Genomic DNA, 57671 nt, shown 5'->3' with positions numbered 1-57671 from the left:
GCTTCTGCGCGCGCGGCCCGGGACATTTCTTCGCGCTTGCCCGGGTCGGACAGTACGCTGGCCAGGGCGTTGGCCCACTCGTCGTCGCTGGCGTCGGCGTCGACGAGGAGCCCGGTTTTTCCGTCGTCGATGACGAAGGGGATGCCGCCCGCGTTCGATCCGACCACCGGGACACCGGATGCGAATGACTCCAGTGCAACCAGCCCCAAGGTTTCCGTGAGCGAGGGGAACGCGAAGACGTCCGCGGCCGCGAACGCTTCAGCCAGCGGTTCGCCCGTCATGTACCCGGTGAAATGCGTGTATGCGGGGTCGAATTCCTGCCGCATCTTTTCGTACTGGGGGCCTTCGCCCACAAACGCCAGTCGCGCGCCGGGGAGGCGTTCGCGCAGTTTCGGCATGATCGTTTTCAGCCGGGCGATATTCTTTTCGGCGCTAATCCGACCCACGAAAAGAACTAGGGGCGCTTCGGGGTGGCCGTCGCTAAGCATGTGCCTCATTGCCGCCGTGCGCTTGCTGGGGTGATAGCCACGCGTATCGACGGCCTTCGGCCACAACTCAACATTTTTAAAACCGTATTCCGCCGCCGTGTCCATCATCGGCCCGGAGGTGACCAGGTTCATCTCCGCGAGGTTGTGGAGGCCGCGGATCAGGGCGATCGACGGGCGGCGCACGAAACCAATGCCAAGGTCAACAACGTAACTGGGCACGTCAGTGTGGAACGACGCGATCAGCGGGATCCCGTGGCGGCGCGTAAGCAGCGCGCCGTACCCCGCGTACCAGACAGGGTTGACCGCGTGCACGATGTCTGGCTGGAACTCTTTGAGTCGGCGCGAGACGCTCGGCATCGGCACGCCGACTTTGATCTCCGGGTAGATTTTGTACAGCGGAATCGAGGGCACGGTCTCCACGGGGAAGCCCGCGAACTCCTTTGGCGCGGCCGAATCCGTGGCAAAGATCTGCACATCGTGGCCGAGCTCCGCGAGCTGCTCGACCGTGCGGGTCACGCGGGTGACCACGCCGTCGATCTTCGGCAGGAAGATCTCGGTGAAAAGGGAAATGCGCATGGCGCTTTTGCTTTCGTGTTCCTTCATCGGGAGCGTTAGCGCTCCGATGAAGGAACACCCTCGGCCTGGTTCTTCGTCCACAGACTGCGTGCCGGGATCTTGGAACGGTCGAAGCGGTCGGCGTATTTCTTGGCCACGTCCTCGACCTCGACCAGCAGGCCTTCCTCGAGTTTCGTGGGCTTAAGGCCGAGGTCTAAGAACGTGTCGTTGGACACGATCAGCTCATTTTCTGCTGCCTCATTGCGCGGGTTGGGGACGTAGGCGACCTCCGCGCCAGAGATTTTCGCGATCAACTCGGCCAGGTCACGCACCCGGTGGGTTTCCGTCATCTGGTTGAAAATCTTCACGCGGTCGCCCTTCGCCGGCGGGTTCTCCACGGCGAGCTGGATACACGTAGCCATGTCGCGGATGTGGATGAACGCGCGGGTCTGTTCACCGGTGCCGTGGACGGTCATTGGGTAGCCCACGGCCGCCTGCATGAGGAAGCGGTTGAGAACCGTGCCATAGTCACCGTCGTAATCGAAGCGGTTGATTAGCCGCTCATCGCGTTCCGTCTGCGGGGTGTGGGTGCCCCAGATGATGCCCTGGTGGAGATCCGTGATGCGCAGCCCATCGTTCTTCGCGTAGTAAGCGAACATGTTCTGGTCCAGCACCTTGGTCATGTGGTAGACCGACCCAGGGTTGGTGGGGTACAGGATTTGCTGGTCAACCAGCTCCTCACCAGTATCAACCTTGATGTCTAGGTAGCCCTCCGGGATCGCCATGCCCGCCGTGCCGTAGCCGTACACGCCCATCGTTCCCAGGTGCACAACGTGGATATCCAGCCCGGACCCCACGATGGCCACGAGCAAGTTGTGGGTGGCATTAACGTTGTTATCCACGGTGTAGCGCTTCGTGCGTGGGTTCTTCATCGAATACGGCGCCGCGCGTTGTTCCGCGAAGTGGATAACGGTGTCTGGCCGCTCTTCCTCTAAGAACGCCTTCAGGCCTTCATAGTCCTGCGCCACGTCCAGGTTTACAAACCCCAGCTCGCGTCCGGAGACTTCCTTCCACGCCGCAATGCGATCGTCGATACTTGCGATGGGCGTAAGCGACTGCGCACCCAGCTCCTCATCGATGCGGCGGCGCGACAGATTGTCCACGATGGTCACATCGTGCCCAGCATCAGACAGGTGCAGTGAGGCGGGCCACCCGCAGAATCCGTCTCCACCCAAAACCGCAATCTTCACGCGCGCAGTCCTTTCATTCACGTTTTGCAAGTCAGCCTTTGCGCGGCTTGTACGCACTTCCCCTCGACCGTACCGGGCGAAACAATGACCATGGCCGAAAATTGGGTTAATTCATGGTTACGTGTTTTGTTAGGTGCGCGAGATTTGTATCAAACTTTTGATAGCAAACATAAAACCGCAGGTCATGGCGATGGGTGTTTTTCATGCTTCATCAACAAGTCAAAATTTCGCGAACCGCCCGCACTTTGGAATGTATTTTGGGCAAAAAGGAAACCGCCAAATCCGGAAACCACCCAAGAAAACGATGAGTAGGAGGCGACCAGCGTGACTGAAGAGCTGCTGTCCACAGTGGAGGGACGTGCCGGGGTGATTACGCTTAACCGGCCGAAGGCGCTGAACGCGCTTACCCAGGGGATGATCGATGAAATGACCCGCGTGCTTGGCGCGTGGGCGGAGGATGACAGCGTGGAGCTGGTGATCCTTCGCGGCGCGGGGGAGCGCGGGCTGTGCGCGGGCGGCGATATTGCGTACCTGTACAACGACGTGGGGGACGGGCGCAATGCGGCGCGGTTCTGGAAGGCGGAGTATGAGCTCAACTCGCTGATCAAGCACTACCCAAAGCCGTACGTGGCCATCATGAACGGGATCGTGCTTGGCGGCGGCATTGGTGTTTCGGCCCATGGTTCGCACCGCATCGTGACTGATGATTCGCGCATTGGTATGCCGGAGGTCAGCATTGGGTACTCCCCAGACGTGGGTGGCTCCTACTTGTTGGCGCACGCGCCGGACAATTTAGGTAAACACTTGGGCTTTACGGGCCTGCACGTTGGTGCAGCTGAGGCGCTTGAAGCAGGCTTGGCGGATACCTATGTTCCCGCGGACGCGCTCGAGGGCCTCGTGGCGGAGCTCGCGCAAACGGGCGACGTGTCGCTGATCGACAAGGCTGCGGTGACGCCACAGGGAGGCTTCGGTGACGCGCGGGCAGAGATGGTTGAGGTCTACAGTTTAGACACCGCCGAGGAGGTTCTCGCGGCGCTCGAAGAATTGCAGGCCACGCACGGGGAGGACCATTGGTCGAAGGCGCCGCTGAAAGCCATGAAGCGTAACTCGCCGCTGGGCATCAAAGTGACGGAGCACACGCTGAAGCGCGCGGCGGACATGACCTTGGAAGAGGCACTGACGCAAGAGTTCTGGATGAGCATGAACATGCAGGCTCACCCAGAGTTCAAGGAAGGCATCCGCGCCCAGATCATCGATAAAGACCGTAATCCGAAGTGGACGTACGGCTCACTCGAGGAGGTCCCCGCCGACGTGGTCAGTGGGATTCTCACCCCGCTTGACGACGGTCGGTTTGAACCACCCGCCTTCACCCCTCAAGCCGACACCTAAGTCCGAAAAACCATAGTTATGCAGCAGAAAGGTGAGTCCATGCAGGGAAAAGTAGACGGTGCAGTTAACAGTGCAAATAAGGGCGCAGCTGATGTTGTCATCGTCGGTGCCGCGCGCACACCGTTTGGGAAATTGCTGGGCGGGCTTACTCCCTTTACGGGGCCGCAGCTCGGCGGATTGGCTATTGAGGCCGCGCTTGCCCAAGGCGGGATACACGGCGATGAGGTCGATGCTGTGATTCTTGGTGAGGTCCTCCAAGCCGGAGTGGGGCAGAATCCCGCCAAGCAGGCAGCCATCGCTGGTGGCGTGCGGCGAACAGCGCACACCTCCACCGTGAACAAAGTTTGCCTATCCGGGATGGAAGCCGTGATTAACGCGGCCCGCATCATCCGTTGCGGCGAGGCAGACGTAGTGGTTGCTGGTGGCATGGAATCCATGTCGAATGCGCCGCACCTGCTTCACGTGCGCAAAGGGATCAAGTATGGCTCTTCAGAGATGCTTGACCACATGGCGTACGACGGATTGACGGACGCTGAACTGGGCAATTCCATGGGCGCCTTGGCGGAAGACTTCGCGCGCGAGGCCTACCCCGCATCCCGCGAGGACGAAGACCGCTGCGCGGCATTGAGCCACCAGCGCGCCCACGAGGCTGCGGCCAACGGAACGTTCGCCGCTGAAATCACGCCGGTCACGGTAGTGACCCGTAAGGGCGACACTGTGGTTGACACTGACGAGGGCGTGCGCGGCGACGTCACCCCGGAAAGTCTTGGGAAACTACGCCCAGCGTTTGAAAAAGACGGCACCATCACCGCTGGCAATTCTTCGCCGCTTACCGACGGTGCGGCGGCGGTTGTCCTCACCACACGTGAAAACGCTGAGGCGAAAGGCTGGAAAGTTCTAGCGACGCTGCGCTCACCCGGGCAAATCGCTGGGGACGATTCGTCGTTGCAGATCAAACCGGCACTAGCACTGCGCCAGGCCCTCGACCGGGAGGGCTGGACCGTCGACCAACTCGATCACATTGAGATCAATGAAGCGTTTGCAGCCGTCATCGTGGCCTCCGCCAAAGAACTCGGGGTGGAACAAGACAGCATCAACCCACACGGCGGCGCAATCGCAATGGGGCACCCCATTGGTGCTTCAGGTGCACGCCTCATCGTCCATGCCGCGCACCAGATCGCAGCAGGCAACGCCTCTCGCGCCGGGCTGGCGCTATGCGGTGGCGGCGGCCAGGGCGAAGCACTGCTGCTTGAGGCCTAAAAAGACCACACAAAAGAACCGAACGAAATTCCGGAGAAGGAAAACGAAAGGACAACACTCATGACGGAGTACAACAACATCCTCACGGAAACCCGCGATCGCGTGGGCATCATTACGCTGAACCGCCCGAAGGCGCTGAACGCGCTGAACAATGACACGATGCGTGAAGTCACGGCCTCAGTGAAGGAATTCGATGAGGACTCCGGCATCGGCACAATCGTCATTACTGGCGAAGGCCGCGCGTTTGCCGCGGGCGCGGACATTAAAGAAATGGCCTCGAAGTCAGCGACGGAAATGTACACCCTCGATTGGTTCGCAGGATGGGAGGCGCTGACCGCAGCGCGCACGCCGATTATCGCGGCGGTAAACGGTTACGCTCTGGGCGGCGGCTGCGAGCTCGCGATGATGTGCGATATCATCGTTGCCTCTGACAAAGCAAAGTTCGGCCAGCCCGAGGTGAACCTGGGTGTCACGCCGGGCATGGGTGGATCGCAGCGCCTCACCCGGGCTATCGGCAAGGCCAAGGCCATGGAAATGTGCCTTACCGGCCGCCAAATGGATGCCGAGGAAGCGGAGCGCAGCGGCCTCGTCGCCCGCGTTGTCCCAGGGGATTCCCTCATGGATGAGGTCCTGGAAATGGCCACGACCATCGCGTCGAAGTCCTTCCTGGCCACCTCACTAATCAAGGAACAAATCAACGCGGTGGATGAGATGAGCTTGTCCCAGGGCCTTCTGTTTGAGCGCCGCACCTTCCACGCCTTGTTCTCCTCCAATGATCAGAAAGAGGGCATGGAAGCGTTCGTCGAAAAGCGTGAAGCAAAATTCACGCATTCCTAATAACTGACCAGACATCGTCTTTTTAAACTCCAGAAGGAACGCCGACCATGCCACCCATTCTTCCCACTGATTCACCCCTCGGCGCACACTTAGAGGGAATTCCGGTCCCCCACGCGGATATCCTGCTTGTCGCGGACATGCTTTGCGACGATGAGAGGGCGAAGCTGCAGGAAATCCACGAGTTTCTTCAGACCGAAATTCGCCCAGTGGTCGGTGAGTACTGGGACCGTGAGGAATTCCCCTTCGATCTGTTGCCGCTGCTGGCCGAGCACGGGCTCGGGGAAATCGAGCTGTCCGATACCTCGCGCCTGTTTCGTGGTCTTGTGTACGCGGAAGTCACGCGAGCAGACGTGTCGTTCTCGACGCTCGTTGGCATTCACAATGAGCTTGTCATTGGCGTCATCAATGGGATGGGCTCGGACGCCCAACGCGAGAAGTGGCTGCCGGGGCTGCGCAGGTTTGAAAAGGTGGGGTGCTTCGCGCTCACCGAACCTGATCATGGATCCGATGTTGCGGGTGGGTTGGCCACGTCGGCGCAGCGCACCGACGACGGGTGGGTGATCAACGGTAAGAAGCGGTGGATCGGTGGCGGTACGTTTGCTGATTTCACAATCGTGTTCGCCCGAGACACCGAAGACCACACGGTGAAAGCGTTCCTGGTTGAAAACGACCGTGAGGGCGTGCGCACGTCGAAGATCAGCGGCAAGCTGGCGCTGCGCATCATGCAAAACGCGGACATGACCTTTGACAATGTGGAGATCCCCGCAGAAAACATCATTGAGGGTGTGAAATCCTTTGCGGATCTGAACACCTACCTCTGCACATCCCGTGCGTGGGTGGCATGGCAGGGCGCGGGCTTGCAGCTAGGGATCTTTGATAAGGCTCGCGAATACGCGTTGAAGCGCGAACAATTCGGCCGACCCTTGGCTAAGTTCCAGCTGGTGCAGGAATCGCTCGCCCGGATTCTAGGAAACGCATCGGCATCCCTGGGCATGATGGCTCACATTGCGCAGCTGCAGGAACGTGGTCTGTTGGATATGCCGAAGGCGGCGATGGCCAAAGCGACGACCACCCGCCTGGCGCGTGAGTCCGCTGCGGTTGGCCGTGCGCTCGCGGGCGGAAACGGCATTCTCACCGAATACGATTTGTCTAAGATGATGGCGGACGCGGAAGCGCTGTACACCTACGAGGGAACCTACGACATCAACTCACTCATCGTGGGTCGCGCTGTGACTGGGCACTCCGCTTTCGTTTAATTTTGCGCGTATCCGTCCCCGCGATCCTCGATTTACCGACGATCGGAAGGCTCGATTTCTCCTAAATCATCCGCGACGTTGAGCAACGCTAAGCCATTGAAGTAGCGCACCCGAAAACTGCTTTTGGGAAAGAAAATCTCTGTATGATTTTTGGCTATGACATCTACTGGCATATCTACTGGCACAGCATCTAGGAAATCATCCGAACCGATCATCATTGTTGGTAGCGGCCTAGCCGGACTCGTGGCGGGGCACGAGGCCGTAAAAGCGGGCCGTAACGTTATCTTCGTCGATCAGGAAAGCCGCAACAACCTGGGTGGACAGGCTTTCTGGTCGCTTGGTGGATTGTTCATGGTGGGAACCCCGGAGCAGAAGCTCATGGGTGCGAGCGACAACGAAGAGCTGGCGTGGGCGGACTGGGAAAACTCCGCTGACTACGACCCGGAAGAAGTAGGCAAGCACGACTACTGGCCGCGCAAGTGGGGCCGTGAGTACGTGCGCTTTGCGGCCAACGAAATGCGGGAGTATCTGCGCGAGTTGGGTCTGCGCAGCGTTCCCACCGTCGGGTGGGCTGAGCGTGGCTCCGGTGACGCATCCGGTCACGGCAACACCGTCCCGCGTTTCCACCTCACCTGGGGCACCGGCCCGGAGGTCGTTCGCGTGTTCCGCGAGCCGATCGAACGCGCCGAAAAAGCTGGGAAGGTGGATTTCAAGTTCCGCCACCGCGTGGACGACATCATCGTCGAAGATGGCCGCGCCGTAGGCGTGACCGGAATGGTGCTCGCCGAGGATCCGTCGCCACGCGGTGTTGCCTCCAACAACGATGAGGTAGAGCCGTTTGAGGTTCGCGGTGCCGCTGTTGTCATCGCGACCGGCGGTATTGGCGGCAACCTGGATAAAGTCCGTGAGATGTGGCCCTCGGATCGCTGGGGCGAATGCCCGGATGACTTGGTAACCGGTGTGCCGGAACACGTCGACGGCCGCGGGATCCAGATCGCCGCCAACGCTGGCGCGAACCTGGTCAACACCGACCGCATGTGGCACTACCCAGAAGGCATGATCAACTGGGATCCCATTTGGCCAGGCCACGGCATCCGCATCATCCCCGGCCCGAGTTCCATGTGGCTGGACGCCACCGGTAAGCGCCTGCCCACGAACCTCTTCCCGGGTTCGGACAACATCGCGGCCCTCGCCCACATCGGCCGCACCGGCCACGGATACTCCTGGTTCATCCTTAACCAGCACATTGCAGACAAGGAATTCATTTTCTCCGGTTCGGAGCAGAACCCAGACCTGACGGACAAGTCCCTGAAGAAGCTCGCCGGCAAGGTCGGTCCGGGCACGCACCCAGCAATCAAGGCGTTCATGGACAACGGCGTGGACTGGATCGTTGCGGACACCCTCGACGAGCTCATTGCCGGCATGAATGAGAAAGGCGACATCCCGGTCGACGGGGACCTGGTTCGCAAGCAGCTCATTGAGCGCGATGCACAGTTGACCAATGATTTCTCCAAGGACGCTCAGATCAACTACATCCGCATGGCCCGAAATTTCTTGGGCGACAAGATCGTGCGTTGCGCTGCGCCGCACCGTCTGCTGGATGAGAAGAAGGGGCCGCTGATTGCGGTCAAGCTGCACGTTCTTACACGTAAGACCCTCGGTGGCATTGAGACCGACCTGGCGGGTCGCGCCCTGCATTCCGATGGTTCGGTTTTCCCTGGCCTTTACGCCTGCGGTGAAGTCTCTGGCTTCGGCGGTGGCGGCATGCACGGCAAGAACGCCCTTGAAGGCACGTTCCTTGGCGGGTGCATTCACTCCGGCAAGCGCGTGGGCGAGCACGTCGCCACAGAGTAATCTCTGCTCGACGTGCTTTAACCGGCGGGCCGGGCGTAGTCTTGTCGCATGGCAACGCGCTCATCTTCACAGTTGGTCTTTGCTAGTGTCGTCGCGTGCTTGATCACCGCGGGGTGGTCCGCAAACCACTTCGCGTCGGTGCTCGTTGTGCTCCGTGAGAGCCAAGGCTTATCGACGCTGCTGGTCAATGCAGCCTACGGCATTTACGCAATAGGGCTTTTCCCATGCCTTATCGCCGGCGGGTTGATCGCTGATCGATTTGGTTCCCGCCCGGTGGTGCTCGTCGGCTCTGCGATTGCGGCGCTGGGGAACCTTGCCTTGATGATCTGGAGCAGCCCCGGCGTGTTGCTTACCGCCCGCTTCGTGATCGGCCTTGGCGTGGGGCTCGTGGTGAGCGCCGGCACCGCTTGGGCTGGTCGGTTGCGCGGCACGCACGGCACGACGGCGGCTGGCATCTTCTTAACGTCGGGGTTCATGTTGGGCCCTGTCGCTTCCGGCATTCTCGCTTTCGTGCTTAACGACGCCCAATCGCTGGTCGTCCCGTACATCGTGTCCATCGTGTTGTCCGTTGCCGCCATTGCGTTCTCCTTGGTTGTTGGGGACGCCACCCAGCACACGGTCACGTTTAGGGAGATAACTAGTTCGGACACAACGAGCATCGATGGGGAAGAAGCAGCAGCGGAAGCCCTCGGTGGTACACCGGACAAGCAGGCAGAACCTGCACCGATTGAGCGCTCCTCCGTCAAGGCCCTTGCAACGTCCGTGCCGGTTGCCATGTGGGTCTTTGCCTCGATGACCAGCGCCATCATTGTCCTGGCGGGTCGCGTCGGCCAGCACTTTGAATCCAGCGCCTTCATGCCCGGTGTGGGTGCGTTCATGGCTTTCGGCTCGGGCTTAATCATCCAAGCCCTCGGCCGCAAATTCGAGTGGGGTCCCCGCTCCGGTGTGATCGGGGCCCTGTGCTCCGTTGTCGGTATGACCCTCGTGGCCCTTGGCGGCGCTTTACCGCCGGTGTGGCTATTCCCGATCGCTGCGGTATTCCTTGGGCTGGCCTACGGCCTGTGCCTCCGCGATGGCCTCATGGACGTGGATACCTTCACACCGCCGCACAAGCGCGGCGGCGTTATCGGCATCTACTACGTGGCCACCTACATCGGCTTCGGCTACCCGCCGCTTATCGAATGGCTCGACCAGTACGTCGGCCCAAGCCTGCCTTTCTGGGTGCTTGCGGCCTTGGCGTTGACCTCCGCCATCATCCGCACCACGCAAATCCGCAGCGGCTACCTCAACCGTAAGTAGGCCCCCACCCGTTAACTTGCCCCCTTAACCCATCGAAACCCCGACCGGCGCCCCCTCCCCACGAGCGAAGTTGGCCCTGAGCGGATTTTTTGGCCGTTTTCGGGCGGTTTTTCGGCTTCCCGGCCAACTTTCCTTCCCGGCCAACTTTCCTTCCCGGCCAATTTCGCTCGCGGCCAACTTTGCGGCTCCCTCCCCACGAGCGAAGTTGGCCCTGAGCGGATTTTTTGGCCGTTTTCGGGCGGTTTTTCGGCTTCCCGGCCAACTTTCCTTCCCGGCCAACTTTGCGGGTGGTCGGGACCGGGGGTCGGCGTTGCGGCGGCTCGAGTGCGGATTGGCGTTGCGGCGGCTGGAGAGCAAGGTGGTGCGGGGGACGGGTTTCGGGCCCTCGTCTATTCGATGACGAGTGCAAGGTGAAGCGTCGTTAGTTCATGCTCACCGGGGCCGGGTGGTAAAGACCGCAACTCTTCAGCGGTGGCGGCCGTGACCGGGATGATCCATCCATGTCGGGGATCCACAACGGGTGCCGCTGACTTCTTGGACGGAGCGAAGATAACGGGACGGGCGTCTCCGCTGGTCAAGCGTAGTGGGTGATGTACAGCACGGATGAGCTCAAGCGCGTCCGGTGTCGTTGTCACAATGACCAAGACTTCCTCAGTCTCCGGGCTCAAGTGTGCGGTGTGGACGGAAAGAGCGTCTACCTCAACGCTGTGGACGTCCCGTTTGGGCAGCTCCGCTGGTTTTTCTTCGGGTGAGCGGCGTTGGCCTGTGAAAAAATCGAAAAGACCCATGCGTTCAAATTAGTGCTTTTGAACCGGCGTTACTACGCCTGTGGCGGCTGTTGGCCGTACCCGCCCTGTTGGTAAGGGGCTTGCTGGTAGGGATTCTGCAGGTTCTGGTCTTGCGGGCAGGGTGCCTGCGGGTTTGAGCCCTGCTGGTAGGGATTCTGCGGATTCTGGCCTTGCGGGTAGGGTGCCTGCGGGTACTGCCCGTTCGGGGCAGGAGGGTAGGCACCCGGTGCGTAGTAACCCTGCTGGTAGGGCGGATGCTGGGGTGCCCATTTTTCTGGGTGCTTTCTGCCCCAGAAAATCCAGATGGCACCCGCGATCCCGGATGTGAACCAGATCAAAATGATCCACAGCATTTTTGAGTTCGAGTCCATGTTGGATTTCGTGGCTACGTCGATCATTCCCCAGATCAAAAACACAAAGCTCGCGATGAGCAACACCATGACCAGGATGAAGAAACTGAAGCCCAATCCGAGGAATGCGGCATCGGAATCACTCAGGGCCATGATCTGGTTAGAGGCCAGGATCTGGGTGGAGGCAGGCAGTGCATTGATCATGGTTGTCGCCTTATCCTTTCGCAAAAAGTTTGAGGGATCGGGGGAATCTGGCTAAGGGGTTCCTAGAATGAAATTCTGGATTGGAGCTGGTGGACGGAATCTAGATTGGGGGCTCGGGATGTCTGAACGTTCTAGACTGAGTTGGTTCCCATCGTAAAAGAAAGTGTCCTTTAAGGTTGTCCCTATGGCTGATCACGTGGAGCGGGAGGATGAAGAACTCCAAAGGGTCTCTCATGCAGCAGCAATGGTGCAGCCGTACGGCCCCGGTGAGATCGGGGTAGCAACGCCGAAGGACATCGGCGGTAATCCGTTTGAGCGCTCGAACCGCGTTAGCTGGAACGGGTGGAAGCTCGTGATCGCGCGCACGATTGCGGATTTCGGGCCAACGGCGATCACGGACCGTGGTGCAACACTGACGTATTTCACCTTCACGGCTTTCGCCCCGGTGCTGCTGGCGTTCTACTCGTTGGTCACGTTGCTTCTTCCGCGCGATAGCGCGCGGGTCCAGGTCAGCGTCCTCGATGCCATTGCCCGGTGGGTCCCGGAACCGCTCCAAGACCAGGCGTTCAGTCTGTTCATGACTGTTGCTGGTACACCGTCACAGTCGACGATTGCCCTGATCATTTCCATTGCTATTTCATTGTGGTCGGCGTCTGCGTACGTCCGCAGTTTCGCGCGCAGTGCGAATGCGATTTATGGGCGAATGGAGGGCCGTGGCCTCGTACGCACGTGGCTCACCATGTGGGGAATCACCCTCCTCATGGTGGTCGGCGGGGTGGTGATCTTAGCGTCGGCAGTGCTGCGTGAAAACGTCATTGAGATGGTGCTGCGGCCCGTCGCTAAGCCTCTGAATCTCGAAGACCTTCTGGAATATCTCACCAACGCGTTCCTTCCGGTGTGGGAGTGGGTTCGTTTCCCCGTCGGCGCGATAGCCGTGGTGTCGTTGGTGTCGTGCCTGTACTACTTCGCGCCCAATGTGCGCCCGGGACGTTACCGGGTGCTTACCATCGGTGCTGCTTTCGCGCTCGTCGTGATCATCGCGATGTGGTGGATTTTCGGTTTCTACATTTCCACTTTCGGCATTCGCAGTGCGTATGGTGCCTTTGGTACGTTCCTCGCTGTTGTGGTTGTCCTGTGGGTGATGAACATCGTGTTGCTTCTGGGGGTCAAGATCGATGCGGAAATTCTCCGCGTCAAAGAGCTCCAGCTTGGGTACCCATCGCGTGAAATGATTCAGGCTGAACCCAAAGCACACGATGCAGTGTTGTTCCAGCGTAAGGTGCGCCGCTACATCTATAAGCTGACGGATCGCGTGGTTTCGGGTGAGAAAACGTCGGGGGAACCTATAGACTCGTCGGCATGATTGATGCGACTAACACCGCGCTCATCTTGGAAGGTGGCGGGACCCGCAACGCGTACACGGCGCCTGCGCTCATGAAGCTTGTCGACGAAGGCGTGAAGTTCGGCTGGGTCGGCGGGGTCTCCGCCGGCGCGGTTCACGCTGCTAACTTCGTCGCTGGTGACACGCAGCGCATTGAAGAAAATTTCACGACTTTCATGGGGCACCCGAAGATCGGTGGGCTGCGCTCGCTCGCGTTTGGGTCTGGTTTGCTTAACGCGGAGTTCCTGTTTGAGCAGTCCGGAGATGTGTTGCCGTTTGACTGGGAAGCGTTTGAATCCAACCCGGTACCTGTTCACATCGAAGCGGTGGATGCGAACACGGGCGAGACCCGCGTGTTCACCCGCGAGCACCTGACGTCTGAAGCAGAAGTTCGTTCCATCCTGCGTGCCTCATCAACGATTCCGATGATCATGCCGATGAAGTACATCGACGGCAATCCGTATGTCGACGGTGCGTTGGGTGATTCAGGTGGCATCGTGTTGAAGGCTGCGCAGGAAGCGGGCTTTGACAAGTTCCTCATCTTGGCCACCCGTCCGCGCGATTACGTACGTGAGCCGGTGAACCGCCCCGCCATGATCCGGCGCATGTTCCCCAAGTACCCCGGCGTTGCACAGCGTCAGATTGATCGCCCGGAGTTGTACAACTCGGTCAAGGCGGAGATCTTCGACTTGGAAGAACAGGGTAAGGCCTACACTTTCTGGCCAGAGAAGATGACCGTGGAGTCCACGGAACTCAAGGTTGCCAAGCTGCAGCGGTGCTTCAACGAAGGCAAGGACCAACTGGAACGCGAGTGGGAGGATATCCGCGCGTTCCTCGAAGGTTGAGAGCATAGTTTGGTGGATTGAAACCGGAAGCGTTGATCACCGCCTAAAGTAGAAGAATGATCGACGCGACCGACACAGCCCTAGTGATTGAGGGCGGGGGGATGCGCAATTCCTACACCGCCCCGGCCATCGTCCGTTTCATCATGGAGGACGTGAAGTTTGGTTGGGTAGGGGGCGTTTCAGCGGGGTCGGCGCACGCGGTGAACTACGCATCGCATGATCCGTGGCGGGCGCGTGAAGCGTTCACGGATTTTGTGACTCACCGCAACTTCGGTGGTTTTTCCTCCCTCGCCCGCGGCAAGGGATATTTCAACGCGGAGTTCATTTATGAGGGCTCCGCGGACGATATGCCTTTTGATTGGGAGACGTTTGCATCGAGCGATATCGATGTCCATATCGAAGCCCTGCGCGCGGACACCGGGCACACCGCAAAATTCGGGCGGGAGGATTTCACTGAGCCCGCGCGGTTGATGAAGATGGTTCGGGCCTCATCGACCTTGCCTAAGGTCATGCCGCTCGCATACATCGACGATGTGCCGTACGTGGACGGTGCGTTGGGTGATTCCGGTGGGCTGGTGATTGAGGCCGCGGAGAAAGCTGGCTACGAAAAATTCATGGTTCTGGCCACGAAGGACCGCAGCTACGTTCGGCCGGAGGTCACGAGGCCGATTGCTACGCGGCGCCTGTTTCAGAAGCACCCCGCGATCGCAGAGGCATTGATTGCGCGTCCGAAGATTTACAACGACGCGAAGCAACGCATCCTTGATCTGGAGAAGCAGGGCAAGGCGATGGTGCTGTTCCCAGATGCGATGAGCGTCGATGCGGCGGAACGCAACTTGAATAAGCTGCGTGCCAACTACCTTGCCGGTGAGGATCAGATCCGCGAAGAGTGGCCCAGCTGGGTCGAGTTTTTGTCCCGTTGATGTCGGTTTAGTCGGCGATCAACGGTTCGATGGTGAGCTCGGGGTGCTCTTTTTCCACGAAGGCGAGCTTCCACTTGTCGCCGAAGAGCGCGATGAGTTCACCGTCAGTACGGGTGAAAATTTCCACTCCGCGCTGGCGGCCCAGTTCTGGTGCGGATTCGGCGTCGGTGCGCCGCGCAACGGAATAGGGGATGGGTTCGGTGACGGTTTCGACGTTGTACTCGATCTCCATGCGGGCTTGCATGACTTCGAACTGCATGGGCCCCACGGCAGCCATGACGGGGGCCGCGTCGCCGCGGAGATCGTTGCGGAGAATCTGCACGACTCCTTCGGCATCGAGTTGCTCGAGGGCCTTGCGGAATTGCTTGTACTTGCCCAGTGATTTCGCCCGCAGCGTGCGGAAGTGCTCGGGAGCGAACTGCGGCATTGGAGGAAATTGGACCTTTTTACCCGCGTAGATGGTGTCGCCGGGGGCGAGGGCGCCGGCGTTGACCAGGCCGATGATGTCGCCGGGGAAGGCGGTTTCAACGGTGTCGCGGGAACGGCCGAAGACAGTGAGCGCATACTTCGTGGAGAAGCTGCGGCCTGACTGGGCGTGGGTGACTTGCATGCCTCGGTCGAACTCGCCGGAAATCACGCGCATGAAGGCCAAAGTATCGCGGTGGTTTTTGTCCATGCCCGCTTGAACTTTGAAGACCACGCCGGAGAAGTCATCGTCAAGAGCCCTATGCTTATCGACGGCCTGGCCGCCACCACTCGACGCCGCAGCGATCGCTGCCGGGTCAGAAGAGCGGCTTTCCGGGGCGGGCGCGATGGCGCACAAGGTGTCCAAGATCTGGTGAACACCGAAGTTGAGCATTGCGGAGGCGAAGATTAGAGGCGACGTCACGCACTGCTCGAAGAGTTCCTGGTTGTGCGTCGCGCCGTCGGCAGCAAGAAGCTCTGCTTCCTCGACCGCGGTCTCCCACGCGTCGTCTTCGCGCTCGCGCGCTTCAGACGGGGAAAAATGTTCTTCCGGGGCAATGGTGGAGCCACCCGCGGTGCGGATGAAGTGAATGTACTGGTCAATCTCGCCGTCATCGTTGACATGGGCGAGCCCGCGGAAGTCACCCGCTTCGCCAACGGGCCAATACAGCGGGGTGGGCTGGAGGTCGATCTCGGTCACGATCTCGTCGACAAGCTCGAGCGGCTCGCGGCCCACGCGGTCCCACTTATTGATTACGGTGACAATAGGCAGTCCGCGTGCCTTGCACACGCGGAAGAGTTTGAGGGTTTGGGGCTCGAGGCCCTTCGCGGCGTCGATCAGCATGACCGCGGCATCGACGGCGGAGAGCACGCGGTACGTGTCCTCGGAGAAGTCCGCGTGGCCAGGCGTGTCCACAAGGTTGATCACGTATGGCTCCGTTTGTCCTCTTTGCCGGGCTTCGTCCGGCAAATATTCAAATTGGAGCGCCGAGGACGCGATCGAGATACCGCGGTCTTTTTCCATCTCCATCCAGTCGGACACCGTGTCTTTGCGGTTGCCCTTGCCGTGGACGGCACCGGCCTCAGAGATCGCGTGCGCGTGCAGCGCCAACGCTTCCGTCAACGTCGACTTACCGGCGTCGGGGTGGGCGATGACAGCGAACGTGCGACGCCGGGCGGCTTGCGCGAGGGTGGAGGTAGCGGTGCTCATAGTGTTTACCAAGGCTAGTCGCTGCACCGGGCAGGTAAACAATTGCGCGTAGGCTGGGCTGGCATGACACTTATTGATCCACGCACGAAGTACCCAAAAGAATTCCCCAAGGAAGGCCGGCAGAACAACCCCGGCCTGGACACGCAGATGCGTAGTGAACCAGACATTGGGCTGGATTCCTATGTAGGGTCTGGCAAGCTCGAAGGCCGCAAGGCGTTGATCACCGGTGGGGACTCGGGCATCGGCGCGGCCACCGCGGTGGCGTACGCCCGTGAAGGCGCAGATGTCGCGATTGCGTATCTGCCCGAGGAACAAGAGGACGCGGACCGCATCATCGCTGCCATCGAGGAGGCGGGACGCAAGGCAGTCGCGATTCCGGGCGATCTGCGGGAGCTTGACACATGCTTATCGGGCTCTTCGTGTTTTAGAGTGCGTTGATCTTGGGTTGGAGGCCTCCGGAGTGGATTAGGCACCGCAAGATGTAGTGGTTGATGTTGCGGAATCCGAGGGCGATGCCGCGGAGGTGCTCGAGGCGGCCGTTGATGGCTTCGACCGGGCCGTTGGAGGCGCCGATGTCGAAGAACGCGAGGATGTCGGCGCGGCGTTTGTGCAGGGTACGACCGAGTTGGGCGAGTTCATCAAGCCCGGCTTGTCGTAGCCCGCGCAGCCGGTTGATCAACCGGCGCATCTTCGTTTTCGCGCGGGTCTTGTTCGGGTCTTCGTAGCAGTCGATGATCTCCTGGTACACCAGCCACGTTTCTTGCAGCACGGCGTAGTCGTCGTCGTAGTTGAACAACACATCCAGGCGGTGCTGCTGCTCACCGGTTAAAAAATCGATGCGGGTGAGCATGGTGCGGCGGTTTTTATATAACGGGTCGTTGGTTCTGCCGCGCCTGCCGTAGGTTTCACGCTGCAGCCGCTGCCGACACGCGGTGACTTTGTCGCCGGCAAGACGCACCACGTGAAACGGGTCCATCACCCGCCTGGCCTGAGGCAGGGCTTCATCGGCTGCGGTGGCGTAACCCTGAAACCCGTCCATGGTGATCACCTCCACCTGGTCGCGGAAGATTTTCGGACGTTGGTTGATCCAGCGGGTGAGCACTTCGGCGCTTCTGCCCGGGATGACATCAAGCAACCTGGCCGGTTGGCCGGTGTGCTGGTAAGTCATGTCCACGATCACGGTGACGAACCCGCCGCCGGCAGCCTTGCGGTTGTGGGCCCACTTGTGCTCGTCAACCCCGATGACGCGCACCCCGGCCAAGTGGTCGGGGTCGGCGACGAGGGCTCTGGCCATGGACAATGCGAGATCGCATGTCAGCTGCCAGCTAATCCCGAGTGCTTTGGCGGTGGCGGCAACGCTCATCCGGTCGATCGCTAAGCGCTGCAGGATCCAGCGCACCACCCGGTGGGTGACCTTCGAGCGGTCATCAGCGCAGGAAAGCGAAGCCCGGAAAATCTGCTGGGCGCAGGAATCGTTGCTGCATAGATACCGCGGCACCCGCACCCGCAGCCGGGTGGGAAACCCGACCACCGGCAGATCCACCAGTTGCCGGTAGGTGTGATCGCGCAACAAGCCCGGTTGCTGACACGACGGGCAGGCATTGATCGGGTCGAGCGTTTCACAGTCGATAACGGTGCACTCGTCGTTGTGCGCGGCATTGGTGATCGCCAACCCAAGCTCCGCGGTGCGGCAAATGGTGTCGGCGACGATGTTGGAACTAGGCTGCATACCAGGGTCCTTGTTGGGTTGTGGATTGGCTTGAACACCTAAATCCTTAACCCAGCAAGGACCCCCACATCTTGTGCAACACCCCAGCACCCCAAGAAACGACCAACGCACTCCCAATCACGAAGAGCCGCTTATCGACGGTCGAAAGAGCGGTCGCTGAGCTCGGCGGCCTGGACATTTTGGTGAACAACGCCTCGCGCCAGGTGTGCAACGACGGTCTTCTTGATCTCTCCGACGAGGACTTCGACTCCACGATGAAGTCCAACATCTACGCCTCCTTCCGCGTGACCAAGGCGGCTGTACCGCACATGCCGCCGGGGTCCTCGATCATCTTCAGCTCATCGATCCAGGCCTACGACCCGTCCGAGCCGCTGCTTGACTACGCGATCACCAAGGCGGCGATGAACAACTTCGCCAAAGGGCTCAATGGCGAGTTGCTGAGCTCGCGCGGGATCCGCGTAAACGCTGTGGCGCCGGGGCCGATCTGGACCGTCATTCAGCCCGCCGAAGGGCAACCGCAAGAGAAGGTGGATGTCTTCGGTCAAGACTCGGAGATGGGCAGGCCCGGCCAGCCAGCTGAACTCGCTGGTGCTTACGTGTTCCTTGCCTCGGAGGACGCGTCGTATGTTTCCGGCGAAACTCTCGCCGTGACCGGCGGACGTATCACGCCGTAATAGCCAGCGTGAAGCAGAAGAACCGGTTATTGTTCCAACCGTGAATATCTTTCGTCGTGCGGCCGCCGTGCTGGCCTGCCTCGCCATAGTTGTTGCTTCTCCCCATGGCTCGGTTGCATCTGCTGGTGGCCCACCCATTGGCACGTCTGCCGCCGCGCCGGAGGGCACCCGTTACATGCACCGTGACCTCAGCTCCACCGACGCGGTGCCGTGGGCGGGGCCTAATGCCGCTGGCCGCGTGGCGTCCTCCATTCCGGGCGGAACGTGCTCCACAGTGTTCCAGGCTTCAGACGGCATGGTGCTGGGCCTGTGCACGCGCTACGTGGGCACGAATCAAGGACCTAACGGGAGCTTCGGCCTGAACCTGGTGGTTCCTTCGGTCATGCTGTTTGACCCGAAAACCGCGCAGCCGCTGGCCACGCTTGAACTGAAGAAGACTTCGCTGTTAGGTGGCGTCTACGGTTTCATGGATGAGCACGATCGCGTAGTAATGCCGGAAGGCCGCGACATAGTCCACATCGGGCACAGGTTTGATGGAAAACGCTGGGTTTTGAGCGTCGATAAGCGCACTGCTCTGAATCTGCCAGCTGGAACGAGCCTGGGAGGCTTGAGCCCCGACGGGCAGGGGCGTACGTGGTTTGTCACGCAGGATTCGCAGGTGGGGCTTGTCGACGGCCGGAAGGTGATTAAGCAGCCGCTCGCTGGTGTTCCGGGACGCGAACACATTGCCAACGGGCTCACTGGTCGCCCGCACGGTGTGAGCGTGCTGACCACGCACGCGCTGTACGAAGTTGTGTACCGCGGTGGGAAAATTGTCGTTGAGTGGCGCAAACCCTATGACCGTGGGTCCGGCCGCAAGCCTGGGCAGTTGTCGTGGGGCTCAGGCACGACGCCGACGTTCTTCGGGCCGAACTCTAAGTGGGTCGCCATCGTGGACAACGCAGACAACTCACCGAACCTTATGGTGATGGATGCGAAGACAGGTAAAGATGTCTGCCGCATGCCGGCTTTTGAGCGCGTTGGCAAGGGCACCGAAAACTCACTTCTTGCCCACGGAAACACCCTGTGGATCCCATCAACGTACGGGTTCAGCTACCCGCCATTCGCCGTTGATGGGCCGCAGAAACCGATGTTTGCGCAGTTTAACGGTGGTCTCTCCAAGGTTGATGTTGTTGAGCGCGGCGGTTCGGTGTCGTGCGAGCGACGCTGGGAAAACCACACGCGGATTGAAACCCTGCCGACCCTAACCCTGAAAGACCGCCGCATCTGGGCTCTGAGCACCAGGCCAGGAAGCCTGTCCGTTGACCTGATTGGGGTCGACGCGGACTCTGGTAGGGAAGTCGCCCGTCGGCCACTAGGAACCTTGCCTTTTGACAGGCCGATGCAGCTCACCGGAATGATCACCCCTGACGGTGCGTACTGGCAGGGAACATTGAGCCGCATGATCAAGTTGAAGTAAACATGGGAAACATGAAAATTGGCGTAATCTTGGGTTCGATCCGCGAAAGCCGCAGCGGCGGCGCCGTGGTGGAGTGGGTCATGAACACCATTGCCGCTGCTGGTCTCAGTGACGAAGAATGTGAGTTCGTGCAGCTGGACCTGCGCGACTACAACCTTCCCATGGATACCGCGGCGAAACCCCCGATGGCCGCGAACCGTGAGTACGACAACCCGGACGTAACGCGTTGGTCGAAGGCCGTCGATGCCTGTGATGGGTTCATCTTTGTCACCCCGGAATACAACCATTCCGTCCCCGCGGTGTTCAAGAACGCCTTTGACACGCTTGGTCCGGAGTGGTCCGGCAAGCCTGTGGGCTTCGTTGGCTATGGCTCCGTCGGTGCTGTACGCGCGATTGAGCACTGGCGCCAGATCATCAGCAACTTCCAGATGCCCAACGTGCGCAACCAAGTCGGATTTGTTCTCGCCATGGAATTCCGCGACGGCGGCTTCCAGCCGATGCCCATGCGCGAAGGCGAACTGAAAACGATGGTGGGCGACCTTAAAGAACTGGTGGTGGCGGCCGCCGCCGCCGACGGCGCCGCGCACGCTGCTTCCGCGGCGGAGTAATCCTCTTCTAGCGGGCGTGGATGTCGTTTTGAGCTCTAGTCAGGCCCGCGGCTGGGTTAGCTTCTGACGTGATGAGCTCGACGGTATCTGCTGCGGAGCTGACCTGCCCGTCGAGTGCGGGCCCGGCTTCGTCCTCACTGAACGTGCCAAGCACCCAGTCGATGATCGGGGTGCCCTTGGGTGGACGGCCGATAGCAATTTTGATGCGTACGTAATCACGGGTGCCCAGGTGCTGCGTGATGGATTTCAGTCCGTTGTGTCCGTTTTCGTTTCCGCCCAGTTTGCAGCGGATTTTATACGGAGCTAGATCCAGTTCGTCGTGAAGCGCGATGATGCGCTCCGGGGTGATCCCAAGCTCGCGGGCGAGTGGTCCGACGGCCTCGCCAGATTCGTTCATGTATGTCGTCGAGCGCACGTACGCCACGTTGTCCTTGACCGCGACCTGAGCTTTGTGCCCCGGGACAGCGCCGAGCGTCAGCGAGTGGCGCTCAAGGAGCTCATCAATGGCGAGGTAACCGATGTTGTGCCGGGTCGCCTCATACTTTGCCCCGGGATTACCCAGACCAATGACCAGCCACTCGACGCCGGAGAGGTCACGCGGTTGAGCTTTCTGGTTCGGTGTTGCTGCGGATCGGACGGAAGAGTCCTCGGACTCGGGCCGGGCGAAGAGAGCGCGAAGACGGTCAAACACGGATGCAAACATGGACGCAGACACGGGAGATAGTGTAGGCCCCGCGGAAGAACAGGGGAGTGTTACCCCAGCACCTCAACGTTAAGAACTGCACCATCGGCTCCAACAGAACCTGGCGGTGGTGCACCCGGGCTGCTACCGAGGTAGAACTGCATGCTGTTGAACGTAATCCGGACGCGTTTACCGATGTAGGGACGCATGCGCTCCGACTGTTCCCGGAACGCATCGCTCTCGGAGTTGACAGAGAGTAGCAAGTACTGGACGTCGACGTCGCCTTCCGAGTATGCCTTGTAGGCGTGGATCCGAGTAGGTGCGTCGAGCTGCAACGTGGTGTAGGTGAAGCCGGATTGTTCCGATGATTCGACGTACTCCGCCATTGCAGGGTTGTCTCCGTCCGGGAATTCCCTCAAGAGCATTTCGCGCACGTACCCTTCGTACTGGACCTCCACGACTTCAGGCTTCGTTGTGGTTGTGGTGGGTTCAGAAGGTTCCTTCGATCCGTAATCTTCTGCGCCGATTTTGTTGATTTCCGAGGCTGCCGAAGCGTCTAATTCCGAAAGCCGCGATTGAAACGAAGCACTGATTTCAGCTTCGGTGGGCTGGTGACCACTGGTACACGATGCGAGCAGGAGCGCGCCGCACAGCGCGACGCCGACCGAGGACACGCAGATCGCTTTCCGGTGAGAGAGCAGCATGTGTTTAATGTACAAGGCGTTTAGCTCAGCGCGGCGAGGAGTTCGTCGGCGGCGTCAGCAAGCACGATCGGGAGCTCGGTGAACTCAGTCTTGCTGAACGGTTTGAGCACAAAATCCGCCGGTGCCTGGCGGCCTGGCGGGCGGCCGATGCCGATGGCGAGGCGGTTGTAGTCGGGAGTACCTAGTGATTTGGTTACAGACTTCAGCCCGTTGTGGCCGTGGTCGCCGCCGCCGAGACGCAACCGAATAGCGCCGAAGTCAAGGTCAAGCTCGTCGTAGGCAATGAAAATGTCGCTTGGTTTCACCCCGTAATAGGTAGCCAGAGCTTTCACCGGACCGCCGGAGACGTTCATGAATCCGCGGGTACGCGCCAGGATCGTGCGGCGTGATGAAAGCCTGCCCGGGGCAAGTTCGGCGACCTCAGTATTGGTCTTTTTGTGCACGCTGACTTGCGCAGGCATGGGGGTAACGCGCTCACAGAGCTCGTCGATAAGCATGGCTCCCGCGTTGTGGCGCGTTTGCGCGTAAATCGTGCCGGGATTGGAAAGACCCACGATCAGGACCGGGGAATCAGAGCTAGCCACGTTCACCCATCCTAGAGACAAAAAGACACGGCTGGAAGATCCTAGGGGATAGGTCTCCAGCCGTGTCGTGGAATCCGGCCGTGAATTAGCGCGGATTACCGCTGATTAGAGCGGGGTGGCGCGGATTACTCCTCGCCGCCCTCGGAATCGCCTTCGCCCTCAGCAGGCTCCTCGTCGGACTCGGCGCCAGCCTCTGCGCCGCCCTCCTCGGCAGCCTCAGCAGCAGCCTCGAGCTCCTCATCAACCTGCTCGAAGGTGATGTTGACAACCAGGGTCTCCGCGTCGGTGGTGAGCGTTGCGCCCTCCGGCAGGGTGACGTCTGCGGCGGTGATCTGGTCGCCGATCTCCTTGCCCTCGACGGAAACGACGATCTCTTCCGGAATGTGCAGGGCCTCGACCTCGATCTCGATGACGTCTGCTTCCTGCAGAACCACAGCGTCGGCTGCTGCCTCGCCCTCGATCGTGACCGGGACCTCCACGACGACCTTCTCGCCGCGCTTGATGCCCAGCAGGTCGATGTGGTCGATGTTCAGGGTGAGCACGTTCTGGTCGATGACCTTGACCATTGCCAGGTGCTGCTCGCCGTCGATGTCCAGCTCCAGAACCGCGTTGACACCGTCGTGGCGCACCAGAGCGGTGATCTCCAAGCGGTCAACGTCGAAGTGGATGTTGTCCTCACCAGCGGAGTAGAGAACGCCGGGGACGCGGCCGTCGCGACGCAGGCGGCGGGAAGCGCCCTTGCCAAACTCCTCGCGTAGGTTGGCCTTGATAACTGGGGTCTGTGCCATGTTGAATCTCCTGTGGATCTAGGTGTTGTAGCCGGCCACAGGAAAGCAAAAACCTGCGACCATTCGATTGATTGCTCGTCGAGTGATCGCAGGCAATGAGCGTTGTAAAGTGTGCGCTCAGAAAAGTCTGTGATTGTATCGCGTCGATAACGGCAGGATTGCTCCCGCCCTCGCCGAGACGAGAGCAGATATTAGCAGGTCGCGGGCTGCCACACAAAGTGGCCGCTGCGCTGCGCCTGTTCGTTGTCGTGGCCAAGCGGGATGCCCTTGCGCTCGCGGATGACGAGCGACGCGATCAGTCCGATCACCGAGGCCGTCACCAGGTATGCCGTGATGCCCCACGTGGAACCTGTGGTTGCGAAGATCCAAGAGGCGATGAACGGCGCGAACGCCCCACCGAAAATCGACCCGATGGCGTAGGTGATGGAGGTACCGGCCCCGCGGACAGACGCCGGGAAGAACTCGGCGTACAGCGTGGAGATCTGCCCGTAGGTGAATCCGAGCGCGAGTGCCAGGAAGATCAACCCAGCGTAGACGCCGCCCAATGTTGCTTTGTTGACCAGCGGGAACAGGGCGAACGCGGCAGCGCCCTGGATGATGAAGCCAACGACCAACGTGTTTTTCCGGCCAAGTTTGTCGGACGCCCAGCCAGTTAAGAACGTCGACACCATCCATACGGCGCCGGCGATCGTGACCGCGGTGAGGATCGGCCCGCGTTCCATGCCCAGGCCGTCTTCAGAGGTTGTGTAGTTCTGGATGTACCCGCCGGTGGTCATGTAGCCGAGCGCGTTATTCGCGGCGAAAAGCGCCGCACACACGATAACTACAGGCGTGAATTCTTTGAACAGTGTGCCAACGGGGTTGGTCGCTTGCGCTTGTTTCAACTCTGCCATCTCTTCAAAGACGGGTGATTCTTCCACGCCGTGGCGGATCCAGATACCCAACCCCAGCAGCACGAGGGAGAACAGGAACGGGATGCGCCAACCCCATTCCACGAAGGCGTCGCCGGGCGCAATGTAGCTCATGAGCGCCATCGCGCCGGAGGACAGTAGCAAACCAGCAGGTGCGCCAACTTGCGGTCCTGCTCCAAAGAGCCCACGCTTATCGACGGGCGCGTGCTCGACCGTCAGCAGCACCGCCGAGCCCCACTCGCCACCGGCCGAAATGCCCTGCACGACGCGCAGCAGGACCAGGATGATCGGGGCGGCAATGCCGATCGTGGCATACGTGGGCAAAAGCCCCATCAGAGTTGTCGCTGAACCCATGGCTATGAGCGTGATCATCAGAACTTTACGGCGCCCGATCCGGTCAGCGAAGTGGCCGGCTAGAAATGCGCCGAACGGACGGAAGAAAAACGGCAAACCAACCGTGAGGAAGGCGACCAGTGTTGCAGCCGATGGCCCGAGCGGGCCAAACATTTCCTTCTTAAACACCAGACCAGCAGTGGCGGCGTAAAGGAAGAAGTCGTACCACTCGATGGCGGTACCCACTGTTGTGGCGGCGACAACTCGGCGTCGTTCTGTGGGGGTCACTTTGTAGACGGTCATGTGGCTCCTTTGGAATCAGCAAGAATTCGGCCGTCGATAAGCAAGCGTGCGCTTCTTGGTGCGCGTGTTGCGCTTTGTAGATATTAAGACATCGCGGCACCCGTGTGTTTCGTTTCGCTACATCGGGCGCAAAAAGCCGAAGACCCGCCGCCGCAGGGTCTATCGACATCCCGCGGCGACGGGTTAAAACGGTGGGCCTATAAACCCCCACTCGTGATGGCTGTCATATAGGAACCCCCGTGATGGCTGGCCTATAGACCCCCACTCGTGATGGTGGGATTCCCCACCATCACGCCTGGCCCTCGAACAGCGTGGTCACGGAGCCGTTTTCGAAGATCTCGTTGATGGTTCGGGCCAGCAGTGGGGCGATGGACAACACGGTGAGGTTGTTCCAGCCCTCGGTGTTCTGCGGCAGGGTGTCGGTGGTGATGATTTCCTCGGCGCCGCATTCGTTGAGGCGCTCCCGTGCTGGGTCGGAGAACACGCCGTGGGTGCAGGCGATGACCACGGATTTCGCGCCCGCGTCCTTGAGAACGCCGACGGCGCCGGCGATCGTGCCGCCGGTGTCGATCATGTCGTCCATGAGGACGCAGTCCTTGCCATCAACGTCACCGACCACGCGGTTGGAGACGACCTTGTTGGCGGCATCCACGTCGCGGGTCTTGTGGACGAACGCCATCGGTGCGTCGCCAAGCGCGTTGGCCCATTTCTCTGCGGTCTTGACGCGGCCGGCGTCAGGGGAGACCACCACCAGGTTGTCCAGCGAGTACTTGGATTTGATGTAGTCCACCAGGATCGGCTGGGCGTGCATGTGGTCCACCGGGCCATCGAAGAAGCCCTGGATTTGGTCGGTGTGCAGGTCCACGGACACGATGCGGTCAGCGCCGGCGGTGGTGAGCAGGTCCGCGACCAGACGTGCGGAGATCGGCTCGCGGCCGCGGTGCTTCTTGTCTTGGCGCGCGTAGGGGTAGAACGGCAGGATCGCGGTGATGCGCTTTGCGGATCCACGCTTAAGCGCGTCGATCATGATGAGTTGTTCCATCAGCCACTGGTTCAGCGGCGCGGAGTGGCCTTGCATCACAAAGCAATCGGCACCACGGACGGATTCTTCGAAGCGGATGAAGATTTCGCCGTTGGCGAAGTCCCGGGCGGTCGTCGGCACGAGCTCGATGCCAAGTTCTTTCGCCACTGCCTCTGCCAACTCGGGGTGGGCTCGGCCTGAGAAGACTTTGAGGTCCTTGTGGCTTTCGGTTTTGTACCCAGTCATCGTTTATGCCTCTTCCTTTGTGCTCTGTGTGTCTGTGCTCTGTGGGTCAGTGTCGGTTGCGTCCACTACGCGCGCCCGTGCTGCGGCTTCCGCGGCTGGGGTTCCCGGCCGAGCGTCTTCAACCCAGCCTTCGATGTTGCGCTGCCGACCCTCACGAATCGCCAGTGCACCAGCGGGAACATCTTCCGTGACTACTGTACCCGCCCCGGTATAGGCTCCATCGCCGATTGTCACGGGAGCGACGAACATCGTGTCGGATCCCAAACGGCAGTAGTCGCCCACCGTGGTGTGGTGCTTGTTCACACCGTCGTAGTTCACAAAGACGCTGGATGCGCCGATGTTAGATTCCACGCCCACGGTGGCATCGCCGATGTAGGTAAGGTGCGGCACCTTGGATCCTTCACCGATCTGCGCGTTCTTCGCTTCCACGAAGCCTCCAAGTTTGCCGCGCGCGCCCAGGGTGGTTCCCGGGCGGATGTAGGTGAACGGTCCTACGGTCGCGTCCGCGCCGATCACGCCCAGCTCGCCCTGGGTCCGCACGACCGACGCGCCCGCGCCGACTTCCATATCAGTCAGTGTGGTATCAGGCCCGATCACGGCGCCGTCACCGATCGTGGTGGAGCCCCACAGCTGCGTGTTGGGGTGGATCACCACGTCGGCGCCGATTTCTACGTGGACTCCAATGAACGTCGTGTCCGGGTCGATCACGGTCGCGCCACCGCGCATCGCCTTCTCGACGATCCTTCGGTTCAGCTCCTTGCCCGCCGCGGCGAGCTGCACTCGGTCATTGACCCCGGCCAACTCGCGGGCGTCCGGTGCCACAAACGCATCGACCTTCTTACCGTCTTCACGTGCGATCGCAAGAACGTCGGTGATGTAGAGCTCACCCTGCGCGTTGTTGGTGTCCAGCCTGCTCAATGCGTCGCGAAGCGTGTCGGCGTCGAAGGCGAACACACCGGAATTGACCTCCGTGACGGTACGCTGCGCGTCATCGGCGTCTTTTTCCTCAACGATCTGCTGTACCGCGCCGCTGTCGGAACGGATGATGCGCCCGTACCCGGTTGGGTTATTCAGCTTCAACGACAGAACAGTCACAGCAGCTTGGGCCGACTCGTGCGATTCCACCAGCGATTCAATAGTTTCCGCCCGCAGCAAAGGAACGTCCGCGTTGGTCACCACAACCGTGCCATGGAACGAACTAATCGCGCGCATGCCAGCGTCAACGGCGTCGCCCGTCCCGCGCTGCTGTTCTTGGACAGCCTGCACGATGTCGCGTCCTAGCTCGCTAGCCACTGCGTCAACGGCGGGTCCCACCTGGTCACGCTGGTGGCCCACCACAGCGACCACGTGCTGCGGCGAGATGCCCGCTGCTGCGTGTAGGGAGTGTGACAGCATGCTGCGGCCCCCGATTTCGTGCAGCGTCTTCTGCCGTGCGGATTTCATGCGGGTTCCGGCGCCCGCGGCCAACACGACCACGGCGCGTTCAAACTGTTGCGGCACTCGTTTCGTCTCCTTCAACTCGCGTTTACTCCACCAGCTTAACCGTTAGATTTCCTGCGCCGAGACATCTTTCAACCGCGATGCCCCCACAACGCCGAACAATCCCAGTACCGCCAGGAAAATCAGAGCCGCTTGCGTGCCCAGCGCCGCCATCGCCGACGACATCGCACCGACGACAAGCAACACGATGCCCATCACCGTGTTTGATGCGCCCGTAATCAGTGTCCGGCGGTCCCCATCCGCCATATCCACCAAGTATGTCTTCCGCGCCACTCGTACCGTCGTGTGCGCGAGGTTGACCACGAAGAAGCCCAGCGGCATGATCCAGACGTTCACGGACGAGGGCAGGTACGACGCGCTGGCCACCAACGCGAAGATCACAACGGAGGCAACGCCCGCCGCCCATGCCATCGTGCTTTCCGACGATCGGTCAGAGAACCACCCCGACACCCTTCCGCCGATGAGCGCCGCACCGCCGGAGGCCACCACGAAGCCACCCAAGCCCGCTAGGTTCGCGCCCTTGTCGTGGGCGAGCATGACGATGAACGGCGTCGATAACGCCGTGACCAGCATGAGCGAGCGCACCAGCAGGAATTTCTGCAGCTGCCGATCACCTTTGACCAGCTCCCACATGTTGCCCCAGCCGTGGTGCGTCGCGTCATCATCGACGTCGTCGGGCACCGGTTCGTCGATACGCGCGAAGACAAAGCTCGCGAGAACCCACGTCGCCGCGCCGAGCGACAGCAGCGCGATGATCTGCCAGTTGGGCAGCTCGTCGCGCGCGAAGAACAACACCAGACCCACGACGAGAGTGAACGCACCGCCCAGCGCCGTCGCGCGGCCCGTGATCATGCCGCGGTGGCCCTTCTCAACCGTGCGGCCTTGAACGTCTTTGCCCGCGATCGAGCAAATCGCGCGGAACGTCGCCAAACACGCCATGAGCACAAGTACCACCAGGCCCAGCGCCGGGCCCGTGAGGAACCCCGCCGCCACCGCGATACCAGCCGCCGACGCCGCCTGGCCGTACGAGCCGATCAGCCACACCTTCTTGCGCGAGCGTTTCGACGTCACCCATGGCCCCAGCGCGAACTGCGGCAGCATCGACCCGGATTCACGGATGGGCACCAGCAGCGACGTCATCCACGCGGGCACTCCCGTCGACTGGAACAGCCACGTCAGCACGGTCTTCGGCGCCACGATCTGGTCGCCGATGTTTTGCAGGCCGTTCGACCAGATGAAGCGTCTCGCGTTGCGCTGCTCCGTGCCGTTAACCTGCGAAATTTCTGGGGCCATGAACGACTATATAAGCGCAGCTCACGGCGATTATCTAGCAAGCATTGGCTTACCTTTGTTACTCCGCTGCGGGGCCCGAAAGCGCGATCCCGTTCTAGAAGTTGCCGATTTCGTCGGGCCTGCACAAAGTTAGGTGCGACAAGAACTCTTCTGGTGCGCCTTGGGCGGTCAATGCATCACCGTCGTAGCACGGACCCATCATTCCCATTTTGGTAGTTCCAGCAGGTTCAACTTCGAGCCATTGCCCGCCTTCAAAATGGAGAACCTTCGTCCAGTCAGAACTTTCCCGGCCGGGGTTGGCCCACTGTCCATCACACGGGGGGTTGGGTCCAACCGGCTGCCCATTGAAGAACTCGGAGAACGCTTCTGGTTCGCAGCTTCCGACAGGTGGAGTCGGTTCGGCTTCTTCACTTTCCGGTTCTTCACGTGCAGAAGGCTGCGACGAAGTCGTACTTGAAGAATTTGCCGTAGGTCGTTCTGTGGTTTTGGTTGGAGGTTCGCTCTTCCCGGGTTCTTTTTCGCCGTCGTGTTCATCCCATGGAGTTTGGCGAAGCGTGATTTTGCCACGGAAGCCCTCGGAACCTCGAGGCGCTTCAACTTTGAACTTGCCCTCGATAATGTTGTCCTCGTTGTCGCTAATCTCGTCGCCAGGGGTGAAGGTCCATTTGGCGCCGTTGGTGCCGTCGCCGGTGATGATGTTTTCGCGGTATTCGTAGCCTTTGACCCAGAGAAGTTCGGAGTGGCGGTTGAGGGTGGGGGAGGTCAGTGTTGCGCGGCGGCCGTCGCCGAAGAAGCGGATGATGACGCGGACGTTGTTGCTATCGGTGTCGGCATCGGCATCTGCGATTAGTTCTGGGGAATCCACGTCGCCGACGTAGCGGGTGTCGCTGAATAGGACAGGCTCCTGGAGGATGTCGCCTTTGCCCCATAAAGTTCCTTTGCCTAGGAACAGAACGGCAAGGGATGTAAGTACGAGCGCTAACACGAGGAAGAGCACGATGATCGCGGTGCGGCGCTTCCTTTTCTCTTCTGGGGCTTGTTCAGCCGGTGCTTGCCCGGGGATTGGATAGCCAGGCCCCGGGTTCCATTGGTTCTGGTTGTATGGAGTACTCATCTTTTAGTAGTTTGCCATTTCTTGTTAGTAGTCGTCGCCGTTGGTTACATGTATCTGCCTGTTCCCAGGGTTTGTCCTTTTTCGTTGGGGATGGTCCAAACGTAGCCCGTTTGGACGCCTTAACTCGTGGCATTGGAGAAAAATTCTGACAAGTCCTGAATTTGTTGACACGTTTTTGAAGGGTCTGCACCAAAACCCCAGGTCGTGTTCTGAGCACGGACCACGAGTGTCAGCAATTTCAGGGTGCCTAGGGATGCGTAGTTGGGGTTGGGGTGCTGATGCGGTATGATCAGACCGTCTTTCCCCATGGTGTAATTGGCAACACTACGGTTTTTGGTACCGTCATTCTAGGTTCGAGTCCTGGTGGGGAAGCTTTCTATTTATAATGTCTCTCTTATAAGTTTGGAACGGCTAAGGTGGGACTTATGGTTCGTCGACGCATGACCGGGGAACAGCGCCGGGATCAACTCATGAAGGTGGGACGCTCAGCGTTTGCAGAACGTGGGTTTGAGGGGATTTCCGTGGAAGAAATCGGCACGCGCGCTGGTGTGTCGAAGCCGGTGATCTATGAGCACTTCGGGGGCAAGGAAGGGTTGTACCGCGCCGTCGCGGATCAAGAGATCGCAACGTTGGTGGAGATCATTTCCCAGTCAATCCAGGAAGGTGGCTGGCGGGAGCGCGTTTACCACGCCGTTGTGGCGTTGCTGACGTACGCGGAGCAGAACACTGACGGGTTCATTATTTTGGCGCGCGGCCAGGCTTACGACGACGGGGCGGGGAGCAAAGAGGTGTACACCTCCCTGATGCACCAGGTCACAGATCGAGTTACGCATTTGTTAGTAGAAGCGTTCCCGCAGCAAGGCATTGATGCGAAGCTTGCGCCGCTCTACGCCCAGGGCGTGGTGGGCACGTTCGCGAGCGTGTCGATTTGGTGGCTCAACGATAAGAGTTTGACGCGCAACCAGGTGGCGGCGCACCTCTACAACTTGGTGTGGAACGGTCTGGGCCACATGAGTGATATGCCCGCGTTGCCGGAGGAGGAAGAGGATGCTGGGGGTAAAGACCCAGCCCCCGGTTTTGACGGCGATGATGATGCCTACTTTGAGCTGTCCAGTGTTGATGATGTGTACGAAGCTGGGGACGGGGAGTAGAAAGTAACAGGTGACTTCCCCCATGCTTTCCGGCGTGCTTGAGCGCGCCATCAGTGACACGAAACTCACCGGCCTGCTCACGCGGGTGGGGGAGCCCACGCTTCACATCACGGGCATTGACCAGGTGCGGCCGTGGGCCGCGGCAACGTTGTCTACCGCGGCACCGGTCTTAGTCGTCACCGCCACGGGGCATGAGGCCGAGGACATGGCGGCGGAGGTCGCGGCAATGATCGGGCAGACGCGCGTCGGTTTGTTCCCGGCGTTGGAGACCCTGCCGCATGAGAGGCTCTCGCCAGCCCCTGACGTGGTGGGTGTGCGCAACAAGGTGCTCGTGGATCTGCCGCAGCTCGCGGTGGTGGTCGCGTCCGCGCGCGCGGTGTGCCAGCCATTTTTGCCGCCGCGGTCACCGATCGTCGTTACGCGCGATGAAGAGCGCGATTTCTCGGCGCTGACGGAGGAACTGTCCCACTACGCCTACAGCCACGTTGATATGGTCGCGGCGCGCGGGCAGTTTGCTACGCGCGGCGGCTTGATCGACGTTTTTCCCACCACCGCGGAGCACCCGGTTCGCATTGAATTTTGGGGCGATGAGGTCACGGATATTCGCCCGTTCGCCGTCGCGGATCAGCGTGCCTTCGATGAAGATGCCAACGAATATCAGTCGGTGGAGATCCACCCAGCGAGGCAATTGCTTATCGACGATGCCATTTCAGCGCACGCCGATGAACTATCCCGGGCATACCCAGGAAACCGGACGTTGGTGGAGATGCTCAGCCGGATTGCCACGGGCACCCATGCGGACGGGATGGAAGCGCTGGCCCCGGCGCTTGTATCTGGGCGTGATGATCAGGCATACGCAGTGTTGCCGGACCTCATGCCGGCGGGGTCGGTGGTGTTAGTGACCAACCCGGAAAAAGTCCGTACGCGCATCGCGGATTTGCAAGCTACAGACCAGGAGTTCTTGGAGGCCGGGTGGGAAGCTGCCGCCATGGGCGCGGAAGGCCCGGTCGCCGTGGAAGGGTTGGACGTCTCTGCAAGCTCGTTTCGTTCCTTTGAATCCCTGGAGGTCTCCACGACCGAGGCTGGGTCATCGTGGTGGACCTTTGCCCCACCCGGCATGTTCGTGGCCTCTGATGAAGAAACGTTGCCGCTCGATTATGAGCCCGGGCCAGCGCCAAAGGGCGATCCGAACCTCATTGAGTCCCTGTATGGCCAGCTGAAACTGCACATCTCCGGTGGCGGCACCGCTGCGTTCATCGCCCCAGCTCGGGGCACGATTGACCGAACCGCTGAGCGTTTACGTGAAAACGGGGTCTCTGCGCACATTGCTTCTGCGGGTGAAACTCCCGTGGACGGCGCGGTCACTTTGTACCAGGCCGTGTCCCACGCCGGGTTGTCATTCCCGGGACCGGGGCTCGTCGTCGTTACTGAAACCGATGTCACCGGCAACAGGGTGGGGGACATCGCCGGCGGGAAGCGTCGACACGCAAAGCGCCGCAACCGCGTGGACCCGCTGGCCCTGAAGCCCGGCGACTACGTTGTGCATGACACCCACGGCATCGGGCGCTTTGTCAAAATGGCGGAACGCACCGTGGCAATGGGCGGGGAGAAATCGCGCAAAGAATTCATCGTGCTGGAATACCAGCCGTCGAAACGCGGTGGCGCGAACGATACCTTGTGGGTGCCAATGGAATCCCTGGACCTGTTGAGTAAATACTCCGGGGGCGAGCAGCCGTCGCTAAGCAAAATGGGCGGCAGCGACTGGAAGGCGACCAAGCGTAAGGCGCGCGCCGCCGTGCGTGAGATCGCCGGCGAGCTCGTGCAGCTCTACGCCAAGCGACAAGCCGCACCGGGCCACGCGTTTGCCGCGGATTCCCCCTGGCAAATGGAGATGGAAGATAACTTCCCGTTTACGGAAACCGAGGATCAGCTCGCAGCGATCGACGCGGTGAAGACGGACATGGAAAAACCTGTGCCGATGGACCGCGTCATCGTTGGTGACGTGGGCTTTGGCAAAACTGAAGTTGCCGTGCGTGCGGCGTTCAAGGCCGTCCAAGACGGCAAACAGGTCGCCGTGCTCGTGCCCACGACGCTTCTGTGCCAGCAGCACTTCGCTACCTTCACCCAGCGCATGGACGGTTTCGGCGTGGAGATCCGCGAGCTTTCGCGCTTCACGACGGCAAAAGAAGCCAAAGAGATCGTCAAGGGGCTTTCCGACGGCTCCGTGGACATCGTGATCGGCACCCACCGCCTCCTTCAGACTGGCGTGGCGTGGAAGAACCTGGGCCTCATTGTTGTTGATGAGGAGCAGCGCTTCGGCGTGGAACACAAAGAGCACATCAAGGCGCTGAAGGCCCACGTGGACGTGCTCACGATGACCGCGACGCCGATCCCGCGAACCCTGGAAATGAGCCTCACCGGCATTCGTGAGATGACCTCGATCCTCACCCCGCCGGAGGACCGCCACCCGGTTCTGACGTACGTGGGCCCGCAGGAAGACAAGCAAATTGCCGCCGCGATTCGCCGCGAGCTGCTCCGCGACGGCCAGGTGTTCTACATCCACAACAAGGTCGCCGACATTGAAAAAACCGCCCGCCACCTACGTGACCTCGTTCCGGAGGCGCGCATTGTGGTGGCCCACGGGCAAATGAGTGAGCAGGTGCTGGAAACCACCGTCCAAGGTTTCTGGAACCGTGAGTTCGATGTTTTGGTGTGTACCACGATCGTGGAAACAGGCCTGGACATTGCCAACGCCAACACGCTGATCGTGGAGAATGCTCAAAACATGGGTCTATCCCAGCTTCACCAGCTGCGCGGCCGCGTGGGCCGCTCGCGTGAGCGCGGTTACGCCTACTTCCTGTACCCGAAAGACATCACGCTCACCGAAACTTCGTACGACCGGCTGGCCACCATCGCGCAGAACAATGAGCTGGGTGCCGGCATGGCCGTGGCGCAGAAGGACCTAGAAATGCGGGGTGCCGGCAACGTGTTAGGCGCGGAACAATCCGGTCACATCGCCGGTGTGGGCTTTGACCTGTACATGCGCCTAGTCGGGGAGGCCGTGGACACATACAAGGCGCTTAGCAGCGGTGAGGTGATCGATGCCACCGATCAGGGCCCGAAGGAAATCCGCATTGATGTCCCCGTCGATGCCCACATTCCGGAGACGTACATCAACTCTGAGCGCCTCCGTTTGGAGACCTACCGCAAGCTCGCCGCCGCGAAGAACGATGACGAGCTAGCCAAGGTTGTTGAGGAAATGACCGACCGCTACGGCCCCATGCCGGAGGAAGTCCAGCGTCTCCTCCACGTGGCCAAGGTCCGCCACGCTGCGAAACTGGCGAAAGTCTCCGACATTACTGTCCAAGGCACCCGACTGCGCTTCCACCCCGTGGACCTGCCCGATTCCAAGCAGGTGCGCCTCAAACGCCTCTACCCGTCTGCGACCTACCGCGCTACTGCCCAAGCCATCACCGTGCCCATTCCCAAGGAGGGCCAAGGCGCGGGCAAGCCTTCGCTTCGCGACGAAGCTTTGCTGGATTGGATCAGCCAATTCCTGGCCGCCATGTTCGATCTCGCCCCGGTTGAATGACGTACCAATGACCGCAACATGAACTCAGGTTGAACGTTATCTGTAATAGTTCTTTAGGCCTCCCAACCTTATTCTTAGCCGTTTACTATCTACCTTGACCCTCCCTGGGGCGCCTCTGTGTGCGTTCTTCGGGAGACGACACGGTTCAACGTAGATGGAGATAATCCCACATGTTTAATAACTCGAAGCGCTTCACCGTCGCGGGCGCTACAGCCCTGGCCCTCGGTGCGTACGCAGTCGCCGTCCCGGTTGCCAACGCCGAAGACCTGACCAACCTCAAGCAGGAGCTGGCTTGTAACCTGCAGCTGAAGAACCCTGGCGGAATTCCTCTGGGTTTGGCCTCGTCGGTCGAAGGCGTGTACAACTCTGCCAACCCGACGTACTCGAACTTCACCGTTACGCTGGCCGGTACCTCAGCGCCGGACACGGTCAAGCAGGGCGAGGAATTCGACTACGTCATTGACTCGGGTAGCATCGGCATCCCCGCCGTTATCAAGGCCGCTGTGACAGCAAACGTCTCCAAGGCTTCCCAGGTCAACCTTTGGTACGAACTCCCCGCCAATGCTGAGGTTGTTGAGATCAAGACCGAAGGCGGCCAGCCAGGACTCGAGGTTAAGAGGGAAGGCAACCGTCTGCGCATTTGGAACCCGACCGGTGCTGACGTTACCCAGTGGACCATTGCTTCCAAGAACCTGTACGGCCACGGTGGTGCGACCACCACAAAGGGCTCCAATGGCTTGTTCAACATTGAGCTGCCAAAGATCACGCTTAAGTTGAAAGCGACCGGTGCGCCGGGTTCGACCATCCAGGCGAAAATCCCGAACGTGGACACCCACGAAACGTTCTCTGCTGAGGCTCCGATTCAGTTCTACGCTGATGCCGCGGCCAGAGCGCCCTTCGTAGGCAACATCGCCGCGAACGGCTTCATCCGTTGCGGTTTGTCTGAGGACGACAAATACTGGCCGGACGAGAAGAAAGGCACGAACAAGATCTCTCCGAAGTTCTCTGCCGTCACCATCGAGAAAGCGGCTGCTCCGGCCCCGGCTCCAGCTCCGGCTCCGGCTCCAGCTCCGGCTCCAGCTCCGCAGCCTGAGGTGAAGGAGAACGTTAGCGTTCCGGCTCGCGTGAAGGTTACTGACTACGCAGGCAGGCCGTTTGCTAAGGGCGACGTGGCCACCCTCGAGGTTGCCGGTGAGAAGAAGGACTACACGGTTGACGTTGTGGACGGCACCGGTAGCTACATCACCCTCGCGCCGATCGTGCTCGAGGAAGGCTCCTCCAAGGACGTGACCGTGCGCCACGCGATCTTCGGTGTTGCAGACAAGAAGACGGTCACCGGCACCAAGAACGCTGAGACGGTCACCTTCAACCTTCAGCGTCAGCGCCTCGACGCCAACATGCCGGGCATCGTCAAGGTGCTCGACGCCAACGGCGCTCCGGCTGCCAACAAGGACGTCAAGGTCACCATTGCGGGCAAGGAAGAGACCCGCAAGACTGACGCAAACGGTGTTCTCACGTTCTCCGCTCCGGCCAAGGAGGACGAGAAGGTCACCGTCACCGCTGAGATCGTCGGTGCTGAGGCTAACGACGCAGGCGCACGCAAGACTGTGGAAATCACCGGTGTTGCACGCCCGAAGATCGCCCCGACCACCACGATCACCCTTACTCAGGCCGCCGCAAAGGTGGACACCAGCCTCAAGGTCACCGTCCGCGACGCTGACGGCAAGCTCGCCGCAGGCAAGGTTGTCAAGGGCACCTACAACGGTGAGCAGAAGGAAGCGACGACCGACGCAAACGGTGTTGCCACCTTCCCGACCATCAAGCTGGCTCCGAACGCCACCGCAAAGGCCAACGTGGCCCTCGCCGACAACGATGCAGTCAAGACCGGTGAGATCACCCTCAACCCGGGTGAGAACACCGCCACGCTGAACATCCCGGCTGAAAAGGTCAACTCCACCCTCACGGTCACCGTCCTCGACGGTGAGGGCAAGCCCGCCGCTAACAAGACCGTCACGGTGAACATCGACGGCGAGGCCGCAGACAACGTCACCACTGATGCGAACGGTGTTGCAACCATCACCCGCGAAGGCCTTGAGAAGGGCTCCGAGTGGAAGGCAGAGGTCGCTCTCGCCGACAACGCAACCATCAAGCAGACCGTGAACGTTATCGCCGGTGTTGCCGCTGCTGCGACGCTGAACTACCCGGTTGAGGAGAAGACAGTCGCTGAGACTGCAGCCGACAAGGACGTGAAGGTCAAGTTCGTCGTCAAGGATGCCCTGGGCAACGACGCGGCCAATGAGAAGGTCACGTACACCATCGCTGGCAAGACCGGTTCTGCAACCACCGGTGCAAACGGTGAGGTGGAGGAGACCATCACGCTGAAGGAAGGCGAGCTGCGCAAGATCGTCGCAACGCTTGCTGATGGCACGGAGGTCGAGGGTGCTGTTTCCGCCGCTGAGGGCGCGCAGCAGACTGTTCTGACGCTGACGAAGAAGGCCGAGGAAACCACGCAGAAGGTAAACATCCGCGTACTCGACGCAGCGGGTCAGCCGGTTGCCAAGGGCACCGAGGTTGCGCTTTTGGTCGATGACAAGAAGGTAATCAAGACGGTCGGCGAAGACGGCACGATTACGTCCACCGTCACGATCAACGAAGGCGCGCGTCGCGTCATCAAGATCGCACTGGACACCTCCCCGGCGTCTACTGCTCAGGAAGTGATCGTTGTTGGTGTTAAGCCCGCAGCGACTCAGACTATTACCCTGCGTCAGCCTGCGAAGGACATCGACTCCAGCGTCACCGTGAAGGTCGTCGACTTCGAGGGCAAGCCGGTCAAGGATGCAAAGGTCAAGCTCTCCACTACCGGTGAGGCTGGCGAGATCACCACGGGCGAGGACGGCACATGGACCAGCCAGGACCACCCGACGATCAAGGAGACCGACAAGTTCGTGGTCACCGCGACGCTGCTGGATCAGGAGGCAGAGGAGCAGGACAAGCTCGTCGTCGTGGACAAGGACAATGCCAACCCCACGATCGAGTTCAAGCTTGCCCCGAAGACCGAGACCCAGGTTATCAAGGTCAACGTCAAGGATGCTGACGGTACCAAGGCTCCGGCTGGTACTACCGTGACTCTGAAGGATGCTGATGGCAACGAGCAGTCCGCCGCTGTCAACGCTGACGGTGTTGCGAACTTCAACCTGAAGATCACCCAGGGCTCCGCAGCCAAGGACTACACCGTTGCACTTGCTGGTGACGCGACCGTGTCCAAGACCGTCAAGGTTGAGTACGGCAAGGACGCTCCGACCGCTGATCTGCAGGCAACCAAGAAGGTTGAGCAGCCGGTGACCCCGGTCGACCCGGTGCAGCCGACTCCGACCACGCCGGAGCCTTCGAACCCGGAGACCCCGGAAACCCCGGAGACCCCGGAGACCCCGGAGACCCCGGAGACCCCGGAAACCCCGAAGACTCAGGACGTCAAGATCAAGGTCAAAGGCAACGGTGGTAAGCCGAAGTTCAAGGAAGGTGACAAGGTCACAGTTGAGATTGCAGGCAAGACCTACGAGGGTGTCGCTGATGCCAACGGTGACGTTGTTGTGACCGGTGTGCCGGTTGCAGACATCAAGGACCAGGCTCAGCCGGTCAAGATCGACAACAACACCTACAACGTTCAGATCAACGGCGGCGAGGCAAACGTTAACGCCGACTTGTCCAGCAAGAACGGTGAGGGTAGCTCGGTCGAGCAGAAGAGCGCTCTTCGCGTATTCATGATTGTTCTGGGCGCCATCCTCGGCGGCCTGGGTCTGGGCGCGATCGTGGCGTTTGCTGCACAGCAGATGAACATTCCGCTGCCGCGCCTGCCGTTCTAAAATCGCCCGCTCAGTGCCCGATCCGTAATCGGTGACGGCACGCGAAAATCTCCTAGATCAGCTCGGCGTTGGTTCTTCGGAACCGGCGGCGGGCTGTCTCTATCTACGAGAGCATGAACCTTACTTGGTGCGTGCCAGTGCCTGTGGCGTACACTCTGCTTGCTGGGTGCGTCGCACCCGGGGAGCCCCTATAGCCCAATTGGCAGAGGCAGCGGACTTAAAATCCGTTCAGTGTCGGTTCGAGTCCGACTGGGGGCACAGATACCGCACTTTGAGTGCATTTTTTGGCATTATGTCGTGTGGGCGGGAACGAAAAGCGTCCGTAGTGCGTTAAACGTATGACTGACTAACGCGCGGCCCGCGCCGCGACATAAAAGCCAACGAAAGGACTTTAACCGTGAGATCAAGCAACCCTGTGATGACGCAGCTGCCGAAATCACAAGAAGCTAATGGCTACGGCTTTAGCCAGCAGCAAGCAGCATATGACCAGAACGGACAGCCCTACGCACAGGGTTACACGCAGCAGGGCTACGCGCAACCAGGCTTCGGCCAGCCAGGCTTCGGCCACCAGGGCTCCGTACAGCAAGGTGCGCAGCAGTTCTACGCCCAGCAGGGCTTCGAACAGAACATGCCTGCGCAGTCGTACGGCCAGCCGATGGCCGATGACCGCCCGATCACTATCGACGATGTTGTTACCAAGACCGGTATCACCCTCGCCGTGATCGTCGCTTTTGCTCTCATCACTTTTGGCGTAGGCCTTATGAACCCGGGCGTCGCCCTGGTGCTCAGCGTTGTTGGTGCCATCGGCGGTTTGATCGCTGTGCTGGTGTCGTCGTTTGGTAAGAAGTTCGACTCTGCGGCAGTTACCTTGACGTACGCAGTGTTTGAGGGCTTGTTCGTCGGTGGTTTCACCTTTGCAATCGGCCTGTCCGTTGGCCCGGAGATCGGCAGCCTGGTGTTCCAGGCGGTGGTTGGCACCATCGGCGTGTTCATGGGCATGCTGTTCGTGTACAAGACCGGCGCGATCCGCGTTACGCCGAAGTTCACCCGCATTCTTACCGGTGCGTTGATCGGTGTGCTCGTGCTTGCAATTGGTAACCTCCTGCTGTTCCTCTTCACCGGTATGTCGCCGCTGCGCGATGGCGGTCCGATTGCGATCGTTTTCTCGCTGGTCTGCATCTTGATCGCTGCTCTGAGCTTTCTCACCGACTTTGACACTGCCGACAAGCTGGTGCGCATGGGTGCCCCGTCCAAGATGGCGTGGGGCTGCGCTCTTGGCCTGGCAGTGACCCTGGTGTGGCTCTACACCGAGATTCTGCGCCTGCTGTCCTACTTCGCTAGAGACTAGGCTGAAGTCTTCAACTGAATAAAAATTCTTTACCGCTGGTTGTGCACTCTGCGCAACCAGCGGTTTTCTTTTTGCCTAAAAAAACTTTCAGTTTTTGCTGGAAAAGTGTTTATTGAAACTTTATTATTCTCTCAAGCTAACTGTGGCGTAGACCACTATATGGCTTCGTCTATTTTCTCAAGAACTGAAAGGAAGAGCTCGATTATGCGATCTCCGTTCAAGAAATCACCAGTGGCTGTCCTCACTGCGCTCGCCCTCGGCGCGGGCCTTATGAATGCACCCCACGCTGACGCTGCAGACAAGACCACGGCGATGGACATCAACCTTGCGTGTGGTCTCCGCGTGCAGGACACCAAGGCCGCCTTGGGACAAGCGGGCGGTGCTGAAGGCACCTACAACTCGGGCGAAAAGCAGTTCGAGTCCTTCAACTTCAAGCTTTCCGCTACGGCTCCGGAAGAAGTGAAGCAAGGCGAGACATTTGAGTACGTTGTTACCCCAACCAAGTTGGCAGTGCCTGGGTCGCTGAGCGTTAGCACTGCTATCGGTAATATCAACGCGGTTGTTAATAAGGTCAGCCAAATGAACCTCTGGGTAGATCTTCCTGATCCATCGGTCGCGGAAGTTACAAACGTCCGGACCGAGGGCGGGGACCCGAACATCAGAGTTGAGCGCGTAGGAAATCGCCTCCACTTTTACAACCCTCAGAACGGTTCCGCGGATCTAACCAAGTGGTCCGAAAGCAACCGTAAGTCTTGGAAGCATGGTGGGCTCGAGGCCAAGAAGACGGGTGCCGTTTACACGGTTGCCTCACCCAAGATTATCGTCACTGCCAAGGCCGTCGGAGCTCCTGGCGCGAGCATCGCACCGTCACTGAATGGATCCGACCCGAACAAATTCCCGACTGATGCCTTCGCCCAGTTCTACGCAGACGCAAAGGCATTGGGGTTCACCATTCCTGCGTTCATTCGTTGTGGCTACTCGGACAAGGATGGCAAGCCCGAAAACGCTAAGTACCGTAAGGCCTCCACACCATTCCCTTCAGTGAAGATCGCTAAGGCTGCCGATGCGCCTGCACCGAAGCCGACGAGCGAGCAGCCTGCACCGAAGCCGACGAGCGAGCAGCCCGCACCGAAGCCGACGAGCGAGCAGCCTGCACCGAAGCCGACGAGCGAACAGCCTGCACCGAAGCCAACCAGCGAACAGCCTGCGCCAGTGACGTCGATTACCACCAGCAACGAGCCTGCGCCGAGCACGACCACTGAAGAGACCTCGACGCAAGAAGAGACCTCGACGCCGAGGCCGGGACTATCCTCCAACGAGCCAGGTAAGAACCCCTTTGAAGGTGGCCTGCAGTCACCGGTGAAGGAGATCCTGCTGTTCGTCGGTGGCCTGCTGTTCGGTGTGCTTGGTGCAATCAGCGTGCTCAGCGTGATCGGAAAGCTCCGCTTTTAGTTTGTAACTCGTGTGAGTCTTAAAGACTCCTCGTCGATAAGCGAAAGGTCCGTGCCCCGCTCTTAGGGGGTGCGGACCTTTTACGTTTCTTTTCTGGGCAGTGGTGGACCGGATTGGGGATTCTCGGCGAATCCGGGACTTAGTGGTTCGGGATTTAGTAGTTGGTATCCGGGTTGATGGTCTGGCCGTCGACGCTGATGCTGTCGAAAACGAGCTCGCCGTCAGAGTTCACTGGAAGTGAGAGGATGACGCGGATGTTCTCCTCCGGCTCACGGTCCGGGGTGCTGGTCTTGCGGACGCCGGTGCCTTCAGCGGTGTCCGGGCCCCAGGAGTCCCAGACGATGTCTGTCAGGACGTCATCTTGGTTCTTGCAGTCGAGCTGAATACGGTTCGGGCGGGACTTCAGATCGCCGTTGCAGTCCTTGAAGCGTGGGGCACCGTCAGGGGTGTTTGCTTGGGAGAGCTCGGCGTCCTTCTCCGCGGCCTCGGAGGAGGCGACTTCCGTGATGTTCGGGTTGGTCGTCGCGGTGGCAGAGACGCCGTTGCCCGGCAGGGAGTCCGGGTTCTGCTCAGTGGCGGTGTCCACCTTTTTGTCAGACGGCTGCTCGTTCGGGGGAGAGCAGGCGGCGATAGCAAGGGAAGCAGCGGCAACTGCAGCGACGGCTACGGAACGGGTGATCTGGGTGCTCACAGTGATGATCCTTACGGTGATCTTGTGGTGATCTTTATTGGTGATCGGTTGATGATCTATGTGTGCGCGTGAGTTACGCGCGCGGGGTTTTGGCCTTTACTGAATCATACGGGTTTGCGGAGACGATCGTGACCGAAATCTCGCGGCCATTTGGTGCGATGTAGGTGCGGGTCTCACCTTCAGAAGCACCGAGTACGGCGGCGCCGAGCGGGGACTGCTCCGAGTAGGTCTCCAGATCCTTGTTGTCGGTGGAGGCAGCGCGGGTACCAATCAGGAAGGTTTCCTTATCGTCCTCGTCGCCGTTGTAGTAGACGTGGACGACGGAGCCGACGACCGCGACGCCATCGACAACACCATCGCGCTCGGTCGTGGAGGACGCAAGGATTTCGGAAATCTGCTTAATGCGGGCTTCTTCCTGGTCCTGCTGCTCACGCGCGGCGTCGTAGCCAGCGTTTTCTTTAAGGTCGCCTTCCTCGCGGCGCTCGTTAATCTCGGCAGCGATGACCGGGCGGTTGTCAATAAGCTGCTGAAGTTCGGCCTCCAGCTTCGCCTTCATTTCCGGGGTGATGTACTGCTGCTGCTTTTCAGCCATGAGGTGTCCTCTTTCTACCGTTCAATTGCTCTTTTCAGATTATGGATGCTACCACGGGGCCTTGTGCGCCCGAGCAGGTCGCGCAGGTTTGCCGTTAGCGCGCCTGGGTGTAGCTCTGCTCAGGGTCGAGGAAGAACGGGATGGTGGTGGAGCAGCCGTAGACCTTGCCAGATACAGGTAGATCACGGGTGGGAATGTCCACGGCCATGCGCTGGGATTTTTCGCCGCCCGCCGGCAGCATGACGTCGCGGCGTCCGACTTCAGCTTTTTCGTAGTTGAGAGAGGTCACGATGCAGTACGACGGAACGTTAGGGTTTTTGCGCTCAACGTCGATCCATACGCGCGACGTGGATTCGTCGATACGCTCGTGCGAAATAAACGATGCGGTGACGGGATTGTCGTCGCGCTGAAGGAAAAGGCGCACCCCGAAAACTACCAGCGCAATCAGGAGTAATGCGGTGGTGATCACCATTGCTTTACCCGTGAATTCGTCTAAGGCCGACGGCTTGGCGGTGCCGTACCGTGAAGCGGGGCGGGAGCTCGTACGCGGGGACGCGGAGCGGGAGCTAGGACGCTGATTACTCATATGAAAACCCTTCCTGAGTAACATGAACCACATTCAACTGTAACCCCCTTTAAACCGTGAGTGGACGGAGAGGTTGGTAAGTCTTGTGACGGGACTTCGCTTATTGGCTATCCATGCGCACCCGGACGATGAATCGTCGAAGGGTGCGGCGACGATGGCGAAATACGCCGCGGAGGGCCACCGCGTCAAGGTGTTGACGTGTACGGGCGGCCAGCGGGGCGACATTTTGAACCCGGCGATGGATCGCCCGGGGGTGATTGAGCGGATGACGGAGATTCGCCGTGAGGAGATGGCGCGCGCAGCATCCGCGCTGGGAGTCGAGCATGAGTGGATGGGGTATGTGGACTCCGGTCTGCCGCAGGGGGATCCGCTGCCGCCGCTGCCCGAGGGATGCTTTGCGTTGGCGGATACGGACGCGGTTTCGCGTGATCTTGTCGCGCGGATTCGTGATTTCAAGCCGCACGTCATCATTACGTACGACGAAAACGGCGGGTACCCCCACCCGGATCACCTCAAAGTCCATGAGATTTCGATGGTCGCATGGGAGAAATCCGGTGACGCGTCCTACGCCCCAGAAGCCGGCGAGCCCTGGACGCCGCTAAAGATGTACTACACGCACGGCTTTGTCTACAAGCGCATGAAGCTTTTGCATGAGCGGCTTATCGACGAAGGGAAGTCGAGCCCATACGAACCCATGATTAAGCGCTGGGAAGAGGGGCGCGCCGACATCATGGAGCGCGTGACCACGCAGATCCAGTGCGCGGACTACTTCGGGCAGCGCGCGGAGGCGCTGACCGCACACGCGACCCAGATTGATCCGGCCGGGGCCTTCCTTGCAAGCCCCGTGGAAGTCCAAGCCGAAGTGTGGCCCACCGAAGAATTTGAGCTAGCCCGCACGCGCGTGGAATCCCCGCTTCCAGAGACTGATCTGTTTGCAGGAATTGAAGTGAAGGAGTCAAGCGATGACTAATGCCGTGAATACTCCGGCGGACAGCGCTGGAGCCGAGGCGACTCAAACCGACCTGATGACGGAGACGACAACCACGGTGTCCGTGCCCGCCGATTCGCATGTGCCGGGGGAGGGGCCGCAGGGCCTAGTCGGGCCGGAGTTTGGAAAGGCAGCGCCGACGGGATTGTTCATCGTCGTCGCGCTCGCCGTCGTTGTCATTTCCATCGGGTGGGCATTCCACCGCAGGTTCTCCCGCTTTAACCGGCGTCGCATGTTTGCCGACGAGCATGGGATCGATGTGTTTGATTCCGCGGCCGTCGATAAGGCGATGGCTGAAGAAGGCCTCCTGGATCAACGCAAGAGCGGGATCTTTTAGTAACGTTTGTGTATATGGCGCTCGATTCTCTTCTCTACCCGCTCTATGAAGCGAGGCTGAAGCGCGAGCTCCAGGACGCACCGCGGCCGAAACACATCGCTGTAATGGCGGACGGCAACCGGCGCTGGGCGCGTGAAGCGGGCTTTACTGATGTATCCCACGGCCACCGGGTGGGGGCCGCGAAAATCTCCGAACTGGTGGAATGGTCAGCGGAGATGGGCGTCGAGGTAGTAACGATCTACCTGTTGTCCACGGAAAACCTCGCGCGATCGGAAGAAGAAGTTCAGCTTCTGCTCGACATCATTTCCGGTGTTATTGATGAGCTGTCCAACAATCCCTTTGTCGCCCGGCTGCGTTTAATGGGCAAGCTTGAGCTGTTGCCCGCCGCGGTTTCTGAACGCATGCAATCAGCCGCAGCGGCCACGGACGGGCCGCGCGCGGACGGGATCGTGGTGAACATCGCCGTTGGCTACGGTGGCCGCCAAGAAATCGTCGATGCGGTGAAGAACTTCATTCACGCGCAGGTGGACGCGGGCGTCAGCGCCTCTGATCTCGCGGACACCGTCACCGCTGAGACCCTGTCCGAGCACCTGTACACCTCCGGGCAACCCGACCCGGATTTGGTGATCCGCACCTCCGGCGAACAGCGTCTGTCTGGGTTTTTGATCTGGCAGTCGGCGTATTCAGAAATCTGGTTCACCGACACCTACTGGCCTGCGTTTAGGAAGATTGACTTCCTGCGCGCGCTGCGCGATTTTTCCCAGCGCTCGCGCCGCTTTGGTAAGTAAACGACGCTTAGATCTTGCGCATCCGCACGCGCTGGATGGAGTGGTCCGAATCTTTGTGCAGGACTAAAGACGCGCGGATGCGGGTTGGGCGGATATTTTCCACCAGGTTGGGCAGGTTGATCGTCTGCCAGATTTCGCGGGCCTTGATGGCCGCCTGCTCGTCGTCAAGCTCGGCGTAGCGTGCGAAGTGCGCGCCGGGCTTGCGGAAGTTGGTGTTTTTCAACTTGATGAAGCGATCGATGTACCACTGCTCGATGTCACGCGGGTGAGCATCGACGTAGACGGAGAAATCGAACAAGTCGGACACCATCAAGGTGGGGCCAGTTTGTAAAACGTTGAGCCCCTCCACGATGAGGATGTCCGGCTGGTTGATCTCCTGAAACTCCCCGGGGATCACGTCATACGCGTCGTGGGAATAAACAGGGGCCTTGACGGACTCCCTACCAGCTTTCACATCGGAGACGAAGCGCATCAGGTCGCGGCGATTGTAGGACTCTGGAAAGCCTTTGCGCTCGAGCAGACCTTTCTCCTTCAACTCCGCAGTGGGTTTGAGGAACCCGTCGGTGGTTACAAGGTCGACCCGGGGGTGCGATTTCCACCGCTGGAGCAGGACCTGAAGCACACGAGCTGTTGTTGATTTCCCCACGGCGACCGAGCCCGCAATGCCAATGATGAAGGGAACGTGCTTGGGGTTGCCCTTGACCGGCTCCCGCGAAAGGCCCTCGCCGAGGCTTTCCCACAGGAACGTCTCTGTTGCCGTGATGAGCTTCTGGCGGGCTTTCACGCGCATGTGAATGAGACGCGACAGCGGGAGGTAAATCTCCGCCACCTCGGTAAGGTCGATGATTTCACCGATGCCCCGGAGATCCTCAAGGTCAGTCTCCGTGAGCACCTGGGGCATCGTGGCGCGGCGTTCACGCCACTGGCGCCGGTCAAAGTCCAGGTACGGGCTCGGTTCAGATGCGCGTGGCATGCGGGCCATTGTAATGTCGGTGCAAACGGCGACGAACACCGCCGTGCTTATTTTTGAAGCCGATTCGAGCGAAAAGAGTGGAATCAATGAGTGAAGACCTGCGCTACCAGGAGTTGTCGCAGCTAGACCCGGACGTCTACAACGCCATCCTTGGAGAGGTTGCGCGCCAGCGCGACACCTTGGAGATGATCGCGTCGGAGAACTTCGTGCCGCGTGCGGTGCTGCAGGCACAGGGTTCGGTCCTGACCAACAAGTACGCGGAGGGCTACCCGGGCCGCCGTTACTACGGCGGCTGCGAGCACGTGGACATCATCGAGGACATCGCGCGCGACCGCGCAAAGGCACTTTTCGGCGCGGAGTACGCCAACGTGCAGCCGCACTCCGGCGCGCAGGCGAACGCCGCCGTGCTTCACGCGCTGATCCAGCCTGGTGACACCATCATGGGTCTGTCCCTGGCGCACGGTGGCCACCTCACCCACGGCATGAAGATCAACTTCTCCGGCCGTTTGTACAACGTCGTTGCCTATGAGGTTGACCCGGACACCATGCGCATTGACATGGACAAGGTCCGCGAACTGGCCTTGGAACACAAGCCGCAGGTGATCATCGCCGGCTGGTCTGCCTACCCGCGCACCATCGACTTTGAGGCCTTCCGCTCGATTGCTGATGAGGTCGGTGCTTTCTTGTGGACCGACATGGCCCACTTCGCCGGTCTCGTCGCCGCTGGCCTTCACCCGTCCCCGGTGCCGCACTCTGACGTGGTCTCGACCACTATCCACAAGACCCTCGGCGGCCCGCGCTCCGGCATGATTTTGGCCAAGGAGGAGTACGCGAAGAAGCTCAACTCCGCCGTCTTCCCTGGCCAGCAGGGTGGCCCGCTGATGCACGTTGTCGCGGCGAAGGCTACCGCGCTCAAGGTCGCTGCCACCGACGACTTCAAGGACCGCCAGCAGCGCACCATTGAGGGTGCACGCATCATCGCTGAGCGCCTCGTTGCCGACGACTGCACCGCCGCAGGCGTCGACGTGCTCACCGGCGGCACGGACGTTCACCTTGTCCTTGCAGACCTGCGCAACTCTGAGCTCGACGGCCAGCAGGCCGAAGACCTGCTGCACGAGGTAGGTATCACCGTGAACCGCAACGCCGTTCCGTTCGACCCGCGTCCGCCAGCAGTCGCTTCCGGCCTGCGCATCGGTGCCGCCGCACTGGCCACCCGTGGCTTCGACGCCGCCGCCTTCACCGAGACCGCCGACATCATCGGCACCGCCCTCGCGCAAGACAAGAGCGCCGACACCGCAGCCCTGCGCGCACGCGTGGACAAGCTCGCCCAGGACTTCCCGCTCTACCCGGGCCTGGAGGAGTGGAAACTCCTCTAACCTCACTTGAGTCAGCCCACTTAAGGCTCACGCGCTCAGCGGCGCTTCTCGACGACGGGAAGCGCCGCTTTTTGCATACCCTCCTTCTATTTCGCACTGTAACGGGGTAGAAACGGCCACCTAACAAGCTCGTGAACTGCGGAAACATGCGAATCATTTGGCAATCACCCACCAATGGGGGCAATCAACTATCAATGCCCGTGTTTAATTTGCGTTAACCTTTTGTTCGCCCTAAAGTAAACAACAAGTTAACAAACGGTTGCCAAGGTTAAATCGTTGGGCGGAGATTCCGTCCGGCGGTGCGACCTACGGCAACCCTGACGCGAAGAGGAAGGTGAACAATAATGACGAACTTCGCACGTACCGCACTGATGACTAACGTCTACGGCCGCATCCAGGAGGACCTGGTTGCTGAATTCGGCGGCGCTTTCGCTGCGGCGGACATTGAGGCTACTTTCAAGGCTGTCGTTGCCCGCCACGAGGCAGGTGCCGTGATTCCTACCTTCATTCCTGTTCTGGCTAACAGGGAAGCACGCGAGCTTTTGGCCGCGGGACGCATCGAGTCGGCTGCGATGGAACTCGCCGCCGCATAAGCCCTGAACGCACATTGGGCGCTCGACGCGCCCAATGGCGTCTAGGCGCCGGCTGCTGATAGCTAACTGTCGAAAAGTCACTGCTGAAAGCAAACCGGTTTTCAATCGTTATTCAACCGAAAGCAAGCCCGCGGTTACGCGGGATTTTTCTTTGTACAATGGTCAACGTAATAGCAATTAGTTATGAAAGGTTATTTTCCAATGCGTAACACCACTGTTCGTACGTTCGGCGCCGCTGCTGCGGCACTCGCTCTGTCCGCTGGCCTCGTTGCTTGTGGCGACGACAAGGGCGAGACCACGACCACTGAGACCTCCGTTGTGGAGACCGAAGCTACCGAAACCAACGTAGAGACCAACACGGTCACCCCGTCCGAGGACGCTGACGCTGCCGGCGCCGACGCTGAGGGCGAGACCGTCGAGGTTGAGACCCAGGACGGCGAGAAGGTGCTGGTCCCGGCTGAGCTGAAGAAGTCCATGGACGACATCGAGCGCGACAACTGGGGCACGCCGTTCAAGGTTGTCAACGAAGACGACAAGTACCTCGTTGAGTACGACGCTGAGAAGAACGTTGTGTACTCCAAGGAGACCGGCGGCATCAAGCTCGTTGGCGAGATCGCCCGCGTCTGGAAGGAAGGCGGCGCCCTTGCTAACCCGATCGGCATCCCGGTCGAGGCTGAGGCAAAGAACGCTGACGACAACGGCTGGAGCCAGAAGTTCGAAAACGGCACCATCTCCTGGATGGTCAAGGACGGCAAGTGGACCGCTGAGACCATGTAAGCCCGTGGCAGTGAACGCTTAACTGCCGCACGCTTCTTAACGCCTACAGCCCCGCGCAGCCCCCGATTCAAAGGGGGGCCGCAGCGGGGCTTTCGCGTTCCCGCAACAGAGCACCACGCCAGAGCACCACGCCCACGCACTCGCCCCACGACGGTGCCCATGATTCAGGTGGGTTAGGTGTGACGCAACGTCAAGTTTTGTTCATGTTACAGCGATGTAATTTTTAACCTTGGTCCTTTATGGTGGGCGGTGTCAGGGCATCGAGGCGTAGACGAAACGCTTCGTATCGTCCTGGCGCAGAAGCTCGACACCGTCTTTAGACACCCCCGCGGCGCGCTGCCCGGTGTGCCGCCCGACACTGTCCACCCACAAGGGGAGCAAGTTTATGTTTGACCCTTCTGTTTCTCAGCTCGACCGGCGTGACCACCCGCTGGAGAACTACCACACAAACACGACCGTGAAGACCTACGTGATTGACACTTCGGTGCTTCTTTCAGACCCGTGGGCTCTACGGAAGTTTGCGGAACACCACGTTGTTCTGCCTCTCGTGGTCATCACGGAACTCGAGCAGAAACGTCATCACCCAGAGCTTGGCTGGTTCGCCCGCCAAGCTCTTCGCTTTTTGGAGGATCTTCGCGCCGACTACGAGCGGCTCGACCACCCGATGCCCGTCAACATCGACGGCGGCACCCTCCGTGTGGAACTGAATCACCAGTCCCAGGCGAACCTTCCTGTCGCCCTGCGCGGCCCCGAGAACGACAACCGCATCCTCGCCTGCGCGCACAATTTCCTCCAGGAAGGTACCGACGTTGTCTTGGTGACCAAAGATGTTCCCTTGCGCGTCAAAGCGGGTGCCGTGGGCCTGCCAGCCCAGGAGTACCGCGCGCAAGACGTGGTTCTGACGGGTTACACCGGCATGGCAGAATTGGAGGTCTCAGGGGAAGAGATCGACGAGCTCTACGCCACCGGCTTTGTCACGGTCGACACAGAGGACCTTCCGGTTCATTGCGGTGTCGCGCTCACTAACGGTTCCCAGTCGGCTCTTGGCCGCGTTACGCCGTCAGGCGTCGTCAAGCTCGTGCGCGGTGACATTGACGCCTTTGGCCTCCAGGGCCGCAGCGCGGAGCAACGCGTCGCGCTCGATGTGCTTCTCGACGACTCGGTGGGCATCGTCTCCGTCGGCGGCCGCGCAGGTACAGGAAAGTCTGCCTTGGCGTTGTGCGCGGGGCTGGAAAGCGTGCTTGAGCGCGGACAGCACAAGCGCATCATCGTCTTCCGCCCGCTGTATGCCGTGGGTGGCCAAAACCTGGGCTACCTGCCTGGCGACGAAATGGAAAAGATGAACCCCTGGTCTCAGGCCGTCTACGACACCCTCGAAGGCGTTGTGTCCGACAACGTCATGGAGGAAGTCGCAGCCCGTGACCTGCTCGAGGTACTACCGCTCACGCACATCCGCGGCCGCAGCCTCCACGACGCCTTCGTGATCGTGGACGAAGCCCAGTCGCTGGAGCGCAACGTTTTGCTCACCGTCCTGTCCCGCCTCGGCCGCGGCTCCCGCGTTGTGCTCACCCACGACGTCGCCCAGCGCGACAACCTGCGCGTCGGCCGCCACGACGGTGTCCAAGCCGTAATCGAGAAACTCAAAGGCCAAGACCTCTTCGCGCACATCACCCTGCAGCGCTCCGAGCGCTCGCAGATCGCCGAGCTGGTGACGGACCTGCTGGAGGAACACGCGTAGGGCACATTCGTGCCCTACGGACCAAAGCTGTGCCCTACGGACCTGTCGGCGAAACACGCGTGGGGCACATTCGTGCCCCACGCGACCACAGCCGTGCCCTACGGACCTGTCGGAGAAACACGCGTGGGGCACATTCGTGCCCCACGGCGTACGATGACACGCATGCCTGAAACACGTGATGGCCGCACCGACGGCGCAGACACCGCGGACTTCGTGATTCGCCCGATCCGCCCCGAGGATTACCCGCAGGTCCGGGCGATCTACGAAGATGGCCTTATTACCGGCCATGCCTCCTACGAACAATACGGCCCAACGTGGGAGAAGTTCATCTCCTCCAAAATCACGGAAACAGTCTTTGTCGCGGTCGAGGCTAACGACGACGACAAAGTGCTCGGATGGGTCGCAGCAGCACAGGCGTCAACTCGTTCTGTTTTCTACGGCGTCGTAGAAGACTCCATCTACACCCACCCGGACGCGCGGGGGAGGGGTATTTCCAAGGCTCTCCTCGATACGCTTATCGCCACGTGCATCAAGCTGAATAAATGGTCCATCCACGCCTGGATTTTTCCCGAGAACACTGGCTCAGCTGGGTTGCACGTCTCCCGCGGCTTCACCAAGGTGGGCACCTACCACCACATGGCCAAGATGACCTACGGTGAGCTGGCCGGCAGCTGGCGCGACGTGGATATCTACGAGCTCCTCTTGCCGAAGAAAGGCAACAACCACGCCTAGCTTGCCGATAGGCCCTTACGCTACCGTTTCCTTCAGTTTCACCTGCTGAATCGGCAGGCAGATCACCAGCGCGAGGATCATCAGCGGGATCATCGCCGTGAACACCGGCGTCAGGCCGTCGTTGTAGGAGGAAACGATCGCCTCCCGAATCGGATCGGGCAGCCCGGCGACCAGTTCAGGGGTGAGGGAGTTCGCGGCGGACCCTCCGTCGTCAGGCGAAAATGCTTCGGCATATTTCGCGCCGTCCGGGCCGATGGATTTGATCGCTGACGGCAGCCGCTCCTCCATGAGGGAACGCATGTTGTTGATGAAGATCGTGCCCACCAGCGACGCACCAAGCGCCATTCCGATCTGGCGGAAGAAGTTGTTCGTTGCCGTCGCGGTACCCACGATGGCCACCGGGAACGAGTTCTGCACGATAAGAATCAGAACCTGGAACACAAGCCCAAGCCCGAAACCGAAGATGAAGATGTCTACGCCAATCCGCGTCAACGACGTCTCCGGCGTGAGCCCCGTGAGCAGCCACGTCGCCAGCGCGACGACTGCCATTCCGATCGGCGGGTAGATCTTGTAGTGGCCCGTGCGCGCGATGAGCAGGCCCACGCCTATCGACGTCAACATGATGCCCGCCACCATCGGCACCATCATCAGGCCGGCCTTCGTGGGGCTCATGGCGTGAACCATCTGCAGGTAGGTCGGCAGGTACGCCATCACGCCCACCATGGCGAGACCAATCACGATGCTGGCCAGGGTGGTCAGAACCATGTTGCGGTTGGTGAAAAGCGACATCGGGATCAGCGGGTTTGTGGCGCGCAGTTCCACGAAAATGAAGGCGACGCCCGTCACCGCCGCGGCGATGCCTAAGCCAATGATCGTCGGTGAATCCCAGTCGTACATGGTGCCAGCCCAGGTGGTCAGCAGGATCAGACACGACGTGAACACCGCCAAAAGACCCGCGCCCAGCCAATCGAAGTGGAGGTCCTTCGCCGAACCGCGTCGCAAGTGCAAGACGCTTATCGACGCCCCCATCGCCAGCAACCCGAGCGGAATATTCATCCACAGCCCCCAGCGCCATCCGGGACCATCCGTGAACCATCCACCGAGGACGGGGCCGAGCACCGAGGAGATTCCGAACACCGCGCCCATGACGCCCATGTACTTGCCGCGTTCACGGGCCGGGACCACCTCGGCGATGATTGCCTGGGAGTTGACCATCATCCCGCCAGCGCCGAAGCCCTGGATCGCGCGGCCGACGATCAGACCCACCATCGTGTCCGCGAATCCACCCACCGTGGAACCGATGACAAAGAATCCGATACCGGTGATGTAGAGCCACTTGCGGCCTAGGCCGTCGCCAAGCTTGCCGAATATCGGCAGAGCAATGGTCATGGTCACCATGAACGCGGACATCACCCAGCTCATGTGGTCCACGCCGCCGAGCTCACCCACGATGGTGGGCAACGCGGTGGAGAAAATCATTTGGCCCAGCGAGCTCATCAACATCGTGATCAGCAACGCGCTGAACACCAAACCCACGTGCGGCGCGGCTTCATCAGGGCTGACCACGTGGGAGCCGCCGCGCTCGGCGCCACCCGCGCGGTCCACATCCTCCCGAGCGTCTTCACCGCGCCGAAGCTCGGTTTCGTCGTGTCCGTCAGCGCGATTCACGCGTTCTGCCATGAGTTGCTCCTGCCGATCTAGGTGCCGTGCTGCCGGATACGCGAAATTCGGACCCTAAAAAATGCTGCCTGGCAAAAACCCCAGGTCACAGGCACGGCGATTTTCGTTGACGCTGCAGCTATGCCGAATCTTGCACAAGCCTACTCCTATCAGGCGACCGGCTCCTAGAACCCGTCGATAGCAAGGTAAAAAAGAACCCCCGCCCGAGAGCTCGGGCGGGGGTGGTGGCCGCGCAGCGCCGCGGGCCGCGCAGCGCCGGGGGCGCAGCGCGGGTGGTGGCAGAGCCGGGGCCGCGCGGGCGGCCTAGTTGCGGTCGGTGTTCGCCATGTCCAGGACGTTGAGGCGGCGGTCCAGCTCTTCCTCGGTGAGCTTGTCACCGTCGACGAAGCCCAAGTCGATGGTTGCCTGGCGAATCGTGATGCCCTCCTTGACCGCGTGCTTGGCAATCTTGGCGGCGTTCTCGTAGCCGATCGCGGAGTTCAGCGGAGTCACGATGGACGGCGAGGACTCGGCCAGGGTGCGCATGCGCTCCTCGTTCGGCTCGATGCCGTCGACAAGGCGGGTAGCAAACTGGCGTGCCGTATTGGCCAGCAGGCGAGCGGACTCGAGCACATTGCGGGCCATGACTGGGATGAACACGTTGAGCTCGAACTGGCCTTGGGTGCCGGCGAAGGCAACCGCGGCGTCGTTACCGATGACCTGCGCCGAGACCTGCGTGGCGGTCTCGCACAGGACGGGGTTGACCTTGCCCGGCATGATGGAGGAACCCGGCTGCAGGTCCGGCAGGTGGATCTCGGCGAGGCCGGCGAGCGGGCCGGAGCCCATCAGGCGGATGTCGTTGGCGATCTTGTACAGAGATACTGCCACGGAGCGCATTGCGCCTGAGAACTCCACGAGGCCGTCGCGGTTAGCTTGTGCCTCGAAGTGGTTCTTCGCTTCAGAAAGCTGCTCGACGCCGGTGAGTTTCACCAGCTCAGCGGTCACCTTGCCGCCGAACTCAGCCGGGGTGTTGATGCCCGTGCCCACCGCGGTGCCGCCGATAGCCAGCTCACCCAGGTGGTTCAGGGTGTTCTGCACGCGCTCGATGCCCAGCTCGATCTGGCGGGCGTAGCCGGAGAACTCCTGGCCAAGGGTGATCGGGGTGGCGTCCATGAGGTGGGTGCGGCCGGACTTGACCACGTCGTGCCAAGCCTGTGCCTTTGCGGCCAGCGACTGCTGCAGCTGTTGCAGGGCCGGGATCAGGTCGTTTGCGGCGGCCTCGGTTGCGGCCACGTGGGTGGCGGTCGGGAAGGTGTCGTTGGAGGACTGGCCCATGTTCACGTGGTCGTTCGGGTGAACCTCAACGCCGTTCGCCTTGGCAATGGACGCGATGACCTCGTTGGTGTTCATGTTGGACGAGGTGCCGGAACCGGTCTGGAACACGTCGATGGGGAACTCGTTGTTGTGCTTGCCGTCCGCGATCTCCTTCGCCGCCGCGATGATGGCATCAGCCTTCTCGGCGTCCAGGTTGCCCATGTCCTTGTTCACCTGCGCGCAGGCTGCCTTGAGCAGGCCGAGTGCGCGGATCTGCTGGGCCTCGAGGCCACGGCCGGAGATGGGGAAGTTCTCCACAGCGCGCTGAGTCTGTGCGCGCCATAGGGCGTTGACGGGCACCTTTACTTCGCCCATGGTGTCGTGTTCGATGCGGAATTCCTGCTCGGTCATGAAAACTCCTTGTAGAAAATTAGTGGAAGTGCGGGATGTGGTGGTGGTTGGGACTAGTCGCGTGCGCGGCTGGCTCTAGGCGCAGGCTCTAGTCGTGCGGGCCGCCGTAGTCGACGACCGCGTACTCGCGCAGTTTCGCCAGCTTGTGCAGCGACTCGACGTGGCGGACGGTGCCGGACTTGCTGCGCATGACCAGCGATCGGGTGGTTGCGCCGTCCTTGCGGTAGGACACGCCGCGCAGCATGTCGCCGTTGGTCACACCGGTGGCGGAGAAGTAGCAGTCGTCGGAGCTGACCAAGTCATTGATGCCCAGGACCTGGGTCAAGTCGTGGCCGGCTGCCAGGACCTTTTCGCGCTCTTCGTCGGACTGCGGTGCGAGCATGCCCTGGATTTCACCTTCGAGGCACTTCAGTGCGCACGCGGTGATGACGCCTTCCGGCGTGCCGCCTACGCCCATCGCGATGTCGATGGAGTTGTTGTCGCGCGCCGCAGCGATGCCGCCCGCAACGTCACCGTCCATGATGAAGCGCACCTTCGCGCCCGCCTCACGGATATCGGCCACGAGCTGCGAGTGGCGCGGGCGGTCAAGCACGACCACGGTCACGTCGCGCGGCTCGATGCCCTTTGCCTTAGCAACTTGCTGGATGTTGTGGGCCACCGGAGCCGTGATGTCGATGTAGCCAGCAGCCTCAGGGCCCACGGCGATCTTGTTCATGTAGAACGCATCAGTCGGGTCGTACATCGTGCCACGTTCAGCAGCAGCGATCACAGAAATCGAGTTCGGGCGACCCTCAGCCATCAGGCGCGTGCCGTCCACCGGGTCGACCGCAATGTCCAGCTCAGCGCCGGTGCCGTTGCCCACCTGCTCGCCGTTGTAGAGCATCGGGGCCTCGTCCTTTTCGCCCTCGCCGATGACGATGACGCCGGACATGTTCACGGAGTTGATCATCTGGCGCATCGCGTCCACCGCGGCACCGTCGCCTTCGTTCTTCTTGCCGCGACCCACCCAGCGGCCCGACGCGAGCGCCGCCGCCTCGGTCACGCGAACGAGTTCCATGGCTAGGTTGCGATCCGGCGCTTCTGGATTCTGAGACATAAACAGTTACCCTCCTGGGTGGTGTCGAACGTTTCCCCCCATTGTGTCACTTTTAGGTCAACTGCAACTGGAAGCATGCCCGTTTTGTGGGCTATACCTCCCCTCATACGGGGTCCTTGGAGGGTGGCCCCGACCGTCGATAAGCACTCGTGCGATACTGAACCGCGTGGCAGATGAAAAACCCCGGATTTTCCAGGACGGAAGGGACATGACGATCAGCATCATCGTCATCATCATTGCGATGGTGGGTGCTGTGGGTTTCACCGGCCTGTGCTCATTCAACCCCGGCCGGCCGGAGAATGGCCCGGTCCAAGAGGTCGACGCGAAGACCTTCATGGATCTTGAGGCGCGCGCGATGAATTTCCCGGTCCGCTTCCCGCAGATGCCGCAGGGGTGGGTCACAAATTCCGCGCGGCGGTCGATCGTTGCAGGTCAGCCCGCGCCAGCCGTCGGCTGGGTCACGCCGCAAGAGGGGTATCTTCAGCTCACTCAGACGGATGTTGAGGCCGACCGCGCCGCGAGAGATTTCGATGGCAATTTCCGCGACAAGCAGCGCACGGTGGACGTCGCGGGCCGCACCGCCACCGTGTACTTCTCCGACGATGAGAAGATCCGCCCGCTGTGGGTCGTCGATGCCACCGACGTCCGCTTGCTCGTCACGGGCGCGGGGGAAGACGCAGAGTTCACGTCGCTTATCGACGAAACCCTGGCCACCGCCCCGCTTCCGCACTAGTTTCCGGCAGGGCTGTGTGCATCTTCGGGGTCGTTTGGCTGGCCCTGGCTGAGGGCTGCTTCGACGCGTTTGGTTGCGCCGTCGAGAAGCACTTCGCAGCGTTTCGCGAGCGCCTCGCCGCGCTCCCAGTAGGACAGGGATTCATCGAGGCTCATTTGGCCGAGCTCGAGGATCTTCACGGTTTCGATGAGCTCCGCGCGGGCCTGCTCGTAGGTGAGCGTGGCGGGGTCTGGCTGCACGTCGGTGGTCGGGGTGCCTGTTCCAAAAGTGTTGTCTGACATGTTTGTTTCCTTAGTTTTCGGGTGTGGTTGGGCTTAATTACTGCGCTGGCTGCGTCGCCATGGAGGCGGCGGTGATGGAACCGTCGGCGACGCGGATGCGCAGCTGCGCGCCGGGCGGTGATTGTTCGATGGTTGTGACGACTTCTGCCTCGGAACCGTCGCGCGGTTGAACCTGCACCACGGCGTACCCGCGCGCGAGAGTCTGCGCTGGCCCCAACGCGGAGACGCGTGCGCGTAACGACGAAACCTCGGCCGACGAATTCGCCACCATGCGGCCGATGTCGCGACGAATTGCAT

General features: G+C 60.6%; 50 protein-coding genes, 1 tRNA gene and 2 pseudogenes (2 of these 53 only partly in view). 29 read left to right on the top strand and 24 right to left on the bottom strand.

Annotated elements, in window-relative coordinates; all coding sequences use genetic code 11:
- Positions 1-1064: the 5' portion of a glycosyltransferase family 4 protein gene (locus tag CAQUA_RS07810; protein ID WP_196823792.1), read on the bottom strand. The gene continues 94 nt to the left of window position 1, outside the view; only the first 1064 of its 1158 coding nucleotides appear in the window; it begins with the start codon at positions 1062-1064; its stop codon lies off the left edge, out of view.
- Positions 1065-1099: 35 nt separating this feature from the next.
- Entirely contained in the window at positions 1100-2293 is a 1194-nt protein-coding gene (locus CAQUA_RS07805; protein ID WP_196823793.1) for an NAD-dependent epimerase/dehydratase family protein, read from the bottom strand.
- Between the two features lie 84 nt (positions 2294-2377).
- On the opposite strand from CAQUA_RS07805, the gene CAQUA_RS07800 reads away from it, so the two are divergent.
- The 7 genes from CAQUA_RS07800 (at position 2378) to CAQUA_RS07770 (ending at position 10188) form a co-directional block, all read left to right on the top strand.
- A complete protein-coding gene (locus CAQUA_RS07800) occupies positions 2378-2605 on the top strand; it encodes a hypothetical protein (RefSeq protein ID WP_196823794.1) in 228 nt (75 codons plus the stop codon).
- A gap of 12 nt (positions 2606-2617) precedes the next feature.
- On the top strand, positions 2618-3682 hold the full coding sequence (locus tag CAQUA_RS07795; protein WP_196823795.1) for a 3-hydroxyisobutyryl-CoA hydrolase: 1065 nt from the start codon (positions 2618-2620) through the stop codon (positions 3680-3682).
- 39 nt (positions 3683-3721) lie between these two features.
- Complete coding sequence (locus CAQUA_RS07790) at positions 3722-4942, top strand: acetyl-CoA C-acyltransferase (protein ID WP_196823796.1); 1221 nt, start codon at positions 3722-3724, stop codon at positions 4940-4942.
- Positions 4943-5002: 60 nt separating this feature from the next.
- Entirely contained in the window at positions 5003-5779 is a 777-nt protein-coding gene (locus CAQUA_RS07785) for an enoyl-CoA hydratase (RefSeq protein WP_196823797.1), read from the top strand.
- Between the two features lie 47 nt (positions 5780-5826).
- Positions 5827-7035 carry an acyl-CoA dehydrogenase family protein gene (locus tag CAQUA_RS07780; protein WP_196823798.1) on the top strand — a complete coding sequence of 403 codons (1209 nt, stop codon included), beginning with the start codon at positions 5827-5829 and terminating at the stop codon, positions 7033-7035.
- A gap of 156 nt (positions 7036-7191) precedes the next feature.
- A complete protein-coding gene (locus CAQUA_RS07775) occupies positions 7192-8889 on the top strand; it encodes an FAD-binding dehydrogenase (RefSeq protein ID WP_196823799.1) in 1698 nt (565 codons plus the stop codon).
- A gap of 48 nt (positions 8890-8937) precedes the next feature.
- On the top strand, positions 8938-10188 hold the full coding sequence (locus tag CAQUA_RS07770; protein WP_196823800.1) for an MFS transporter: 1251 nt from the start codon (positions 8938-8940) through the stop codon (positions 10186-10188).
- A 389-nt stretch (positions 10189-10577) separates the two neighbouring features.
- Here the strand turns inward: CAQUA_RS07770 and CAQUA_RS07765 are convergent, their stop codons facing one another.
- Both CAQUA_RS07765 and CAQUA_RS07760 read right to left on the bottom strand, forming a co-directional pair.
- A complete protein-coding gene (locus CAQUA_RS07765; RefSeq protein WP_196823801.1) occupies positions 10578-10976 on the bottom strand; it encodes a hypothetical protein in 399 nt (132 codons plus the stop codon).
- A 32-nt stretch (positions 10977-11008) separates the two neighbouring features.
- A complete protein-coding gene (locus CAQUA_RS07760; protein ID WP_196823802.1) occupies positions 11009-11530 on the bottom strand; it encodes a PLD nuclease N-terminal domain-containing protein in 522 nt (173 codons plus the stop codon).
- 184 nt (positions 11531-11714) lie between these two features.
- On the opposite strand from CAQUA_RS07760, the gene CAQUA_RS07755 reads away from it, so the two are divergent.
- The 3 genes from CAQUA_RS07755 to CAQUA_RS07745 are packed head-to-tail and all read left to right on the top strand — an operon-like array spanning position 11715 to position 14679.
- Entirely contained in the window at positions 11715-12893 is a 1179-nt protein-coding gene (locus CAQUA_RS07755; RefSeq protein WP_196823803.1) for a YihY/virulence factor BrkB family protein, read from the top strand.
- On the top strand, positions 12890-13756 hold the full coding sequence (locus tag CAQUA_RS07750) for a patatin-like phospholipase family protein (RefSeq protein ID WP_196823804.1): 867 nt from the start codon (positions 12890-12892) through the stop codon (positions 13754-13756). Before CAQUA_RS07755 ends, CAQUA_RS07750 begins: the two co-directional genes overlap by 4 nt.
- A gap of 56 nt (positions 13757-13812) precedes the next feature.
- Positions 13813-14679: a patatin-like phospholipase family protein gene (locus CAQUA_RS07745; RefSeq protein WP_196823805.1), complete on the top strand. Its 867-nt coding sequence runs from the start codon at positions 13813-13815 to the stop codon at positions 14677-14679.
- 7 nt (positions 14680-14686) lie between these two features.
- On the opposite strand, the gene CAQUA_RS07740 is transcribed toward CAQUA_RS07745, so the two are convergent.
- Entirely contained in the window at positions 14687-16354 is a 1668-nt protein-coding gene (locus tag CAQUA_RS07740) for a peptide chain release factor 3 (RefSeq protein WP_196823806.1), read from the bottom strand.
- A 63-nt stretch (positions 16355-16417) separates the two neighbouring features.
- Between CAQUA_RS07740 and CAQUA_RS07735 the strand changes: the two are divergent.
- Positions 16418-16759: pseudogene (locus CAQUA_RS07735) on the top strand (SDR family NAD(P)-dependent oxidoreductase); the annotation flags it as partial.
- 19 nt (positions 16760-16778) lie between these two features.
- On the opposite strand, the gene CAQUA_RS07730 reads toward CAQUA_RS07735, so the two are convergent.
- Positions 16779-18083: an ISL3 family transposase gene (locus tag CAQUA_RS07730; protein WP_196823808.1), complete on the bottom strand. Its 1305-nt coding sequence runs from the start codon at positions 18081-18083 to the stop codon at positions 16779-16781.
- Between the two features lie 134 nt (positions 18084-18217).
- Here CAQUA_RS07730 and CAQUA_RS07725 point away from each other — a divergent pair.
- From CAQUA_RS07725 to CAQUA_RS07715, 3 genes and pseudogenes are all read left to right on the top strand, one after another.
- Positions 18218-18757 (top strand): annotated as a pseudogene (locus CAQUA_RS07725) (SDR family oxidoreductase); the annotation flags it as partial.
- 40 nt (positions 18758-18797) lie between these two features.
- Positions 18798-20216: a hypothetical protein gene (locus tag CAQUA_RS07720; protein ID WP_290178120.1), complete on the top strand. Its 1419-nt coding sequence runs from the start codon at positions 18798-18800 to the stop codon at positions 20214-20216.
- 11 nt (positions 20217-20227) lie between these two features.
- A complete protein-coding gene (locus tag CAQUA_RS07715; protein ID WP_196825508.1) occupies positions 20228-20824 on the top strand; it encodes an NADPH-dependent FMN reductase in 597 nt (198 codons plus the stop codon).
- Between the two features lie 7 nt (positions 20825-20831).
- Here CAQUA_RS07715 and pth (CAQUA_RS07710) read toward each other — a convergent pair whose 3' ends face one another.
- From pth (CAQUA_RS07710) to CAQUA_RS07670, 9 genes are all read right to left on the bottom strand, one after another.
- The gene (gene pth / locus CAQUA_RS07710; RefSeq protein WP_290178119.1) at positions 20832-21539 is read right to left on the bottom strand and encodes an aminoacyl-tRNA hydrolase; all 708 of its coding nucleotides are present in this window, start codon (positions 21537-21539) and stop codon (positions 20832-20834) included.
- A gap of 38 nt (positions 21540-21577) precedes the next feature.
- Positions 21578-22210, bottom strand: coding sequence for a hypothetical protein (locus CAQUA_RS07705; RefSeq protein ID WP_196823809.1), 633 nt, complete (start codon positions 22208-22210; stop codon positions 21578-21580).
- 20 nt (positions 22211-22230) lie between these two features.
- Positions 22231-22794 (bottom strand): aminoacyl-tRNA hydrolase, encoded by a 564-nt coding sequence (pth, locus tag CAQUA_RS07700; protein ID WP_196823810.1) that lies wholly within the window; start codon positions 22792-22794, stop codon positions 22231-22233.
- 125 nt (positions 22795-22919) lie between these two features.
- A complete protein-coding gene (locus CAQUA_RS07695) occupies positions 22920-23582 on the bottom strand; it encodes a 50S ribosomal protein L25/general stress protein Ctc (RefSeq protein WP_196823811.1) in 663 nt (220 codons plus the stop codon).
- Between the two features lie 191 nt (positions 23583-23773).
- The gene (locus tag CAQUA_RS07690; RefSeq protein WP_196823812.1) at positions 23774-25129 is read right to left on the bottom strand and encodes an MFS transporter; all 1356 of its coding nucleotides are present in this window, start codon (positions 25127-25129) and stop codon (positions 23774-23776) included.
- A 289-nt stretch (positions 25130-25418) separates the two neighbouring features.
- The gene (locus CAQUA_RS07685) at positions 25419-26396 is read right to left on the bottom strand and encodes a ribose-phosphate diphosphokinase (protein WP_196823813.1); all 978 of its coding nucleotides are present in this window, start codon (positions 26394-26396) and stop codon (positions 25419-25421) included.
- A gap of 3 nt (positions 26397-26399) precedes the next feature.
- Entirely contained in the window at positions 26400-27839 is a 1440-nt protein-coding gene (gene glmU, locus CAQUA_RS07680) for a bifunctional UDP-N-acetylglucosamine diphosphorylase/glucosamine-1-phosphate N-acetyltransferase GlmU (protein ID WP_231375701.1), read from the bottom strand.
- Between the two features lie 102 nt (positions 27840-27941).
- Positions 27942-29189, bottom strand: coding sequence for an MFS transporter (locus CAQUA_RS07675; protein ID WP_196823815.1), 1248 nt, complete (start codon positions 29187-29189; stop codon positions 27942-27944).
- 94 nt (positions 29190-29283) lie between these two features.
- Positions 29284-30303, bottom strand: coding sequence for a hypothetical protein (locus tag CAQUA_RS07670; RefSeq protein WP_196823816.1), 1020 nt, complete (start codon positions 30301-30303; stop codon positions 29284-29286).
- A 425-nt stretch (positions 30304-30728) separates the two neighbouring features.
- Here CAQUA_RS07670 and CAQUA_RS07665 point away from each other — a divergent pair, with 425 nt between their 5' ends.
- From CAQUA_RS07665 to CAQUA_RS07640, 6 genes are all read left to right on the top strand, one after another.
- A complete protein-coding gene (locus CAQUA_RS07665; protein WP_196823817.1) occupies positions 30729-31454 on the top strand; it encodes a TetR/AcrR family transcriptional regulator in 726 nt (241 codons plus the stop codon).
- 22 nt (positions 31455-31476) lie between these two features.
- Positions 31477-35046, top strand: a complete 3570-nt coding sequence (gene mfd / locus CAQUA_RS07660; RefSeq protein ID WP_196825510.1) for a transcription-repair coupling factor — start codon at positions 31477-31479, stop codon at positions 35044-35046.
- A gap of 170 nt (positions 35047-35216) precedes the next feature.
- A complete protein-coding gene (locus CAQUA_RS07655) occupies positions 35217-38909 on the top strand; it encodes a hypothetical protein (RefSeq protein ID WP_196825745.1) in 3693 nt (1230 codons plus the stop codon).
- A 184-nt stretch (positions 38910-39093) separates the two neighbouring features.
- Positions 39094-39167: transfer RNA gene (locus CAQUA_RS07650), tRNA-Leu, on the top strand.
- Between the two features lie 139 nt (positions 39168-39306).
- Complete coding sequence (locus tag CAQUA_RS07645; RefSeq protein WP_290178112.1) at positions 39307-40257, top strand: Bax inhibitor-1/YccA family protein; 951 nt, start codon at positions 39307-39309, stop codon at positions 40255-40257.
- A 204-nt stretch (positions 40258-40461) separates the two neighbouring features.
- Positions 40462-41709: a hypothetical protein gene (locus CAQUA_RS07640; RefSeq protein WP_196823818.1), complete on the top strand. Its 1248-nt coding sequence runs from the start codon at positions 40462-40464 to the stop codon at positions 41707-41709.
- Between the two features lie 154 nt (positions 41710-41863).
- Here the strand turns inward: CAQUA_RS07640 and CAQUA_RS07635 are convergent, their stop codons facing one another.
- From CAQUA_RS07635 to CAQUA_RS07625, 3 genes are all read right to left on the bottom strand, one after another.
- Entirely contained in the window at positions 41864-42400 is a 537-nt protein-coding gene (locus CAQUA_RS07635) for a hypothetical protein (protein WP_196823819.1), read from the bottom strand.
- A 73-nt stretch (positions 42401-42473) separates the two neighbouring features.
- Entirely contained in the window at positions 42474-42992 is a 519-nt protein-coding gene (gene greA, locus CAQUA_RS07630; RefSeq protein WP_196823820.1) for a transcription elongation factor GreA, read from the bottom strand.
- Positions 42993-43086: 94 nt separating this feature from the next.
- Entirely contained in the window at positions 43087-43578 is a 492-nt protein-coding gene (locus tag CAQUA_RS07625) for a DUF4307 domain-containing protein (protein ID WP_231375322.1), read from the bottom strand.
- Between the two features lie 85 nt (positions 43579-43663).
- Between CAQUA_RS07625 and mca the strand changes: the two genes are divergently transcribed.
- From mca to CAQUA_RS07610, 3 genes are read left to right on the top strand one after another with little or no spacing between them, the layout of a single operon-like run.
- Positions 43664-44548, top strand: coding sequence for a mycothiol conjugate amidase Mca (mca, locus tag CAQUA_RS07620; protein WP_196823821.1), 885 nt, complete (start codon positions 43664-43666; stop codon positions 44546-44548).
- A gap of 55 nt (positions 44549-44603) precedes the next feature.
- Positions 44604-44903 (top strand): hypothetical protein, encoded by a 300-nt coding sequence (locus CAQUA_RS07615; RefSeq protein WP_376993189.1) that lies wholly within the window; start codon positions 44604-44606, stop codon positions 44901-44903.
- A 14-nt stretch (positions 44904-44917) separates the two neighbouring features.
- Complete coding sequence (locus CAQUA_RS07610) at positions 44918-45691, top strand: isoprenyl transferase (protein WP_196823822.1); 774 nt, start codon at positions 44918-44920, stop codon at positions 45689-45691.
- A 7-nt stretch (positions 45692-45698) separates the two neighbouring features.
- Here CAQUA_RS07610 and coaA read toward each other — a convergent pair whose 3' ends face one another.
- Positions 45699-46664: a type I pantothenate kinase gene (gene coaA / locus CAQUA_RS07605; RefSeq protein WP_196823823.1), complete on the bottom strand. Its 966-nt coding sequence runs from the start codon at positions 46662-46664 to the stop codon at positions 45699-45701.
- Positions 46665-46750: 86 nt separating this feature from the next.
- On the opposite strand from coaA, the gene glyA reads away from it, so the two are divergent.
- The 5 genes from glyA (at position 46751) to CAQUA_RS07580 (ending at position 51880) form a co-directional block, all read left to right on the top strand.
- Positions 46751-48040 (top strand): serine hydroxymethyltransferase, encoded by a 1290-nt coding sequence (gene glyA / locus CAQUA_RS07600; protein ID WP_196823824.1) that lies wholly within the window; start codon positions 46751-46753, stop codon positions 48038-48040.
- Positions 48041-48384: 344 nt separating this feature from the next.
- The gene (locus CAQUA_RS07595) at positions 48385-48633 is read left to right on the top strand and encodes a three-helix bundle dimerization domain-containing protein (protein WP_196823825.1); all 249 of its coding nucleotides are present in this window, start codon (positions 48385-48387) and stop codon (positions 48631-48633) included.
- Positions 48634-48834: 201 nt separating this feature from the next.
- Positions 48835-49410 (top strand): LGFP repeat-containing protein, encoded by a 576-nt coding sequence (locus tag CAQUA_RS07590; protein ID WP_196823826.1) that lies wholly within the window; start codon positions 48835-48837, stop codon positions 49408-49410.
- A gap of 385 nt (positions 49411-49795) precedes the next feature.
- Positions 49796-51148, top strand: coding sequence for an RNA 5'-3' helicase PhoH2 (phoH2, locus tag CAQUA_RS07585; protein ID WP_196823827.1), 1353 nt, complete (start codon positions 49796-49798; stop codon positions 51146-51148).
- Between the two features lie 162 nt (positions 51149-51310).
- Entirely contained in the window at positions 51311-51880 is a 570-nt protein-coding gene (locus tag CAQUA_RS07580) for a GNAT family N-acetyltransferase (protein WP_196823828.1), read from the top strand.
- A gap of 15 nt (positions 51881-51895) precedes the next feature.
- Here the strand turns inward: CAQUA_RS07580 and CAQUA_RS07575 are convergent, their stop codons facing one another.
- The 3 genes from CAQUA_RS07575 to glpX form a co-directional block, all read right to left on the bottom strand.
- Positions 51896-53383, bottom strand: a complete 1488-nt coding sequence (locus CAQUA_RS07575; protein ID WP_231375704.1) for an MDR family MFS transporter — start codon at positions 53381-53383, stop codon at positions 51896-51898.
- 480 nt (positions 53384-53863) lie between these two features.
- Positions 53864-55264 (bottom strand): class II fumarate hydratase, encoded by a 1401-nt coding sequence (locus CAQUA_RS07570; RefSeq protein WP_196823830.1) that lies wholly within the window; start codon positions 55262-55264, stop codon positions 53864-53866.
- 88 nt (positions 55265-55352) lie between these two features.
- Positions 55353-56360: a class II fructose-bisphosphatase gene (glpX, locus tag CAQUA_RS07565; protein ID WP_196823831.1), complete on the bottom strand. Its 1008-nt coding sequence runs from the start codon at positions 56358-56360 to the stop codon at positions 55353-55355.
- Positions 56361-56526: 166 nt separating this feature from the next.
- On the opposite strand from glpX, the gene CAQUA_RS07560 reads away from it, so the two are divergent.
- Positions 56527-57093: a DUF4245 domain-containing protein gene (locus tag CAQUA_RS07560; protein ID WP_290178104.1), complete on the top strand. Its 567-nt coding sequence runs from the start codon at positions 56527-56529 to the stop codon at positions 57091-57093.
- On the opposite strand, the gene CAQUA_RS07555 is transcribed toward CAQUA_RS07560, so the two are convergent.
- Together CAQUA_RS07555 and xseA are read right to left on the bottom strand one after the other, a co-directional pair.
- Positions 57090-57374, bottom strand: a complete 285-nt coding sequence (locus CAQUA_RS07555; RefSeq protein WP_196823832.1) for an exodeoxyribonuclease VII small subunit — start codon at positions 57372-57374, stop codon at positions 57090-57092. The genes CAQUA_RS07560 and CAQUA_RS07555 overlap by 4 nt on opposite strands.
- A 37-nt stretch (positions 57375-57411) precedes the next feature.
- On the bottom strand, positions 57412-57671 hold the final stretch of the coding sequence (gene xseA, locus CAQUA_RS07550) for an exodeoxyribonuclease VII large subunit (protein WP_196823833.1). The gene runs 979 nt beyond the window's last position; 260 of the gene's 1239 nt are visible here — the last part of the coding sequence; the start codon falls outside the window, past its right edge; its stop codon occupies positions 57412-57414.

Source organism: Corynebacterium aquatimens (assembly GCF_030408395.1).
In the GTDB taxonomy this organism is placed as follows: Bacteria; Actinomycetota; Actinomycetes; order Mycobacteriales; family Mycobacteriaceae; genus Corynebacterium; species Corynebacterium aquatimens.
The sequence above is the reverse complement of the archived record's forward strand: the minus strand, read 5'-3'. Positions and strand labels throughout refer to the sequence as shown.

What these genes read in the sequence shown, in the direction of transcription:
- CAQUA_RS07800 (WP_196823794.1), top strand. Translation starts at nt 2,378, where the DNA reads ATGACCATGGCCGAAAATTGGGTTAATTCATGGTTACGTGTTTTGTTA.
- CAQUA_RS07790 (WP_196823796.1), top strand. Translation starts at nt 3,722, where the DNA reads ATGCAGGGAAAAGTAGACGGTGCAGTTAACAGTGCAAATAAGGGCGCA.
- CAQUA_RS07785 (WP_196823797.1), top strand. Translation starts at nt 5,003, where the DNA reads ATGACGGAGTACAACAACATCCTCACGGAAACCCGCGATCGCGTGGGC.
- CAQUA_RS07780 (WP_196823798.1), top strand. Translation starts at nt 5,827, where the DNA reads ATGCCACCCATTCTTCCCACTGATTCACCCCTCGGCGCACACTTAGAG.
- CAQUA_RS07775 (WP_196823799.1), top strand. Translation starts at nt 7,192, where the DNA reads ATGACATCTACTGGCATATCTACTGGCACAGCATCTAGGAAATCATCC.
- CAQUA_RS07770 (WP_196823800.1), top strand. Translation starts at nt 8,938, where the DNA reads ATGGCAACGCGCTCATCTTCACAGTTGGTCTTTGCTAGTGTCGTCGCG.
- CAQUA_RS07765 (WP_196823801.1), bottom strand. Translation starts at nt 10,976, where the DNA reads ATGGGTCTTTTCGATTTTTTCACAGGCCAACGCCGCTCACCCGAAGAA.
- CAQUA_RS07760 (WP_196823802.1), bottom strand. Translation starts at nt 11,530, where the DNA reads ATGATCAATGCACTGCCTGCCTCCACCCAGATCCTGGCCTCTAACCAG.
- CAQUA_RS07755 (WP_196823803.1), top strand. Translation starts at nt 11,715, where the DNA reads ATGGCTGATCACGTGGAGCGGGAGGATGAAGAACTCCAAAGGGTCTCT.
- CAQUA_RS07750 (WP_196823804.1), top strand. Translation starts at nt 12,890, where the DNA reads ATGATTGATGCGACTAACACCGCGCTCATCTTGGAAGGTGGCGGGACC.
- CAQUA_RS07745 (WP_196823805.1), top strand. Translation starts at nt 13,813, where the DNA reads ATGATCGACGCGACCGACACAGCCCTAGTGATTGAGGGCGGGGGGATG.
- CAQUA_RS07740 (WP_196823806.1), bottom strand. Translation starts at nt 16,354, where the DNA reads ATGAGCACCGCTACCTCCACCCTCGCGCAAGCCGCCCGGCGTCGCACG.
- CAQUA_RS07730 (WP_196823808.1), bottom strand. Translation starts at nt 18,083, where the DNA reads ATGCAGCCTAGTTCCAACATCGTCGCCGACACCATTTGCCGCACCGCG.
- CAQUA_RS07715 (WP_196825508.1), top strand. Translation starts at nt 20,228, where the DNA reads ATGAAAATTGGCGTAATCTTGGGTTCGATCCGCGAAAGCCGCAGCGGC.
- CAQUA_RS07705 (WP_196823809.1), bottom strand. Translation starts at nt 22,210, where the DNA reads ATGCTGCTCTCTCACCGGAAAGCGATCTGCGTGTCCTCGGTCGGCGTC.
- CAQUA_RS07695 (WP_196823811.1), bottom strand. Translation starts at nt 23,582, where the DNA reads ATGGCACAGACCCCAGTTATCAAGGCCAACCTACGCGAGGAGTTTGGC.
- CAQUA_RS07690 (WP_196823812.1), bottom strand. Translation starts at nt 25,129, where the DNA reads ATGACCGTCTACAAAGTGACCCCCACAGAACGACGCCGAGTTGTCGCC.
- CAQUA_RS07685 (WP_196823813.1), bottom strand. Translation starts at nt 26,396, where the DNA reads ATGACTGGGTACAAAACCGAAAGCCACAAGGACCTCAAAGTCTTCTCA.
- glmU (WP_231375701.1), bottom strand. Translation starts at nt 27,839, where the DNA reads ATGAAATCCGCACGGCAGAAGACGCTGCACGAAATCGGGGGCCGCAGC.
- CAQUA_RS07675 (WP_196823815.1), bottom strand. Translation starts at nt 29,189, where the DNA reads ATGGCCCCAGAAATTTCGCAGGTTAACGGCACGGAGCAGCGCAACGCG.
- CAQUA_RS07670 (WP_196823816.1), bottom strand. Translation starts at nt 30,303, where the DNA reads ATGAGTACTCCATACAACCAGAACCAATGGAACCCGGGGCCTGGCTAT.
- CAQUA_RS07665 (WP_196823817.1), top strand. Translation starts at nt 30,729, where the DNA reads ATGGTTCGTCGACGCATGACCGGGGAACAGCGCCGGGATCAACTCATG.
- mfd (WP_196825510.1), top strand. Translation starts at nt 31,477, where the DNA reads ATGCTTTCCGGCGTGCTTGAGCGCGCCATCAGTGACACGAAACTCACC.
- CAQUA_RS07655 (WP_196825745.1), top strand. Translation starts at nt 35,217, where the DNA reads ATGTTTAATAACTCGAAGCGCTTCACCGTCGCGGGCGCTACAGCCCTG.
- CAQUA_RS07640 (WP_196823818.1), top strand. Translation starts at nt 40,462, where the DNA reads ATGCGATCTCCGTTCAAGAAATCACCAGTGGCTGTCCTCACTGCGCTC.
- greA (WP_196823820.1), bottom strand. Translation starts at nt 42,992, where the DNA reads ATGGCTGAAAAGCAGCAGCAGTACATCACCCCGGAAATGAAGGCGAAG.
- CAQUA_RS07625 (WP_231375322.1), bottom strand. Translation starts at nt 43,578, where the DNA reads ATGAGTAATCAGCGTCCTAGCTCCCGCTCCGCGTCCCCGCGTACGAGC.
- CAQUA_RS07615 (WP_376993189.1), top strand. Translation starts at nt 44,604, where the DNA reads ATGACGGAGACGACAACCACGGTGTCCGTGCCCGCCGATTCGCATGTG.
- CAQUA_RS07610 (WP_196823822.1), top strand. Translation starts at nt 44,918, where the DNA reads ATGGCGCTCGATTCTCTTCTCTACCCGCTCTATGAAGCGAGGCTGAAG.
- coaA (WP_196823823.1), bottom strand. Translation starts at nt 46,664, where the DNA reads ATGCCACGCGCATCTGAACCGAGCCCGTACCTGGACTTTGACCGGCGC.
- glyA (WP_196823824.1), top strand. Translation starts at nt 46,751, where the DNA reads ATGAGTGAAGACCTGCGCTACCAGGAGTTGTCGCAGCTAGACCCGGAC.
- CAQUA_RS07595 (WP_196823825.1), top strand. Translation starts at nt 48,385, where the DNA reads ATGACGAACTTCGCACGTACCGCACTGATGACTAACGTCTACGGCCGC.
- CAQUA_RS07590 (WP_196823826.1), top strand. Translation starts at nt 48,835, where the DNA reads ATGCGTAACACCACTGTTCGTACGTTCGGCGCCGCTGCTGCGGCACTC.
- phoH2 (WP_196823827.1), top strand. Translation starts at nt 49,796, where the DNA reads ATGTTTGACCCTTCTGTTTCTCAGCTCGACCGGCGTGACCACCCGCTG.
- CAQUA_RS07580 (WP_196823828.1), top strand. Translation starts at nt 51,311, where the DNA reads ATGCCTGAAACACGTGATGGCCGCACCGACGGCGCAGACACCGCGGAC.
- CAQUA_RS07575 (WP_231375704.1), bottom strand. Translation starts at nt 53,383, where the DNA reads ATGTTGATGAGCTCGCTGGGCCAAATGATTTTCTCCACCGCGTTGCCC.
- CAQUA_RS07570 (WP_196823830.1), bottom strand. Translation starts at nt 55,264, where the DNA reads ATGACCGAGCAGGAATTCCGCATCGAACACGACACCATGGGCGAAGTA.
- glpX (WP_196823831.1), bottom strand. Translation starts at nt 56,360, where the DNA reads ATGTCTCAGAATCCAGAAGCGCCGGATCGCAACCTAGCCATGGAACTC.
- CAQUA_RS07555 (WP_196823832.1), bottom strand. Translation starts at nt 57,374, where the DNA reads ATGTCAGACAACACTTTTGGAACAGGCACCCCGACCACCGACGTGCAG.